Source organism: Chloroflexota bacterium (assembly GCA_016219275.1).
Classification (GTDB): Bacteria; Chloroflexota; Anaerolineae; order UBA4142; family UBA4142; genus JACRBM01.
On record JACRBM010000094.1, the window covers coordinates 57,672 to 102,586 of the forward strand.

The window sequence follows — 44,915 nt, forward strand, 5'->3', positions numbered from 1 at the left end:
GAAAAGCAAGTGATCGCGGCGGTCGCGCGCGAGGGCTGGAGGGTCAAGCGCGCGCATCCGTACGATCCGCAAGCGAAGCACGGCTTTCTCGATTCGCAGAAACGCGGCATTCAAGTATTTCGCACCATTCCGGCGGATGCGCCGCTCATCGTCGCCGAAGCGGTGTGGCAGTACACGCATCACGTCTTGCCCGGACTGATGACCCATCGCGGTCCGATTCTCACGGTTGCGAATTGGAGTGGGCAGTGGCCCGGCTTGGTTGGGATGTTGAACTTGAATGGCTCGCTCACCAAAGCCGGCGTCAAGTACTCGACGTTGTGGAGCGAAAATTTCGACGACGAGTTTTTCATCAAGGGTCTGCGGAAATGGCTCAAGACCGGCAAGGTCGCGCACGACGCAGCGCACGTCCGCGCGTTTGCCGACGCGAAAATACCGGCGAGCGCGGCAAAGATCGGCGCCAAGTTCGCGCAAGAATTTCGCGCGAACAAAAGCATCATGGGTATTTTTGACGAAGGGTGCATGGGGATGTACAACGCGATCATCCCGGACGAATTGCTCAGCCCGGTCGGTGTGTTCAAGGAACGCCTCAGCCAGTCCGCGTTGTTCGCGAAAATGCGAACCGTGTCGGATCAAGACGCGCGCGGGGTGTACGATTGGTTGCTTGCCAAAGGCATGAGGTTCGATCTCGGCAAGGATGAAAAAACCGAACTGACCGAAGCGCAAGTGTTGACGCAGTGCAAGATGTACATCGCGGCAGTGCGAATCGCGGATGAATTTGGCTGCGACACGATTGGCATTCAGTATCAGCAAGGATTGAAAGATGTCACGCCCGCGTCCGATTTGGTCGAGGGCTTGCTCAACAATGTCGAGCGCCCGCCGGTCTGCCACCAAGTCACGGGCAAGGAATTGTTCGCGGGCAAAGCCATTCCGCATTTTAACGAAGTGGACGAATGTGCCGGACTCGACGCGCTGATTACGAATCGGCTGTGGAACATTTTTGGCTTTGCGCCGGAAACGACGTTGCACGATGTGCGCTGGGGTCGCCAGGTCGGCGATCAATTCGTGTGGATTCTCGAAATCTCCGGCGCAGCGCCGCCGGCGCATTTTGTCGGCGGGTACGTGGGCGCGACCGGCGAACGTCAACCCGCGATGTATTTTCCGCTCGGCGGAAGCACGATCAAAGGCATTAGCAAACCTGGGTTCGTCGTGTGGAGTCGCGTGTTTGTTGCGAACAACCAGATCAATTGCGACCTGGGTCTGGGCGAAGCGGTTGCGGTGCCGGATGACATCGCGCAAGACAACTGGAAGCAGACGACCTCGCAATGGCCCCTGATGCACCTGGTGATGCGCGGCATCTCACGCGATCAATTCATGGCGCGCCACAAAGCGAATCACATCCAGGTTGTTTACGCGCCAAGCGAAGCGGACGCGCGTCGCGCGTTGTTTGCGAAAGCCGCGGCGATGAACGAGTTGGGCATCAACACCGCGTTCTGCGGAAAAATCTAGAAACGGCGACCGGGGAAACGGGAACAAGTAGAATTGGATTTGTTTTACCGCCGAGAACGTAAAGAGCGCAGAGGAAACGGGAACCTCTGCGCTCTTGTTGCTTCCACCGCTCGCGGTCAGTGGACGATGCCACCATTCCTAAACCACGCAATCCACATCACTGACAGACACTGGACGCACAAACAATGATCAGTGTGCTCTGCACAATCTTCGCATTACATTCGGACTAGAGACGTAGATCGCACCCACGCCAAACTCACCTTCAGGTTCGGCAATCCATTTCAATGTTCCTAGATTCTCCGGATTTGAGTTCGAGTCGGGTGAGATCAGACGTCAAGGGTTTGTCGTCCGACCAACATTTTTTTAACCGCCGTACGATTCGATGCACAGATCCAAGACCGGACGATTCTGCAATTTGTGATTTTGACGACCAACTTGGTAAAATTTTCTAAACCAATTGCGCGCAGAAACCTTGGAACATGAACTCCGCGCTCTCCGCGCGTTGGCGAAAAATTCCCAATTTGCACGATTGCCGGGGAGACGCGCTGCCGTGATTGTTCCAAATCAAACTATGACGTGGCTTTGACTGTGCTTTGACCGGTTTTAGACTTGGGGTTGGTATTCTGCAGGTGAAAAAATCAGAAGGAGTGTGACGCAATGAGTAGTGTCGCGGTTCCGACGGTAGAGCGGACTGCATCCGTCAAGACGGGCGGGAAATGGAAATTCATGATTGCCGGGTTGCTCATCCTCGGTGCGGTCGCGTTCGTCACGTTTTCATCGTTCCAATCGAACGCGATTTACTATTTGAATCTCAAAGAACTGAACGCGCAACGCGGCTCGCTGATCAATCAACCTGTCCGCATCAACGCGCCGCTCGACAAATCGTCCATTCAGTTCGACGACAAGACGTTGACGCTCAAATTCAATCTGCAAGAAGACAACTATATTCTGCCGGTCGTGTACAAGGGCGTGGTGCCCGACACGATGGACAAGGGCGAAACGGTTGTCGCCGAAGGAAAACTGGGGCAGGACGGCGTGTTTTACGCCAACACGCTCCTCGTTAAATGTCCTTCCAAGTACGAATCCGAACCGAACGCCTCTGACGCTAAATGAATCACATCTAGCGCAACGATGGAGTTGCGCTCGTTTCGTGATGTGGCTTGGCTAATGATGGAGACAAAGCTATGACAGACTTTGCGATGGCTGACCTCGGCTACGCATCACTTTTCCTCAGTTTGCTCTTTGCCCTCTACGCGGTCGGCGCGGCGATCTACGCCGCGCGCCGCAATCGCGCCGACGTGTACGCGAGCGCGCGCAACGCGATCTATGTTGTCGCCGCGCTGACGACGCTTGCCGTCGCGATTCTCGAATGGGCGCTCATCACGCATCAATTCCGCTTTGAGTACGTCGCGCGGCAAACCAGTCGCGCCCAGCCGTTGCTCTACAACGTCTCGGCGTTGTGGGGCGGGCAAGAAGGTTCGTTGTTGTTCTGGGCGTGGATTCTCGCGCTGTTCACCGCAGTCGTGCTCGTGCAGAATCGGCGCAAGAATCAAGAATTGATGCCGTATGTCATCGCGGGCTTGGGCACGACGCTCGCGTTTTTCCTCGCGTTGATGACGATTGCCGCGAATCCTGAAGAAGTCGGTTCGGTGATCGCACTGCCGTTGACCTCAACGCTCGCCGCATCGCTCGTCGGCAGTCCGTTTCGCATGCTCGATTTTCTTCCGCGCGACGGCAATGGCTTGAATCCGCTTTTGCAGAATCCTGGGATGTTCATTCACCCCGTCACGCAGTACCTGGGTTACGTCGGCTTTACGATTCCCTTTGCGTTCGCGATGGCGGCGTTGTTCACGCGACGTTTGAGCGACGTGTGGATTCGCACGACGCGACGCTGGACGCTTGTGTCCTGGTTGTTCCTCTCACTCGGCTTGGTATTCGGTATGCAGTGGGCGTACATGGAACTGGGCTGGGGCGGCTACTGGGGCTGGGATCCAGTCGAGAACGCGAGTCTGATGCCGTGGCTCACCGGCACCGCGTTCTTGCACAGCGTGATGATTCAAGAGAAACGCGGGATGCTCAAGGTGTGGAACCTCGTGCTCGTGATGCTCACGTTCATCCTGTCCTTGCTCGGCACGTTCATCACGCGCAGCGGCGTCATCGAATCGGTGCACGCGTTCGGTGTGTCGAGTCTCGGTCCCTGGTTCCTGGTTTTCCTCGGCGTGACATTGTTGTCGTTCCTCTATTTGATGTTCGAGCGGATGAATGATTTGAAAGAAGAGAACGAACTCGATTCACTGCTCTCGCGCGAATCGTCGTTCTTGCTCAATAACTTGATTCTCGTCGGCGCGGCATTCGCGACGTTGTGGGGCACGATCTTTCCGATGGTCAGCGAAGCGATTACGCAAAAAAAGGTGACGGTTGGCGCGCCATTCTTCAATCAAGTGAACGGTCCGATTTTCTTTGCGCTGATTGTGCTGATCGGCATCTGTCCGTTGATCGGTTGGCGGCGCGCCACTTTCGAGAATCTCGTGCGTAACTTTTTGCGCCCGCTCATTGTCGCGATACTTGCTACGGTTGTGCTGGTCATCGTTGGCGTGAATAACCCGATCAGCAATCTGGTGTTCAGTGTGTGCGCGTTCGTGCTTGCAACGATCGCGCTCGAATTCTATCGCGGACTCCTCGCGCGCCGGCGACAATACAATGAAAACTGGGTCGCGGCGGGCGTCAACCTCGTCTCGCAAAATCGCCGGCGCTACGGCGGCTATATCGTTCACATCGGCGTGATTCTCGCAGTCATCGGCATCGCCGGTTCGACGTTCCATCAAGTCGAAACCCAGGCGAATCTAAAATCGGGCGAAACATTGCGGATCAAAAACTTTACGCTCCAGTTCGACGGCTTGCAGATTTATCCGACCGAGAATCATCAAGTGATTGCCGCACAGTTATCGGTATTTGAAAATGGCGCGCGCGTCGGGTCGCTCGCGCCGGAAAAAGATTTCTATCCCAGCCCGAATCCGGACATGTCGCAATGGACGACCGAGGTCGCCGTTCGCACGACTGCGACTGAAGACCTCTACGTGATTCTCGCCGGGTTCGACGACAAAGCCGGCACGGCGACACTCAAAGTGATCGTGAATCCGCTCATCGTGTGGCTGTGGGTTGGCTTTGCGGTGCTGGTGGGTGGCACGCTCATCGCGGTGTTGCCGGATCCGCGCGAAGAACGCGCCCTCGCGCGCGCGCGCACCCAGGAAGTTTTGGTTCAGGCATAAGGAATTACCGAATGGCTTCAGTTGCAATCGCACTTGTCATCGTCGCGGCGGTCGCGTTTATCGCGTATCCGTTGTTCGCGCGCGGGCGCGCGGATGACACGCTCCTCGCGTCCGCCGCGGACCCGACCGTCGAGAATCTCGTCGTTCAACGCGATGCGATGTACGCGGCGATCCGCGACCTGGAATCCGATCACGTGATGGGCAAGTTGTCGGATGAGGATTATCGAACGATGCGCTCCAAGTACGAAGGCAAAGCGGTCGCGATTTTGCGCGAACTCGATGGTTATCGCGCCGTCGTAGATGGAAATGAGGATGTGACCATCGAGCAAGAGGTCAAGCAATTGCGCCGCCGCGCGATGATCGAACGCAAATGTGTCAAGTGCGGCACGCGCGCGCAATCGAACGATCGCTTTTGCGCCAAGTGCGGTACGGCGATTGGTCGTGTGGTCAACTAATCCGCGCGGTCAAATAGTGGGAGAGGGTCCATGTCAGGTGGTGAATTTATCGCAGCGCACGTCACGGCAAGTGATAAGCATTTGTCCATTGGGTCATACTGGAAATTTCTCGACGATCAAAAAATCGCGCCGATTGCGCGCGTGATCGGCGCGCTCGCGCTCGTCAATATCGCGATCGGTCTGTACATGGCATTGTTCTACGCGCCGATGGAGCGAACGATGGGCGACGCGCAGAGGATTTTTTACTTTCACGTTCCCAGCGCGTGGGTCGGCTTTCTCGCGTTCTTTATCGTGTTCGTCGCCAGTCTCATTTTTTTGTGGAAACGCGAACGCAAGTGGGACGCGCTCGCGCTTTCCGCGGCGGAGATCGGCGTGGTGTTCACGACACTCGTCTTGTTGACGGGTCCCTTGTGGGCGAAAAAAGCATGGGGCGCGTTCTGGGTCTGGGATGCGCGGCTCACGACGACCTTGGTTTTGTGGATGATCTATGTCGGCTATTTGATGTTGCGCGGTTCGGCGGAAGGTGAACGCCGCGCGCGGTTCGCTGCGGTGCTCGCGATTGTCGGCTTTCTCGATGTGCCGATCATCTACATCTCGGTCGCGTTGTGGCGCACGATGCATCCGACGTACGTCACCGGCGAGGGCGGACTCGCGCCGCAGATGACGCAAACGTTAATGGTCTGTCTCTTGTCGTTCACGTTGTTGTTCGCGTTCCTGTTGCTTCAACGCCTGCGGCTCGAACAAGCGCGCGACCAGGTAAATTTTCTGCGCGAGGCAACGGGGTGACGCGATGGAGTATCTAGCGATAGCGTACAGTTTGATTGCGGTTGTGCTGATTGGTTATGGGGTAAGCGTGTGGCGGCGGGGTCAAGCCGTCCAACGCGAACGTGAATTGATCGAAACGAAAAACGATTGAACACACGTTTGCCCCGGTGATGTCTTCTCTCCGCAAGGCGGAATGTTTTGCCGATGAATGGCAGAGGACGCAACCGGGGATTTTTTTGTTTGGGAGAAGAAAAAATGGACGAAGAAAAACAACGCGCGGTACAAGACTTGGTGCGCCAGATTCAAGATAAATCGGTCGAGTTGGCGGATCTCGAAGTGATTCTCGAAGATTACGAACGCGAGCGGCACGAATTGTTGCGCGAAATCGGACGCCTCAAAGCGTCGTTGTGGGAACTGAGTTCCGGCACGCCGGCAATCGCGCCGCTCCGCAAAGAGAAATTCGCCGGCGCGCCGGATCAAATCTCAGAATAGACGCGCTACCATTTTCCGTACGCTTCGCTCATCCGACGATATTCGATGAAGGATTCCCCGATCAATTTCGCGTCGAGCGCAATGTCGCACGATTCTTCGAGTGTGCTCGACCAGTGAAACGCTTCGTCGAGCGTTTGCCCGGTGGCGAAACTGCCATGCCCGCGCATCACCACGATCTTGTACGCTTGCAACGCGTTCGCTAGCGTGTCTGCCATCTCTTGCGTGCCGGACGGAAATTCCTCGGAGAGCACTGGCACTTTTTTCAACAAGTACGACGCCTCGTTATCAATCGGCACGATTTCGTCGCGCGAGAGCGAGAACGCAATCGCCGTGCGCGGGTGACAATGCACAATCGCGAGCGCCGGCGTGCGCATGTAAACCGTGCGATGAATCAACAGTTCGGTCGAGGCGAGAGCCACGCCGCTATCGTTTTTCTCCAGACCGGTTTCGATCAAGTCGTGCGGCTTGAGTCGTCCCAGCATCGCGCCGCGCCGCTTGATGACCACGCGATCACCCAGACGCACGCTGATGTTTCCGCCGTGCGAACTGATCAATCCCCCCACGTATAGATCGCGCCCGATTTCTTGAAATTGCTGTACGATTCGTTCGTCAATCATCGTTACTCCGAAATCAGTGAACAGTCAACCGTAAACAGTAGACAGACAGGATTCACTTGCCACTGCTCACCGTCCACTGTTCACTGTTCACTGTTGACTAAATTACTCAATGAAAGTTCATCCAGTTTCTTTCGCCTGGGCACGCCCTGTTCGTCCCACCCGCGCGTGCGATAATACTCCTTGAGCATCGGGTCGAGTTTCGAGACCCAACCCTGGCTCGGTCCGCTCGCAACCGGTTCGTTCAGCAAGCGCGGTGGTAACGTGTCGTCTGCGCGCGTGAATCCTTCGCGCAAATTGTAGAGCCGTTCGAGATTCCAAATGCGTTCGCCGGTCCGAATCAATTCGCCGGTCGAGTACGGAACGCCGGTCACGGCGGTGAGCACGCGCGCCAAGTACTCGTCGGCGACCGCGAGGTTGGTAAACTTGCACACGATGAGCGAGTCAATCGCCGCCGACGAATTTTGATGCAGATTGACGAACGACGCCTTGCCTTGCACTTGAAAGCGATCAATCAATTTCGGCAGACCCAGGACTTCGAGTCCCAGCATGTTGCCGCGCATGTGACACGCGCCGCGATTCGAGGTCGCGTAGAGCAGACCTTGCCCCTGCATCCCGCGTGGATCGTACGCCGGCATTTCCAGCCCTTTGACGCTCATCGAAAGTTCCGGCGCGCCGTACTTTTTCGCGAGCCGCGCGCTGCCTTCCGCGAGTTCATTGCCGATGCCGCGCCGCGCCGCCATCGCTTCGAGCGTCGGCGCGAACAGATCGGCGCGACCAAAGCGCACGTCGGAAGCGAGCAAGCCGCGCTCGGTCAACTCCATCGCACACGCGATGGTCGAGCCAGCCGAGATCGTGTCGAGACCCAGCTCGTTGCACAGATGATTCGCTTCGATGATCGCGGCGAGATCGTTCACGCCGCATTGCGCGCCGAACGCCCAGGTCGTTTCAAACTCCGGACCTTCACTCTCAATCTTGTCGGTCTTGCTGATGCGCGTGCAGCCAATCGGGCACGCCCAGCACGACGCGTTCTTGACGAGATATTTATCGGTAAGCGTTTCGCCGGAAATTGCTTCGGCGTCTTCGAACTGGCTCTGCGTGAAATTGCGCGTCGGCAGCGCGCCGATGCGGTTGACGATGTTCATCATCACCGCCGTGCCAAATTCCGGCAATGCCTGGCTCGTCAACGGACTCGCGCGCAACATCTTGCGACTTTCGTACAGCAAAAACTTGAAGCGTTCCTGGTCTTGAATACCCGGACGATCCTTGCCTTCGACGACAATCGCCTTGAGATTTTTGCTGCCCATCACCGCGCCGGGTCCGCCGCGCGCGAGACTGCGGCGACCGTCGTTCATAATCGCGGCGATGCGGCTGAGGTTTTCACCGGCGGGACCGATGCACAACACGTTGCGCCGATTGTCGTTTTGTCCGAGCGCTGCGCTCGTCGCGAGTACGCGTTGTCCCCACAGATGCGATGCGTCGCGCAGCGATATGCCTGCTAGCGTGATTTCGATGTACGTCGGTTGCGCGGCGCGCCCGCGCACGATCAGCGCATCGTAGCCGGCTTTTTTCAATTGCATCCCCCAAAAGCCGCCGCTGTTCGCGTCCATGATCGTGCCGGTCAATGGGCTTTTCGTCGTGACCGTGAAACGATTGCTCGTTTGATAGCCCGACGCGGTCACGGGACCGGTCGCAAAGATCAACACGTTTTCCGGCGCAAGTGGCTCCACGCCCGGTTTCACGGCGTCCCACAGCAAGCGCGCACCCAGCCCGCGTCCGCCAATAAACAGGTGCGCGATCTGCTCGTCGAGCGGAAGCGTTTTGATGCACGCGCTGCTCAAATCAATATCCAATACGCGACCAAACCAACCGTTCATGCGATTCCTTTCGTAATCCGTTGTTCCTTTCACAGACTTTACCTATATTTTTGATTTTGTCAATAATCGAAATAAATCGAAAGTAGATTGACAATTTATGACAGAAATGTATAATACGCTCAGGTGGTGAAACATGATGTCGGCAACACGGCGCGACCGCATTCTGGAACTCGTCCAAAAAAAACAGAGCGCGTCGGTGGCGGAACTGAGCAAACTGTTGCGAACCTCGCAAGTGACCGTGCGCCAGGATTTGAATCGCTTGGCGCTCGCGGGCTTGCTTGTGCGCACGCGCGGTGGCGCGCTCTCGACCGACCGCGGGAATCGCGAGTTTACGTTCGCCGCGCGCACGCGTCTCGACGCCGAAGAAAAACAACGCATCGGCGATCTCGCGGCGAGTCTGGCGCATTCGCGCGACTCGATCATTCTTGACGCGAGTACGACGGCGTTGCACGTCGCACGCGCGTTGATGCGCCGCCAGGATTTGCGCGACCTGACGATCATCACCAACGGCATTCACACCGCACTCGAATTGGCTAGCCGCCCGGACTATACCACGATTCTGACCGGCGGACAGGTGCGCGCAACGGCGGACTCGTTGATCGGCACGATGGTGGGGGATGCGTTGACCAAGATGAACGCGACCAAGGGTTTCTTTGGCGCGCGGGGCATCAGCATCGAGCAAGGATTGACCGACGCGAACTTGCAAGAAATCAACGTCAAAAAAGCGATGGTGGAGCGATGCCAGGAAGTGATCGCCGTGCTCGACGCGACCAAGTTTGGCGTCGTCGCGCTCGCGTCGTTCGCGCCGCTTGAGCGCGTGCAACGCGTGATCACCGATCAAAGCGCGCCGGCGAAAATCATCAGCGCATTGCGCGCGCGTGGTGTGGATGTGATGATCGCCTAGCAACCCAAAGTTATACCTAATGTACCACTTTCAAAATGTCATTTCGAGGAGCGGGTTTTGCGACGAGAAATCTCGCTCTTGTCAGAGATGAGAGATTTCTCGCTGCGCTCGAAATGACAAACCAGTTGCACATTGCGTCAAGTTATAACTTTCGAAGGAGAAGCAAGATGCCTACCCAACTCGCGTACGATTTGCTCGCGGAACGCGCCGCGCAGAGCGGCATTGATCTCGCGCACGTCAAAGAACTACTCAAGCAGCAACACATCGAAACGCCATCGTGGGGTTTTGCGAACAGCGGCACCCGCTTCAAGGCGTTCGCGTGGCGCGGCGCGGCGGCGACGACGCAACAAAAACTGGAGGATGCCGCGCTAGTCCACAAATTGACCGGCATCGCGCCGACGGTCGCGTTGCACATTCCCTGGGATAAACCGGCAGACGGCGACTATAAAGCGATGACGCAATATGCCCAGTCGCTTGGCATCCGCATTGGCGCGATCAATCCGAACGTGTTCCAGGATGACGAGTACAAACTGGGTTCGCTCGGTCATCCCGACGCCGCGGTGCAACGCAAGGCGCTCGACCACATTCTCGAATGTTGCGAGATCATGCAAGCGGTGAACAGCGACGCGCTCAGTCTATGGTTTGCCGACGGCACGAACTATGCCGGGCAGGACGATTTACGCGCGCGCAAACATCGCTTTGAGGAAAATTTGCGCCGCGTGTATCCGCATTTGCCGCGCGACGCGCGGATGTTGATCGAGTACAAATTTTTCGAGCCGGCGTTTTACAGCACCGATATTCCGGATTGGGGCACGTCGTACGCGTTGAGTTTGAAGCTAGGGGAGCAAGCCCAGGTGTTGGTAGACCTGGGACATCATCCGTCGGGCACGAACATCGAACAGATCGTCGCATTCTTGCTTGACGAGGGCAAACTGGGCGGCTTTCATTTTAACAACCGCAAGTACGCAGACGACGATTTGATCGTCGGCTCGGTCAATCCGTACGAACTATTCTTGATCTACAACGAACTCGCCAGCGCGGCGGAGTCGCGCGACGAACCGGCGCGCACGACCGCGCAACGCGTCGCGTACATGATTGACCAGTCGCACTCTATCGAAGGCAAACTCGCGCCGATGTTGTACTCGGTACTGAATTGTCAGGAAGCGTACGCGAAAGCGTTGATGGTTCCGCGCGCGCAGTTGGCAGAATTGCAGCGGCAAGGCGCGGTGCTTTTAGCGCACCAACTGCTCACGGATGCGTTTCGCGTGGACGTGCGTCCGTTGTTGGAGCAGGTGCGCGCCGAACTGGATGTGCCGACCGATCCGATTGTTGCGTATCACGCGAGCGGGTACGAAGCGAAAATCGCGGAGACACGCGGTGCGGCTTCGACGAGCGGGGGATTTCAGTAGAGTTCGATTATTTCGAGATACAAGAACAGTGCGGCGCACTCATGTGTGTGCCGCACTGTTTTGGTTCTACGGTCTATTCTCCCAGCTCCATCGTGATGCTGTTGAATTGTTCGAGCGCCGCTTCGAGATTTTCTACAATGTCTTTTGCCAGCACATCAGGATCGGGCAGGTTGTCGGAATCTTCGAGCGAATCGTCTTTCAACCAAAAGATGTCGAGCGATGCCTTGTCGCGCGCAATCAATTCCTCGTACGCGAATGCACGAAAGCGTTCGGTTTCGGTGCGCTCGTGACGATTGGCTGGGTTGTAGCGTTCGATAAAATCTTTCAGGTCATCAAAGCGAAGCGTGTTGGTCTTGAGCGTGAAATGCGAATTCGTTCGCAGATCGTAAATCCACAGTTTCTGCGTCCACGGTGTTTCGCTTGCCGGCTTGCGGTCGAAAAAGAGCACATTCGCTTTGACACCTTGTGCGTAAAAGATGCCAGTCGGCAAGCGCAAGAGCGTGTGCACGTCGCATTGCTTGAGCAGTTCGCGGCGAATCGTTTCGCCGGCACCGCCTTCAAACAACACATTGTCCGGCACGACGATTGCGGCTTGCCCATTGATCTTTAACAGCGTGCGAACGTGCTGGAGAAAATTGAGTTGCTTGTTCGAGGTTGTCGCCCAGAAATCGGTGCGTTCGTACGTGAGTGTTTCCTTTTCCGCTTTGCCATCGGTATTGACGATGGTGACGCTACTCTTTTTGCCGAACGGTGGATTCGTCAGGATGTAATCAAAGCGGTCGCCGGGGTCGGATGCGAGCGAATCGCCGACGACAATTGGACTTGTGTCGCCGCCGATGCCGTGCAGGTACAGGTTCATCACGCACAACCGCGCCGCGCTGTCCACAATCTCCCAGCCCTTGAACATATTGGCTTGGAGAAATTGTTTTTGTCCTCGGTCGAGTGAAAAATTTTTTGCGATGAAATCGTGCGCGACGAGAAAGAATCCGCCGGTGCCGCACGCGGGATCGCCAATCGTCTTCCCAGGTTGCGGACGCACAACCGCGACCATCGCCTTGATGAGTTCGCGCGGCGTAAAGTATTGTCCCGCACCGCTCTTGATGTCTTCCGCGTTCTTCTGCAACAGCCCTTCGTAAATGTCGCCTTTCACATCAATGTCCAAGCCCATCCACGTTTCGCCGTTGATGAGTTCGATGAGACGGCGCAATTTCGCGGGGTCTTGAATTTTGTTTTGCGATTTGCGAAAGATGACGCCGAGCATTCCGCCTTGTTTGCCGAGCGAATCGAGAATGTGGCGGTAATGCACTTCGAGCGCATCGCCATCTTTGCCGGCGAGACTGTCCCAGTCCAAATCGTGCGGGATGCTGGACGGGCGATTGAACGGCGGCTTGGTTTGTTCGTCCGCCATTTTGAGAAAGAGCAGGTACGTGAGTTGCTCGACATAATCGCCGTAACTGACGCCATCATCGCGCAGGACGTTGCAGTAATTCCAGAGTCGTTGAACGATTGCCGAAGATTCGTTTGCCATAAAGTTATCTTTAAATCCTTTAGATGCGAACGTGCCGCCCTTTCAAGGGCGTTGGTCATCCGTCGCTGGTTGAATGATACAAATGCGCCAAACGATCAGGGATTTCTTTAAAGTCTGTTATCCAAAGTACACGAGTACCCAACCGCTCAAGAGAAGTCTCCGTCAGGTAATCAATCTCATTGGATGATTTAGGCAGTATTGCAAAATGTCGGATACTTCTGCGCTCGGCTTTGTCTTCAGTTCTACCTTCTCTAGCATCACTCTGCTCCCGCTCCGTCTTGGAGTAATGGAGGAGCCTGCGAATATTTTCATCTATCATAGACATTCCGATAAACAGACAACTCCACTCACGCAAGAGATAGAGAAACGTGTAGTTAAACAAGCTATTCGGACGGTTAAAGAAATCAAAGTACTCTTGTTCTGTGAAAACGCGGACGTCTGGTGCTTCCTTTTGGAGATTCCGAAAATACTTTTTGTCAAACCTGAAGTAACCGTGCATGTGATAAACATTAATGCGTCCCTGCTTTGAGCCGGCTGATGGGCGCTCAATAGTTCTCAGTATCCGTGCTTTATAGCGTTCTCGTGTATACGACTGCAGTACGCCGTCCAAATTAAAGTTCACAATGGCACGGATATATGGATTGCAAGTATAGCCAGATTTACTATCGCCTTTTCGGACACACAACCTTGCGACAGCCGCCATTGTTGTATTGTTCTTTTGGACGAAATCAATAAAATCCTCACGGTTTTCTTTGGTGATTCCCTCAGGAAAGTAAGGAAAATCTCTGTACAATTCCCCGCGAATCAGTTCGGAGAATTCTGTCCCAGAAGGAGTTTTCGCCTCCAAAATACTTGCAATGGCTGGAAAGCTATACCCGCTTGCCATTAGCTTTTTACAGAGTGCTTCGCCTTCCGCACCCAAGTTCCGATTACTGAGTCGGTACAATAATTGTATCCACGTTGGCAGGTTGCACCCGACTGATACTCCGGCACCCAAGGCTAGGACTAACCCAGCCTCTTGATAGCACTCTTCTAATTCGTGCCAATTTGTGTCTTGTGACATTGTGCCTCCCTATGTGGGCTTTACTTGTCCTGATTCTCATTTCGTTTCCGCTTTTTGTCTTGCCCTCTTGCCCCGTCGTTCTTTTCTCTCTCCGCCCTTATCCTCTCCAACAACCTCTCCGCCGGTTCATCGCTGGGGTCTTGCGGAACCAACTTGCCGGCGAACGCGCGTTTCAAAATGCTTTGCCGCAAACGCTCGGCTTGCTTGAGCGATGCGTCCACTGTTTTTTCTACCGCATCCGCAACTGAGAGTCGCCGTTCGACTTCGGCGACGATTTGCTGTTGCTCGGCGAGAGGCGGCAAGGGAAACCTTGTTTGTTTAATAAGCGTTAGATTCAAATTTGGCTGAACACCGCCAGATGATAACCGTCTAATATCTTCGTAGTTCTTTTGAAAAAAGATTTTCACATAAGGTTTGCAGTTCAATGCAATACCATCAAAGACTAATGCGGCACATGCTTGATTTGTCGCGGCATCAATTCTAAGTTCTGAGACTTTGCCACGCGTTTTTCCTTCACCATACAAGGCAACGAGTAAACTACCGCGAGGGAAAATTTTTGTTTTCGATTCTTTGAGTGCAAGTTCCGTTATAAATTCATCTGCTTTGTCCACGAATAGATTGTTCAACGCACCACTTGTCACCCAGGGAATTTTTCCATTTTGGTAATATGCTGTTTTGCTCCGAAGTGGGGTACCGCCTGTTCCAACAAAAGCCAATTGGTCGACGTTCGCCCACACCCACCCCTCCGGCAACGCTGGCACCGTGCTTGCATCCAGCGATGCGTTTCGTTGGGGCGGACGGCCGTCCGCCCCTACCACACGCTCGGCGCGAATCCGCTCCAACAACTTTTCCGCCGACTCAACCTTGCCCGCGTTCGCCGCGCGCCATTCCGCCGTGAGTTTGCCTTCCACTGCCGCTTTGAGCACGGCTTGGCGATAACGTTTCAACTCCGCTTGCGTTTTCCGCAACGCGGCGACGCCCGCATCCAGGTCGGAGAAGAGTTCTTCGATCTTGGCGACGATGCGATGCTGTTCAGGGAGAGGGGCGAGGGGAACAAACTGTGCGAAGACATCCGAATCCCTGACCGCAGGATAACTGGTACCTCTTTGTAATTCATTCAGCGGATTTAGAAATCCATCTGTCTGCGTTAAAAGAAAAATCAGCGTGTTGTTAATTCCATCCGACGGTCGGATAACACAAAAACCCGTTGATGCAATTTGTCCGTCATAAACTGATGGCACTGAAGCAATATTCTTGAGATAGGTTCGCACCGTTGAAAAAATAATGTCACCCGACTTGACTACCTGTCGCGCTCTGGAAGGAGCATCTATGCCGAAATATCTTTTGGGGCTTGTTACCTTTTGCTGGGTATTGTCAATTGAAGCAATATCCAAATAATCAAATTCGATTTCGGGCGCTGTATGTGGATCGGTTTTTTCCACGCCATCCACAATGTCGCCCAATCGTGTCCATACCCAGCCCTTTGGCAATTGCGGCAAAACGTTTCGCTCGTCCATCACACCATCCAATATATTTCTCTCGCCAAGACGCAAAGTTCGCAAAGAATTTACCAATGTCTTTTCCTTCGCGTTCTTTGCGCCTTTGCGTGAGATTCTCCTACGCTACCAACACCGTGTTCAATTCTTGCATCAAGTTATCCAATCCCTGCCCAAACAAATTGTATGCTTTCACGCGCCCGCCCTTGTCGCTGAACGGCGTCAATTCAAAATCATCCCAGCCAATCTCCACCGTCGTCGTAATATGATCTTTGATCATCACGAGCCATTCGCGCTGTTCGGGCGTGAACGCGCGTCCCGCTTGCGCGAGCCATTCCGCAAACCGCCGCTCCACCGTCGCGGAAAAGGGTTCCAGCACCTCGTTCGCGCCAATCGCAAAACGCACGAGCGAAACCAGGTTCGTCAAGATTTTTTGCGTGCCCGCGCCGCGCACGCGCGCGCGTTCCAATTGTTCGTACGCTTGCCACAACGCATCGGGCGTCAAGCGGTACGGCGGCGCTTGAATCGCATCCGCCAGTTGCGTGATCTCGGCATACGTCAACTGTCGCCGCGCGTACGGCAAGTTGTAGAGAATTTGCAACGCGGTCAGTTCGTCCTTGTTCGCTTCGATGAATTGCTTGAACGTCGCAACCGTTTTCTGCGCGCGTTCCCGTGCCGCCGCATCGAATCCCGCCGTGATGATCGTGTCCTGGCTCACCGTATCAATCACTTGCTCATTGCGCTGTTTTATAGCGATGATCGTGTTGCGGAATTTCGGATTGTCGAATACCGCGCACGCCTCGTTCGTCAATTGCTCTGTCGCCGATTGAATTTGCGCGTCGGTCGGCGTCGCCGTCGCAAACATCGCACACGCCGTTCCGATTTGCTTGTCCGCGTCCACCGCATCGAGCAAACGATTGACGATGGTGCGTAGGGGCGATGTCATTGCGAGCCTTTGGGAAGCAATCTCCGCGCTGGTTGGGGATTGCTTCGCCTCTTCGAGGCTCGCAATGACAGAAACAATCGCTTGCTGATCCTTCTCGCCGATTTCGCGATCCAGCCGCGCGAGTCGCCCCGCAAGCGACGAGAGCGTGTCCTCATCGCGAATGCCAAGCGCGACTTGTTGCACCAATTTCTCGAATGGCACAGTGCGCTTGCGTTCGAGCGGACGCGAATCCGTCTTGTCGTTTTCACAAACGCCCACCGCATCCACGATGATGAAATGTGTTTTGAGCACATCGCCCGGCGTCACCGCGTTCAAATCGGTTGGCGAGATCGTGCGCGTGCCGCGTCCCTTCATCTGCTCAAAGTACACCGCCGAGTCCACACCGCGCATAAACAACAAACATTCGAGCGGCTTGATGTCTGTGCCGGTCGAAATCATATCCACCGTCACCGCGATGCGCGGATTGTAGGAATTGCGAAAACTCGCGATTAGGTCTTCGGGTCTTTCGCCTGTCGTCTTGTAAGTAATTTTCTTGGCAAAGTCATTGCCCTTGCCAAACACCTCGCGCACGATGTGCACAATATCTTCGGCGTGCGAATCGTCCTTGGCAAAGATCAGTGTCTTGGGCACTTCGGTGCGACCCGGGAAAATTTCGGTCGGCAATTTTTCTTTGAACGTGCGGATCACCGTGCGGATTTGATCCACGGCGACGACATCGCGGTCCAATTGATTCGGCGTGTACGCCAATTGCTCGTCGAGTTTTTCCCAGCGCATTCGCCGCGTCAACTTGTCGCGCCTGTCCACGTAAAAGCCAGCATCCACCTGGCTTCCGCGTTCCGTGATTTGCGTCTTGATGCGATACACATCAAAGCCGACGTTCACGCCATCCGCGACGGCGCGCTCGTGGCTGTACTCCATCACGAGATTCTGATTGAAAAAGCCAATCGTCTGTTTCGAGGGCGTCGCGGTCAAGCCGATGAGAAACGCATCAAAGTAGTCGAGCACTTGACGCCAGAGATTATAGATCGAGCGATGACATTCGTCGGTGATGATGATGTCAAATGTCTCAATGGGAATTTGCGGACTGTAGACAACCTCTTTCGGTCGTTCGCTTTCGGGCGCGATATCGAAAAGCGATTGCTCTTCGAGTTCGGCGTCGAGTTCTTCGCCGCGCAACATCGAGTACACGCGTTGAATCGTCGCGATGCACACGCGATTGACCGGATCGAGCGCGTTCGAGGTAAGGTGCTGGACATTGTAGAGTTCGGTGAATTTGCGTCCATCATCCGGCGTGATGTATTGCTGAAATTCGCGGAAGGTTTGGCGTCCTAAGTTGTTGCGGTCCACAAGGAACAGCACACGCTTGGCATTTGCAAACTTGATGAGGCGATAGATGAAACTGACTGCGGTAAACGTCTTGCCGCTGCCGGTCGCCATTTGAATCAGCGCACGGGGTCGCGCTTCGGCAAACGATTTTTCGAGATTTGTGATCGCTTCGACCTGGCAATCGCGTAAACCATTCGTTGCAAGCGAGGGCATATAGCGCAGACGCTTCCGGAGTGTGTCGCCCTGGGCGATCCACTCACGCAAAGTTTCGGGGCGATGAAAAGAAAACACGCGGCGCTGGCGCGGGTCTGGATCACGCAGATCGGTGAATAGAGTTTCTACACCGGTGCTTTCGTATCCAAATGGCAGAGGCAGTTGCACGTGAGGAAGATTGGCTGGGACGCCAACCGAATACTTGGTGGTTTGCTCGTGGACGCCGCTCAGCGTGTCGCCTTCCGGCTTGGCTTCGACCACGCCAACTGCTTGACGATTCACGAACAGCAAATAATCCGCTTCGCCGGTCTTGAGCGGAAACTCGCGCACCGCTACGCCGAGCGATGCACCCAGGTTCAAATCGCGCAGGTCTTGAATCGTCCACCCGGCGGCAACGAGCATTCGATCAATTTGTAATCGCGCTTGTTCTTCGGGAGTCATTTTGCCTCGCGGTTAACCGGGAGTCTGGTCTTGTCCTATACCCGTCCAAACACGTACAGGATCCCGAGCGACACTAGCCCCCAGGACACGAGCGCGACGAAGAGCGGCTTGTCGCGCAGAACCATTTCCTCCGGACTGCCGCCTTCTTTTTTCACGTGGACGAGATACAGCAAGCGAAACACGATGTACAGTGCGAAGGGAATCGTCAGCATCATCGCGCGATTCGGCGGCAAGTTCTCCGCCGAAAACGTGTAGAGCGAGTACGCCATCACGAATGACGCGGTCGTGACCGCGATCATTTCGTCGAGCAATTCGCGCGAATACTCTTTCAATACGGCGCGATGATTCGTCGCATCGTTTTCGAGGAGGAGTAATTCGTGGCGGCGTTTGCCAAAACTGATGAACAGCGAGAGGAGCGCGGTGCACACGAACAACCAATGCGATGCGGGCACTTGGATCGCCGCCGCGCCGGCAACCGCGCGCAACACGAATCCGCCGGACACGCTCAACACGTCGAGGATGACCTGGTTCTTGAGCACGTACGAATAGAGCAAGTTGTTTGCCAGGTAGACGACCGCGATGACGCCGAACCAGACATTGAGCAAAAACGACAGCGGCACGACGATGACGAGGATCACGACGAGTGCGGCAATCGCGTGTGATTTTTTGAATGTGCCGGACGCGAGCGGACGAAATCGTTTGCGCGGATGACGGCGATCTTTTTCAATGTCGGTGAGATCGTTAATGATATAGACCGCGCCGGACAAGATGCAAAATAGCACGAACGCGGATGTCGCGACCGCCAGCAATTCGTACATCTTGGGCGTGAACGGTTGCCAGTACTGCTTGAGCGTGAACACGAACGGCAAATACACGAGCAGGTTTTTGGTCCACTGACGCGGACGCATCGTCTTGAGTAAGTTGATTGTCACCCAGCCCTCCCGTTGCGGCTATGATACCCGGAAACGCGGCAAAGTCAAAACCCATTCCTGATTTCTGATTTCTGATTTCTGATTTCTGATTTCGGATTTCCCAAATCAGAAATCCAAAATCAGAAATCTTAAATCATTTGACATTTTCCCTTGTTCGGCTTATCTTTGCGTTGTGCCGAAAAAGCGGTTGGATGTTTTGTTGGTCGAACGCGCCCTGGCGGAGACGCGCCAACGTGCACAGGCGTTGATTCTCGCCGGCGAGGTGACGGTGAACGGGCAAGTCGTCACGCAAGCCGGTAAACCGGTGCCGGACGATGCGGCGATTGCAGTGCGCGCGCCGCTGCCGTACGTCAGTCGCGGTGGACTGAAACTCGCTGGCGCGTTGGACGATTTCCGGGTTGATCCGCGCGATAAAACGTGCGCGGATATTGGCGCATCCACCGGCGGATTCACCGATTGCTTGCTTCAACGCGGCGCGGCGCGCGTGTACGCGATTGATGTGGGGTACGGTCAACTCGCGTGGAAGATTCGAACCGACGCGCGCGTCGTCGTAATGGATCGCGTGAATGCGCGATACCTCGACGCGCTGCCGGAACCGATTGACCTCGCGACGATGGACGCGTCGTTCATTTCGCTCGCGTTGTTGTTGCCGACCGTCAAACGCGGATTGTCCCCGCACGGCGAAATCGTCGCGCTCGTCAAGCCGCAGTTCGAAGCCGGGCGCGAACAGGTGGGGCGGGGCGGCATCGTGCGCGATGCGCGCGTGCATCGCACCGTCCTCGCGCAAGTCGCGCAATGCGCGCAGCGCGAAGCGTTGCGCGTGCGCGGCATTTGCTCGTCGCCCATCGAGGGCGCGGACGGCAATCGCGAGTTTTTTATTTATTTGAGCGCGGATCTAACGTTGGAAGAGATAGATGTTGAAAGAGCGATTGATGAAGTTACCCAAGACGGTTGACGAGTCCTCTGCGTTTGAATTTTTGCCGCGTCACATTGGAATTATGATGGATGGCAACGGACGTTGGGCGCAGGCGCACGGCTTGTCACGTCACGAGGGACATCGCTTTGGCACGCTCAACGTGCGCCGCGCGCTCGACGCGTGCGCGCGCCAAGGGATTCGTGTCGTTACACTCTACGTTTTCTCGACCGAAAACTGGGGTCGCCCGCGCGCAGAGATCGAAGGATTTTTCGAATTGCTTGCTCAAGTGATTGATCGCGAGACCGAGAATTTTCGGCGCGAGGGTGTGCGGCTCATTCACAGTGGCTCGCTCGATGGCATCCCGGCGGTGCTCGCGGATAAAGTCACGCGCGCCGTCGCGGCGACGCGCGAGAATCGCGCGTACACGTTGAACGTCGCGTTCAACTATGGCGGACGGAGGGAGATTTTGCGCGCGACCCAACAAATCTTGCGCGAGCGCATCGCGCCGGACGCGCTAACGGAAGACGTGTTCGACCGCTATCTGTATACCGCCGGTCTCGGCGACATGGACTTGGTGATTCGCACCGGCGGCGATCAGCGTCTCTCGAATTTTTTCCCCTGGCAATCGGCGCGCGGCGTCTTCTACTCCACGCCGACGTACTGGCCCGACTTTGACGAGCGTGAGCTGGCGCGCGCGCTCGACGCGTACAACCGTTTCTTCCAATCCCGCGCGGAGTAATTGGACGCGGATGAACGCGGATGCGCGCGGATCAAAATGCAAATTGATCGTTCACCTCCGGTGTCATTTCGAGGAGCGCCGTTCCCTGGCACTTGCGTTCCCGCCAGGGCAAGTGTGCGACGAGAAATCTCACTCCGCATAATGAAGCGCTTTCTCCCTTCGGTCGAAATGACCATGTGGGCTGAGTAGGTACAACTAATCCGCGTTTATCCGCGTCCCGCTTTTTTGCGGTTGACGCCACGCCGCGTCTAGTGGTAGAATGCTGCACGATGTTTCATGGACCCGGTGCGGCAGGCGCAAGTTGGTGGGCATTCGTCCGCGCGGACGAAGCGCAGAAACCGCGCACCACACCCGACCTCATGCGACGTGTGGCGGCGTATGCGCGCCCCTACGCGTTCAAAATTTTCCTCGCGCTCCTCGCGATTCTCGCTTCGTCTGTCCTGGGTTTGATGCCACCGCTCTTGTTCCGCGAGATGATTGACCGCGCCTTGCCGCAAAAAGATTTCACGCGTCTCAACGTGTTGGCGTTCGCGATGATCGCGGTGCCGCTGCTCGATGGACTGATCACGACGGGGCAACGGTGGCTCACCGCGCAAGTCGGCGAAGGCATCATCGCCGATTTACGCAAGTCGTTGTACGCGCACATGCAAAAGATGTCGCTCCGTTTTTTCACGAACACGAAAACGGGCGAACTGATGTCGCGTTTGAACAACGATGTCATCGGCGCGCAGCGCGCCGTCACGAACACGTTGCTTTCGATTGTCACGAGCGCGTTTCAAGCCACCGCCACACTCGTCATTATTTTCTCGCTCGAGTGGCGGCTCACCGTGCTCGCGTTGATCGCGCTGCCGATTTTTATTTTGCCCTCGCGTCGCGTCGCGCGCATTTTACGCGAGATCATCAATCAACAACTCGATCTCAATTCCAAGATGAACGCGATCATGAACGAGACGTTGAACGTCAGCGGCGCATTGCTCGTCAAATTGTTCGGTCGTCAGCGCGATCAAGTGGCGGTCTTTGCCGAACGCGCTGACGAGGTGCGCGATATCGGTGTGCGTCAGGCAATCGTCGGACGCTGGTTCTTTATGGGGATGAGCTTGGTCGCGGCGTTCGGCACGGCGGCGGTGTGGTGGCTGGGCGGGATCATGGTCTTGCAAGGAGAATTCACCGTCGGCACGATTGTCGCGTTCGCGGCGTACCTCGCCCAGTTGTACGGACCCGTGGTCGCGCTCGTCAACGCGCGGGTTGACTTTGCGACCTCGATGGTGTCGTTCGAGCGCGTGTTCGAGATGCTCGACCTGCCGGTCGAGATCGCGGACGCGCCGAACGCGGTCGAACTGACGCGCGTGCGCGGCGAGATTCGGTTCGAGGGTGTTAGTTTCTCTTATTTGGCTGATCCGACGGACGAGAGCGCAAAATCGGATATTCAAAATCCGAATAACGAATTACGAATTACGAATTCAAATGGTCGCGATTCCGATGCTTTTCTCCCCACGCTTGTTCCGACGCGCCGCTATGCGTTGCGCGACGTGAATTTTGAAATCAAGCCAGGGCAACTCGTTGCGCTCGTCGGTCCGAGCGGCGCGGGCAAGACGACGATCACGTACCTCATCCCGCGTTTGTACGATCCAACCGAAGGGCGCGTGCTGATTGATGGATACGATTTGCGCGAGGTGACGCTGCAATCGCTCGCGCGACAAATCGGAACCGTGACGCAAGAGACGTATCTATTTCATGATACGATGCGCGCGAATTTGCTTTTTGCCAAGCCGGACGCGACCCAGGATCAAATCGAACACGCGGCACACGCGGCGAACATTCGCGAATTCATCGCGAAATTGCCGCAGGGGTACGAAACGATTGTCGGCGAGCGCGGCTATCGTTTGAGCGGCGGCGAAAAGCAACGGCTCGCGATTGCGCGCGTGATTCTCAAAGATCCGCGCATTCTCGTGTTGGACGAAGCGACTTCGAGTTTGGATTCTGAGTCCGAGCGGCTGATCCAGGACGCGCTCAAGCCGTTGATGCAAGGTCGCACGAGCGTCGTCATCGCACACCGGCTCTCGACGATTCTCGCGGCGGATGTGATTCTCGTCGTGGATGATGGACGCATCGTGGAACAAGGCACGCACGCGGAACTGCTCGCGTTGAATGGCTTGTACGCGCGATTGTACAACACCCAGTTTCGCGAGCAACTGGCAGAGACCACATGAACGTATTTCAACGTGTACCGTTCGATCAACGCGCGTACAACCAACGCGTGCAAACCAGCCCGTGCTTTATCTGCGAAATGGTCGCGGGCAGACTCGCCAGCAATCATATCGTTTTTCAAGATGCCAGCGCGATCGTTTTTCTCAACAAATATCCTACGCTGTACGGATACACGATTGTTGCGCCGCGCCAACATCGCGAACACGTGACCGGCGATTTCACGATGCAAGAGTATCTCAACTTGCAACGCGTGGTGCATTGCGTCTCCGAAGCGGTGCGCGTCGAAACGAATGCTGAACGCATGTACCTCTTGTCGCTCGGCAGTCAGCAGGGCAATCGCCATGTGCATTGGCACGTCGCGCCGCTTCCGCCGGGCGTGCCGTACGACGAACAACAACTCCCTTCACTGGGCTGGCGCAATGGCTACCTCAACATACCCGATGCCGAAATGGTCGCGCTTGCGGCGCGCTTGCGCGAACGCATCCAAGGTTCATTGACGAGCGCGCTCCGTCCGCTCGCGTTGTGCATTCTGCGGCGCGGCGATGAGATTCTGGTTTTCGAAGCGACCGACCCGACCAAGCATCAAACGTTTTATCGCCCGCTCGGTGGTGGCATCGAATTTGGCGAACGCGGCGAAGTCGCCGTCGTGCGCGAACTGCGCGAAGAAATCGGCGCGGACATTACCCAGGTGAGTTATCGCGCGACGCTCGAAAATATCTTCGTTTATGATGGACAACGCGGGCATGAAGTCGTGTTGTTGTACGAAGCCGAATTTGCCGATCGTTCGTTGTACGCGTGCGAGCAATTCGACGTGATGGAAAACGGCGCGATTGCCGTCAAGGCGATGTGGAAATCTCTCCGGTTTTTTCGTGAGAGACGCGCGCCGCTTTATCCGGACGGATTGCTCGACCTGCTCTCAACTCATTCACCAAGGAAGCATTGATGCTCTTACGACTCTGGCACAAGGAAACATTTCTGGCGCTGGCATTGCCGGCATTGACGACCACCTTTGGCTTGCAACTGTTGCGCGTGTTGATGCCCTCCTTCTTGTGGTATCTGGGCGATTCGGTTGAGTTGTCGTATGTTCTGCTCGGTCTGCTCGCGCTGGCGGTTTTCGGCGCGTCATTTCTCGCCGGCGCGTTTCGTCGCCGATTGGGACACGCGCGTGCATTGATCGTCGCGACGAGCGGCGTCGGCATCGCGCGGCTTGCCGAACAACTATCCATCAACCCCGCGTCCGATTTGTTGTATGCTGTGGTGGGAACGATTCTGTTCATGTTTTTCTTTCCGGTGTATCTCGCCCAGATGCGCGCGGAAGGCGGCGACGCGATTCGCCGATTCGGTCGCGGCTTTTTGCTCGGCGTCGCGCTCGACACGACGATTCACGGCGCGCTCGGCACGCTCGATTTGAGTTGGCAAACGGACTGGGTCGCGTTGGTGTTCGTTGCGTTGCTCGTCGCCGCGCAGTGGGCGCTGTTGCGGCGTTTGCGCGCGGTGGGCGCGCCGGAAGATTACGCGAGCGCGTGGCGCGATGCGCCGCTCGTCGCGATCGGTCCATTCATTTTTGTTTCGCTCGTCATTTTGCAAAACCTCGCGCGCGTGACGACGCTGACCGGTTTTGCGCCGCCGATGGCGTTTGCGTTTCTCGTCGTCGCCAACGCGATCGGTCTCGCCGCCGCGCTCTTGCCCATCATCCCGGAACGCTCGACGATGTTCGCGGTGGTCGTGGCAACGGGCTTTGTCGCGATCCTGGCATCGCGCCCCGATCCGCAACCCGGTACGTCCGATTTGTTGTACTTGTTCGGCAACTTGCTTTTGTTTCCGCTCGTTACGTTGATCTTTGCCGGGTTGAGCGCGAAATCGTCGGTGGGCGAATTCACGCCGAGCGTCATCGCAAACGGGATCGGCTGGGTGATTTTTGTCGTGTTGATGTTCGCGTATTACATCAGTTATGAAATGCGCTTGCCGTTTCCGAATACCTGGCTGCCACCGTTCGCGGTGATGCTGGTCGGCGTCGGCGCGATTATCGCGATGCGGACGATGCCACTGTATCCCGCTGCTGAGAGTTGGACGTCGGCAACGATTGCGTTTGTGCTTGTGCTCGTGCCCATTGGGATGGCGATCGGTTGGCGCACGCCCGCGCCGGAAACTGGGAATGGATTTCCGGTGCGCGTGATGACGTACAACATTCACAATGGTTTCAACACGGACGGACGCTTGGACCTCGAATCCATCGCGCGGACGATTGAGCAAGGCAAGCCGGATGTCGTCGGCTTGCAAGAGATCGCGCGCGGCTGGGTCGTGGACAGTTCGGTGGACACACTTGCATGGTTGTCGCGACGTTTGAAGATGCCGTACATTTTCGCGCCAACGGCAGACCGCGTGTGGGGCAACGCGATTCTTTCGCGCTATCCGATCAAGGCGTGGGGAAGCGAACCATTGCCGCCGCGCGATTTACCACTCAAGCGCGGCGTGATGTGGGCGCGGATTGACGCGGGCAACGGCGACGAATTGTTGTTCATCGCGACGCATTATCATCATGTCGAAAAGGACACCGCGATTCGCCAACAACAATCGCCAGAAATTGTGCGCGTGTGGAATCAACGTCCGCGCGTTGTGATGGTCGGCGATTTGAACGCGCGACCCGAGTCAAAGGAAATCGCAATGTTGCGCGAGGCGGGGTTGAAGGACGCGTTCGCGGCGATTGGGAACGGCGATGGATTCACCTTTAATTCGGTCAAGCCGTACGAACGCATTGATTACATTTGGTTCTCACCCGACCTGAAGTTGAGCGATTTGATGATTCCGAAAAGTACGGCGTCGGATCACCTGGGCATCGCGGTGACGGTGGGCAAGTGAAAAGCCAGCGACTAAAAGTAAGAAGCAGAGCAAAAACCAACCCAATCCCGGGTACACTTGCGCCCGCGTTTCCAGAGTATCGCCTGCGCGATCTGGATGCGCGTCGAGATGCGACCATCATTATTGAACGCGCGTTGGAACACGGGACACGCCAGGAATTACAGTGGCTTTTTCAGTATTACTCGCCTGAACGTATCCAAAACTTTGTGCGCGAGGTCGGTGCGCGTCGTTTGTCGAAACGCGCGTTCAACTATTGGCGGCTGGTTTTGAACGTCCGTCGTTTCCGGCATGCGCCGTTTCAAGACCTACGCGCTGTGTTGTGGGGACGTTGAAATGTCAAAGCTCAAACGCCGTGTGTTGACGCCCACAGCCAAAGAATTGTTTGCCGTCTTGCGTGACTCTCCGCGGATCAAAGATTTTTTTCTCGCCGGCGGAACGGCGCTTGCGTTACAACTGGGACATCGCAGTTCGGTGGATTTTGATTTTTTCTCGCCGACCAACGCCGTTTTGGACGATTGGCGGCAGATTGTGATCACTGATCTGGAAGCAGAAGGAAAAGTGGAAATCCAAAGCCAGAATGATGGCACGTTGCTCTTGCGTTTTGAGAATGTGCCGATGAGTTTCTTCCGTTATCCATATCCGTTCATTGCGCCTCCGATTGTTGAGGGCAATGTGCGAATCGCTGCGATGCTTGACATCGGCTTGATGAAAATGGCGGCGATCATTGGGCGCGGGCGCAAGCGCGATTTTGTGGATTTGTTTTTCATCGCTCAACAAATCTCGTTGGATGAGTTATTCCAACATAGCGCGGAAAAGTTTCCGAACGTCCGGGATTTCGCGCTCCAAGCCGCGCGCGCATTGGTGTACTTTGCCGATGCGGAGGCAGACCCAATGCCGCGAATGTTTCAACCCGTTCAGTGGAATCGGGTGAAGAGATTTTTCGAGCGCGAGGTCGCGCGGATCAGTAAAGGGTGGGTCGGAATCTAAAGCGGTTTTTGTTACGAGTCTGCATGGCGCAATCGTGCGTAAAGATTGAAAAGGAGTTGCATGTTCAACAATATCAGTGAAGTTAAAACCGCGCTGGCGGGACAACAGTACATCGCGACGGATGAAATCGCGACCGTGATTTTTCTCGCGGAAAAATTGGGCAAGCCGGTGTTGGTCGAAGGTCCTGCCGGCGTGGGCAAGACCGAATTGGGCAAGGCGTGGGCGGCAATGGCGCAACGCGAACTGATTCGCTTGCAATGCTACGAAGGTCTCGACGAGACCAAGGCGCTGTACGAGTGGGAGTACGCCAAGCAGATGTTGTACACGCAACTCTTGCGCGACAAACTGCAAGATGTGTTGCGTGATACGCACACGTTAGCGCAAGCCGCCGACAAACTCGCGGCGGAAGAAGACGTGTTCTTTTCGACGCGTTTCTTGTTGCCGCGCCCACTCTTGCGCGCGATTCTCTCCGAGAAACCCGTGGCGTTGCTGATTGACGAAATTGATCGCGCCGACGCGGAATTTGAAGCGTTCTTGCTCGAAGTGTTGAGCGATTTCCAAATCAGCGTCCCAGAGTTGGGGACGCTCAAAGCCAAGCACATGCCGTTCGTCATTCTCACGAGCAACAATACGCGCGAACTGTCCGAGGCGCTCAAGCGTCGTTGTCTCTATCTCTTTGTGGACTATCCGACGAGCGAATCGGAATTGCGGATCGTCAAGCTCAAGGTGCCCGATCTCGCGCCGCAACTCGCGCAACAAGCGGTCGAGTTGGTGCAACGCTTACGGAAACTCGATCTCAAAAAACATCCGAGCGTGAGCGAGACGATTGACTGGGCGCGCGCGCTCGTCATGCTCAACTCGAAATCGCTCGATCCCAAAGTACTCGAAACGACGTTGAGCGTTCTGCTCAAGCACGAGCACGACATCCAACGCGCGCAGCGCATCGTCGGCGAGTTCAATGTGCGCGACGAAGACGACGACGAGGATCGCGGCGCGAGCGACGTGCGGCGGATTCGTCCGGCACGCAAATAATTTCAGATTTCAGATTTATGATTTCAGATTTGCCTCTCGGCGGATTTTGAAATCTAGAATCTGAAATTTGAAATCTGAAATGGTGGAAACGTGGATCAACGAATTGTAGAGTTCATCGCGGGCTTGCGCGCGGCGGGCGTGCGCGTGAGCATCGCGGAAAGCGCGGATGCGTTCCGCGCGATAGAACATCTCGGCATTCAAGAGCGCGACTTGTTTCGCTCGGCGTTGCGGACGACGCTCGTCAAGGATGCGTCCGACACGCCGGCGTTCGAACGCCTGTTCCCATTGTACTTTGGCAGCGGCGGTCCGCCGATGCTCGACCCCAACAAAGAGTTAGCGCCGGGCGATATGGAAAATTTGAAAGACGCGTTGCGCGATTTGCTTGGCGACAATGACAAGTTGCGTCAAATGATGCGCTATTTGCTCGAAGGGCAAAACCCGACGCGCGAAGAAATGGAGCGACTGGGCAATCAAGCCGGTGTGCCGCTCGCGCGCCATCCGTACCAACAACAATGGCTCACGCGGCGCATGTTGCGTCAACTCGGCATGGACGAAGAGTTCAAAGACTTGATGCGGCAGTTGATCGAGAAACTCGAAGCGATGGGGATGAGCCGCGAGACGATGCAGCGTCTCGGACAAATGGCGATGGAGAATCTCGAACGACTCGAAGAACAATTCGAGCAGTACGTCGGCGCGCAGATCGCGCAGAATGCGGCGAAGGAGCCACAGGAGCGGAAACCTTTTCGCGGTCCCGATCTGATGCAGAAACCGTTCGGCGCGTTGAGCGAACGCGAAATGGCGGAACTGCGTAACCAGGTGCGACGACTTGCCGCGCGCTTGCGCTCACGCGCGGCGTTGCGTCAACGGCGCGGCAAACGCGGCACGCTCGACGCCAAGCGCACGATTCGCGCGAACCTGCGCTATGCCAGCGTGCCAATCGAACTCAAGCACAAACGGCGTCATCTCAAACCCAGGTTGATTTTGATTTGCGACGTGTCCACCTCGGTGCGTCCCGTCGTCGAGTTTCTGCTCAAGTTGGTGTACGACTTGCAGGATCAAATCAGCAGCACGCGTAGTTTCGTGTTCATTGACGACATCGTAGACGTGAGCGCGGAATTCGCGCAACGGCGTCCCGAAACTGCGGTGCAACGCGTGCTCGACAATAACCCGCCCGGCTATTACAACACGAACCTGGGTTTTTCGCTCGTGCATTTCTGCAAGGAATTTCTCACGACGGTGGATCATCGCACGACGGTGATCGTGCTCGGCGACGGGCGCAACAACTATCTCAACCCGCGCCCCGACGCGTTGACCGAAATCAAAAAGCGCGCGCGCCGCGTGATCTGGTTCAACCCAGAACATCCGCGGCTGTGGGGCACGGGCGACAGCGACATGCACACGTACGCGCCGGTGTGCGATGCGGTGCACGAAGTGGGGAACCTCGCGCAACTTGCGGAGGCGATTGACCGGTTGTTCGCATAAAAAGTCGGGGCGACGCATGCGTCGCCCCCAATGGTTCTAGTTGCACACCGAGAACGGCTTTTCAAAAACCTTGCCGTCTGGCGAGGTAAAGAACACCGTCTTGTTTTCCTGATCGAAGAACGCGACGCGCGCAACAAAGGGATCGCATTGATTGCCGGTCGCGCCGAGTTTCCAATATCCGAGCGACTTGTGATCGGTCGCGGCGATAGGGATGCTCGTCGTCACCGCCGTCGTTTCGCTGTACGAGCGTGTGGGATTATCGCTCTTGTAGATGAACACGAGCCACTTGAAATTCTGCAACCTGCCCGTGATGTTCGCGAACGTCACCGTGAAACTCAGGTCGGTCTGGTGCGGCGCGGGGTCGGGCGAAATGTCCAGGTTCACGACGTACAAGCCGGGCGGAATCACGGGCGTCGGTGTGGGACCGACTGGCGTGCGCGTTGCGGTTGGCGGGAGCGGTGTTGGGATTTCGGATGCCGGGCAAACGCGCAATTCTTTTTCAAAGAGCTGTCCATCCGGTTTCATAAAGTTGACCGATTTATTGTCCTGGTCGAAAAAGCCCACGCGAATCACGAAATCTTCGCACGGACCGCCAACACCCAATTTCCACGAACCCAGACTTTTTTGTTCGCTCGCGCTGACGGGAATGCTCGTTTCGGTGCGCGTCGTTTCGGCGATGGATTTGGTACGGTTATCGCTCTTGAAAATGTACACGAGCCAGCGATAAGTCTGCGTCGCGTTCGTCGCGTTGACAAACGTCGCGTAAAAAGTCAGGTCTTCGCCGCGCGGCGCGGGGCTGGGTTGCACGCGCACATCCGAAACATACAAGCCGGGCGCAACGACGACGGTGCGCGTCGGCGCGGGTGCGTTCGTCGGCGCGACGGTTGGCGTCAGCGTGTTCGTCGGCGCGATGGTGGGTGTGTTCGTCGGCGCGGCGGTTGGGGTGACGGTGGGCAACAGCGTGGGTGATGCCGTCGGTACGTTGGTCGCCGTTGGCACGAGCGTGCGGAGCGGTCGCGTTGGCGGCGGCGGCACGGCTGTAGGTGCGGCTTCGCATCCAACGACGAACAGGGTGAGCGCGAGCATCATGAGACGCGCAATCAGTTTGAGCATGCTTTCTCCTTGATAGGTTTGTTTTGTATTTTAGTCGAATCGCAAATAGCGTCAAAGCGCGGCTAGCGCGCCAATTTCTAAACTCAGGAGTTGCGATTGTCTGCTTTAACCACTGAAACGATTTTGCGCGATTACGAAACGTACGTGTCATCTGGCAGGACGAATTTCTTTCGCTCGATTGGATTACCGCTCATTCCCGGCAAGCGCGAAGGTGTGCGAATGTACGACCGCGAGGGACACGCGTTCATCAATTGCCGTTCGAGCGGCGGCGTGTTCAACCTGGGTCATCGCCCGCGCGCGATCATTGATGCGCTGAAACTCGCGCTCGACGATCTCGACATCGGCGATCATTTGTTGTTGAGCGAATGGCGCGCGCGGCTCGCGAAAAAACTCGCCGCGCTCGCGCCGGGCGATTTACGTTACTCGACGTTTACGCCCGGCGGCGGCGAAGCGATTGACGTCGCGATCAAACTTGCGCGCGCGTACACCGGTCGCCCGGGCGTGATCTATGCGACCGAGGGTTATCACGGTCACACCGGCTTTGCGCTCTCCGCGACGACCGCGCAGTTCCAAGCCAAGTTCGGTCCGATGATGCCAGGTTTTCGATCCGTACCATTTGGCGATGGCGACGCGCTCGAACGCGCGGTGAACGAAACGACCGCCGCAGTCATCTTTGAAACGATCCCAGTCACTGGCGGCATTCTGATTCCGCCGCCCGATTATTATCCGCGTGCGCGCGCGTTGTGCGACAAGTTCGGCGCGCAGTTGATTCTCGACGAAGTGCAAGCCGGGCTGGGTCGCACCGGTAAATTGTGGGCGCTCTCCGAGTGGAATGTCGTTCCCGATTTTATGGTGCTCGGCAAAGGACTCTCCGCCGCGATCTATCCGATCAGCGCGGCGATGTATCGCCCACACATTGACGCGCATTTTGCCGACGAGCCGTTCTTTCACTTGTCGTCGTACGGCGGCGCGGAGCTGGGATGCGTCGCCGCGTCCACGATGCTCGATCAAATCACCGCGCCCGGTTTTCTCGATAACGTAAACGCGCGGGTGCAACAATTCGCGGACGGACTCGCGACGATGCAGGCGCGCTATCCCGCGCTCATCGCGGAGGTGCGCCAACGCGGCTTGATGATCGGCATCGAGTTGACCGATGCACTGCTCGGACCCGCGCTCACGCTCGCGCTCGCGCAACGCGGCGTACTCGCGAATTATGCCGGCGCGCGCGAAAGCACGCTCATCATCATGCCACCGCTCATCATCGGCGCAGAAGACACCGCGCTCGTGTTGCGCGCGCTCGACGATGCGTGCGCGAATCTCGCCGGCAAGTAATCGCGACGGGGGATGTGTGCGGACTCGAATCGTTCTCCGACTTGTCGCGGGGTTATCGCTAGGCGTTATGCTTGCGGCATGTCAAGCGATGCGTTGGCTGGACATACCGACCGTGACGCCGACACCATCGCCAACCCCGTTCGCAACCGAGACACCGGCGTGGATGAGTTCGCGCGGCGCGGTCGCGACGAGCGAACCGCTGCCATCGCCGACCGTCGCGGTGGTCAATCCCTTCGGCGCGATTACGTTCGCGCCGGGCGTGTTTGGCGATGCGCCCAATGTACGCGCGACTGAAACGTTCACGCAATTTTCCGAAGGCGTGACTATGGTGTACGCGCTCGCGCAAGTGGATCGCGCGTTCCCAGGATCGCGCTGGCGTAGCGTGTGGTACGTCAATGACAAGCCGCGCCCCGACCTCGCCGCGCGTGGCTGGGATATTGAACCCGGCTTGGCGTGGACGAATGTGTGGCAGGCGAATGGATTGGATGTCGGCAACTATGAAATCCATTTGCTCGTGGACGACCAGGTCGTTCAGAAAAATAGATTCACGATCAACCCGCGCGCACTGAACGCGCCAGGGTTTGGCGCGATTCGGTTCGCGGAGAATAGCCAAGACGACAAACCGGTCAACGCGCACCGTCCGACCGAGAATTTCAATCGGGGCATCAAAAGAGTGTGGGCGTTTTTCGATGTCGTGCGTATGTCCAAGGGTACCGCGTGGAAGTGGGAATGGTCTCGCAATGATACGCGTTTGGAAAATGTGGGCGGCGCGAAAATCTGGGATGCGGCGCAAAATGAAAAAGATTGGTGGCTGAGTCTGTTCAATGACAACCAGCTCGATCCTGGGACGTACACGCTCAAATTGTACATCGCCGATGCCTTGGCGCAGATTGGTACGTTCGTGGTGGACTAGGGGCAGGGCTTGTCCCTGCCCTTGTTGCGGGCGTTATGGTTCAGTGCGGGCGACCACGCGGGCGACTACAAGGGTCGCCCCTACTTTTTGACGAGGAATGAGATGTCCGGTTTCATTTTGTCTCTCGATGCGATTACGGCTGACGACGCGCCGCGCGTGGGCGGTAAAGCATGGCGGCTTGGCGAATTGATGCGCGTCGGTGTGCGCGTGCCGCCGGGTTTTGTCATCACGACCGACGCATACCGCGCGTTCATCGCGTCGAATGGCTTGCAGCGCGAAATCGAATCTCTCCTCGCGCGCCCGCGCTGGGATTCCCCCGAACTCAAATCAGAGATCACGCAATTCCAAACGCGCCTCCGCGCTCAACCCATACCTTCTGAGATTGCAGATGCGATTTCGAGCGCCATCGCGCTATTTGCCATCTGCCATCCGTCATCCGCTATCCGCCATTCGCCATTTGCCGTTCGCTCCTCCGCGCTTGCCGAAGATTCTGCCGTCGCGTCGTTCGCCGGACAACACGATACGTTGCTGAATCAACGCGCAGATCAAATTCTCGACGCGGTGAAAGCGTGTTGGGCATCGTTATGGAATGAACGCGCGCTCGCGTATCGCCATCGCGCGAACTTGTCCTGGTTCGACTCGGCAATGGGCGTCGTCGTGCAAATGCAAATTCCGTCCGAGGTAAGCGGAGTGATGTTCACGCTCGATCCGCTCACCGGGCGCGAAGACCGCATGACGATCGAATCGTCCTGGGGCTTGGGCGAGGCGATTGTATCGGGGCACGTGACCCCAGATCATTTCGTCGTCAACTGGAGCGACGAAATAATTCTCGTGCGCGACATCGCGGACAAGAGCGTAATGATCGTTCCTAGCAATGCCGGCACGCGCGACGCCTACGCGGAAACGCCGCGCGAGAAACGCAACGCGCCGTCCCTCGCGGACGCGCAGGCGCTCGCACTTGCCGACCTGGGAATGCGCGTGCAAACGCATTATGGCGCGCCGCAAGATATCGAGTGGGCGTGGTGGCAAGACGAGTTTTACATTTTGCAGGCGCGTCCGCTCACCGCGATCCATTTCACCGCCGAGTACGGGCAATGGACGAGCGCGAATTTCCGCGAGGTGATGCCTGGATTTGTGTCGCCGTTGTCCGCGTCGGTGTCGCTCCAGCACGATTACCCGCGCGCGCTCGCGGAATTTTTGCATACGATTCGGATGAGTCCGCGCGATGCCCCGGCGACGGAGGGACGCTTGATATTCGGGCGCGCATTCTGGCGGTTCGACATCGTGAAAGAATACGTCGCGCGTTTGCCTGGTTTCAACGAGCGCGCGTTCGACGAGACGGTCGGCATCACGCCGAGTTACGCCGGCGATGGACGCGTCACGCCGTTCAACCTCGCGACGATTGTGCGTGGCTTGCCCGTATTGATGAAATTGGACGAGCAGTACAAGAAATTTTGGAAAGAGGCACAACAATTCCAAAAGCAATTCGAAATAGAGGAACGCGAATTTATCGCGGTTGATCTCGCGCACATTTCGGATGAGATGCTGACCGCGTGGATTCAGAAGATGCTCGATCTCCACTGGCGCACACAACGCATTGCGATGATGATCACGTTTCTTTCGACGCAGGCGCAAGACGATCTGCGCGTGATGATTAATATTGTGAATCACGCGCGTCCGTCCCCGGTCGAGCCAATCGTGATGGCGAATTTGCTCGCCGGGCTAGGCAACGTCACCACCGCGCGTCCGATTGCGGAAATGGAGAATCTCGCGCACCTGGCGTGTGCGGATGCCCAGGTCGCGCAGACGATTTGCGAATCGAACATGGACGAGTTGCCGGCGCGTTTGCAATCGTTCGACGCTGGGCGCGCGTGGTGGACGGAATTCCAAGATTTCATCGCGCGGTTTCGTTTCCTCGCCGAGGTGGACGAGGATTTCGCGTTGCCGCGCTATGACGAGGATGCAACGATTCCGCTGCGCGTGTTGAAGCAGATGCTGACCCCCGCATCTTCCCTCCCCTGCGAAGCGGGGGAGGGGCAGGGTGGGGGTTTCTCCCTGCCCCACTTTGCATGGGAGGAAGAAGAGAAGCGCGCGAAGGAATTGCACGCGCAATTTGCGCGCGCCGTGTGGCGCAATCTGCCGAAATCGAAAACGCGCGTGCTCGATTTGCTTGCCGCGTTCACGTTTGACGAGCAACTCGCGACTGTGCGCCGCTACGCGTGGTGGCGCGAAGAGACGCGCGAACTCGTGGCGCGGGCGCATTACCTCGCGCGGCGATTCTTTCTAGAACTGGGCAAACGTTGGGCGGTGCGTGGATGGATCGCAGAAACAGATGATGTGTTTTTATTGACGCGCGAGCAGATTCTTGAAATGACCGCCGACGACCGCCGGCTGACCGCCGCAAAATCGCGCGCTCAGCCGTCGGCGGTCAGCGGTCATTTACATGATTCGATTGCGCGTTACAAACGATTGCGCGCCGCGTATCGCAATTTCGATGTGCCGTGGACGATCAATGTGCCGACGACCGCGCCAACGGCAACCACGGCGGCCGCGCAAACCTCGTTTGCCGGTGTGCCGTGCGGCGGCGGGCGCGTGTGCGGGCGTGCGCGCGTCATTCACGATCCGCGCGAAGGCAATCGTTTGCAGCGCGGCGAAATCCTGATCGCGCCGTACACGAATCCGAATTGGACGCCGTTGTTCGGTCTCGCGGCGGGGATCGTGATGGAAGAAGGCGGCTTGCTTTCGCACGGCGCGGTGATTGCGCGCGAGGTCGGCATTCCCGCGGTCTTGCAAATTAAATGCGCGACCCAGGTTTTTCGCGATGGGCAAATGTTGTGCGTGGATGGAACGCGGGGAATCGTTGAGGTAGTTGAGTGATTGTGGTGCGGGCGGGCTCGCGCCACGGTTGACAGCGGTATAGCCGAGGGTTATACTCTTGAGCAGAGGAGGCGCGTATGCCATCGCCATTTCCGGGAATGGATCCGTATCTCGAAGGTCAGCTTTGGCCCGATGTTCATCAGCGGCTCGCGACCAAAATCAGTCAATTGCTATCGCCGCGCTTAAAGCCGCGCTATGTCGCGCGCTTGAACATTGCGGTCTTGGGCGGTCAGCCCTCCGAAGATGAAATCAGCATCATGTATCCTGATATCGAAGTGGTGCGCGCGAGTCGCGCAGAAGCGTTGCCCGATCTTTTTGGCGGCGGCGCGTTTGCAACGCCGACGATGACACCGTCGCTGACGATTCCGTTCGTTCAAATGCGCGTTGCGTCGGTCGAGATCCGCGATGTCGCGGCGAATGAATTGATTACGGTCATTGAGATTCTTTCGCCGATCAACAAGCGCGAGCCAGGGTTGACGCAGTATGTGCAGAAACGCGACGCGCTATATCGCGCCGACGTTCATTTGCTTGAGGTTGATTTCTTGCGACGCGGTTCGCGTGCGATCACCGCCTCTCAGGTACGGAACGCGGCATATCTCGTCGCGTTGACCCGCGCGCAAACCAGCAAAATTTCGGCGTGGCCCCTTCGACTACGTGACACTTTACCGACGGTCCCCGTTCCCCTACGCGCGCCGGATGCGGATGTGCCGCTCGAATTATCTGCCGCGCTCACGGCGATTTACGACGAAGCCGCGTACGATCTCTCGATTGACTATCGCGAACCACCGCCACCGCCGCCGCTCTCCGACGAAGATGCCGCGTGGATCACGACATTTGCAAAACAATGAGCGACAAACGACCCGCAGGGCAAACCCTTCGGGTCGCGCTTTATTTCGAGTACTATCGCGTTTCGGATTCTTCGATCAATCGCTCCAACTCTTCGATGCGCGCGATGAGCGCGTTGCGTTGCGCGATTTGTTCAGATGTCGCGTTGCGGGGGAACGCGTCGGGTTGCGCGAACGGGTGCGGATTCGGCGGAAACAATTTCAATTTCTCTGCTTTGAGTCGCGCGAGTTCTTCTTTTGCCTCACGCAATCGTTCTGTTGCTATCGGTTTTAGACTTGCCATCGTTTTCACCTCGCTGTGATTGTAGCGCGGACGCGGGCGCGCGTCAATGTGCATTTGCTATTGTGCTCACTTCAACATATACTTGCGGTTAAATTTTTGTGGCACGCCGGGCAAAGTTGCATCCTCAGATATTTTTGTATTTGAATCGGTTGCGCGAGGAACCGGCGCAGCGAAAAGGAAAATATGGATCAAGACCAAGTGTTAGCCAGTCTGCCACCCGCCGTGCGCGCGGCAATCGAGGCGCGTGATCAGCTAGCATTTCAAACTGCGATGGAAGCATTGCCGCCGGAACAACTGAATGCCGTCGTCGGGCAATTGCGCGCGGCGGGTATCATCGGCGGTGCGGGGATCGAAGCGGCGCAAATTTTGCAACAGTTCGATCCGCTTCTGCGCGATATTGCTGCGGTCGCGCGCGGCGAGCCGAACGCGCCACGCGCCGAAATCGAAAAATTCTTGCAAGACCTCGATGCAAAGGGCTGGCGCCTGTTCGCGCCGGTTCAGCGCATCTGGAATGGTGAAGGGGATGTCAACTCATTGGCGGCAGGACTCGATGAGATGCACGCTGTTCTCATCGAACGTATCCTCGAACTGATCGAATCGCCGGACGCGGAACTGGAATCGGCAGAGCCACCCAGCCCGGAAGAACAACACAAAATGGCGCAAGCGATGCAAGCCATCGCGGCATTGCCGGAATCGTTACGCGTCCCGTTAATGGCTGGCGACATGAACGCGTTTATGAAAGCGATCGCACAACTGCCACCGGAGCAACAGGAAAAAATCGCGCAACAACTCGCGCAAGCCGGCGTTCTCGGTGATGACGATGAGGACGCCGCGCCGCTCGATCCGAAAGAGGTGATCAATTCGCTTCCATTCGATGTGCGAATGGCGGTTGAGGCGCACGATACAAATGGACTACGCGCGGCGCTCGCCAAATTGCCGCCCGCGCAAGCGCAAGACGTGGTGCAGCGGCTGACGCAAGCCGGCATCATCGGCGCGCCGCCGAAGCAAGAGCGACTCAATCCGAAGACGGTCCTCAATTCGCTCCCGTTCGACGTGCGGATGGCGGTTGAAGCGCGCGATATGCCGGGTGTGCAAGCCGCGCTCAGGATGTTGCCGCCCGCGCAAGCGCAAGAGATCGTTCGCAAATTGCGCGCGGCGGGATTGATGGGGTGATGCGACCCCCTCCCGACCCTCCCTCGTACGCCAAGGTCGGGCGAACAGGGAAGGGAGTGTGCGCGAGTTCCCTCCCCTGTTCGGCGCAGTTTGCCGAATGGGGGAGGGTCGGGGTGGGGGTATTCACTCCTGCTCAAGGACAGTTAAAGTACTCGAACGACTTGCAATTGATGGGCGCGTCCATCACTTTCCACGGATAAAATCGCTGATCGTAAACCTGGATTTTTCCGAGCGTAGATACCGGCACGCGCCGTTTTCCGTTGACCTCGAGCGCATATGCGGCGTTGCCGGATTCAGTCGAAATCGCGATGACCCATTGTCCATCCACCGACCAGAATCGCGGAATATCGGTCGCGGATGTGCGCGTCTGTTCGAGTGGACTGCTTGGCAAACTCTGGGGCGCTTGACCGTCGGACGCGTTGCGTAGAACCAGACCACTCTGCTCGACGAGTTCGCGCGCGAGAATCTTTTTTCCATCCGGCGACCATAGGGCTTCGAACGGTCCCCACGAACTACAACCGGCTTTGAATGTGTCACACATCACCATGTGAATGTCCGTGATGTTGCTTCCATCCGCATTCACGGTGCGTAACACCCGTCTGTAAAAATTCCCCTGCTGCGGCGCGGAGGACGAGACCAACAGTTTCTTTCCATCGGGTGACCACGCCGCCGAGGCGACCCCTGGTTGTCCGTACACCAAAAATGTTGCATTCGTCGCGGCATCAATCACGTTCACTCCATCCGAGCCGCTAAACCCTGGAAATAAATCGAGCCGCTTTAGTGGAGCGGGGGTTTGCGTGGACGGTTGCAGGGTTGGTCCCGGTGTTGGCGCAACCTGGGTCGGTTGTGCCGGCGCAACCTGGGTTGATTGCGTCGGCGTAACGGCAACGGGCGCGGTTGGCGCAAACACGGTCGGCGATGGCGAGACCGCGATGAAAGTTGGTTGCGGTGCGAGCGTTGGAAGTGGGCTAGGCAGGGTCGGCGCGAGGCGAGTTGGCGTCGGTGCGTTGAACATCGCGAGATTGACGAGTCCCTGTCTCGACGCGAACAGCAGCCCACCGACTGCGACCAACCCGCACAGCAACGCGATACAGGTGATTATCAAAAGCGGATATATACGACGTCGAGGTGATTTAGCGACTGACGTTTCTGGGCTAGGTTGTTTGATCGCGCTTGAACCGGAGGCGGGCAGTTGCGCTTCGACCCAGGTCGTACCGTCATGGACGTACCACTTGCCGCTGTCGGGTCCGAGCATCCAATAGCGTTTTTGCGCGTCTTGGATTAGCAGCTCTTTGACCGCGGCATCGAATTGTTCCTGCGTGATGCGCCCGGTCGCAAGTTGTCCTTTCAAACGAAAATATTCGTCTTCGGCGCGCTGAAATGGATTTACACTCATGGTTCACTCGCTGGCGGGCATGGGTGGTGCTGTTTTCAATCGCATTCTAATCTGTAACCGGAACAACGTCAAGACCCGCTTGACCACTCTTCTCGTTTGGAATAAAATGCGCCCGTGACTTTGAACGATGTGCGGCGCGCGCTCGCACTTGCCCGACCGGGACGCCGCGCCCAAGTACGCTTGTCGCCGCGCCCGCGGGTAGGCGACCGCTTCCCGCTTCCGCCGGAAATCAAACCGAAAGAGGCGGGCGTTTTGATTCTGCTCTTTCCGCATAATGACGATTTGCATTTCTTCTTGACGCGACGCACCAACACGGTCGAAACTCACAAAGGACAAATCGCGTTGCCCGGCGGCGCGCAAGAACCGGGCGAGACGCTCGAACAAACGGCGGTGCGCGAAACATCCGAGGAACTTGGCATCGCGTTCGCTCACATCGAGATTCTGGGCGGCGCGCTAACGCCGTTGTGGGTGCCGATCAGCGGATTTCGCATCACGCCGTTTGTCGCGTTCACGCCGGCGCGACCCGACGTGTCTGCATCGCAACACGAAGTCGTCGAAGTGATTGATACGCCGCTCGAATTGATCGTGGACGCGCAGAACATTGTCGAGGAGCCATGGACGATTCGGGACATCGAGGTTACGGTGCCGTTCTTTCTGATCAACGGACACAAGGTCTGGGGCGCGACCGCGATGATGTTGAGCGAGTTTGGCGAGATGCTTAGAGAAGCCGGAAGGATGAAGGATGAAGGATGAATTCATCCTTCACCCCTCATTCGGATGGCGCGCTTTATCAACGACGATCGCAATATGCAACTGCTCGATGCGATGGACCAACTCGCGAGAAAGCATGGCAAGAATCTCGCGCAGATCGCGATTGCCTGGATTCTGGCGAATCCGACCGTGACGAGTCCGATCATCGGTGCGAACACGACCACCCAACTGCGCGATTCACTTGGCGCGGTCGGTTGGCGCTTGAGTGCGGACGACAAGAAAACGCTCGACGATTTGACCGCGTGGCAAGTGCAGTGATATAGGTTGGATGTTGAAAGTTAGAAGATAGAAGTTAGAAATTGGAAATTGGATTGTTCCAACCTCTCGTCTCCAACTTCCAACTTCCAATTTCCAACATCCAAATTCCAGACATGACCATACTACTATTGATTCGGCACGCAAGCAACGACTATGTGAAAGATGGCAGACTCGCCGGTTTGACGCCTGGTGTGCATCTCAACGCGCAAGGACAGCGCGAGGCGGACGATCTCGCGCGGCGCGTCAATCACATTCCGATCAACGCGATCTACTCCAGCCCGCTCGAACGCGCGCGCGATACCGCGAATGCGGTCGCGGCGTGCCAGCATCTTCACGCGCAGATTCGCGATGAACTCGGCGAAGTGAATATCGGCGATTGGACCGGCAAGACGATCAAGGAACTCCAAGACACGGAATTGTGGAAGCAGATTCAATCCGTGCCGGCGACGTTTCAATTTCCTAACGGCGAGCGGATGGTAGATATGCAAACGCGCATGGTCGCGGCGATAGATCGCATTGTCGCCGCGCATCCGCGCGAAATCGTCGCGGTCGTTTCGCACGCCGATCCGATCAAAGCCGCGCTCGCGCACTATTTGAAAATGAATCTGAATGATTTTCAGCGTCTCGTGATTTCGCCGGCATCGGTGACGGTGTTATTTTTCGGCGAGAACGGCGCGACGCTATTCCGCATGAACGATAGCACGAAACTGCCGGCATTCAAACCTGAACCGGCGAAAAAGGATGAATCCAAAGATGAGCGAAAGGAAAAAAAGATGGCGGAGCCAAACATCCTCTATGATTTGAACCCAGTAACGCATATCACAGCGGGTGTGATTGGCAAGCCCGGCAAGCGCACATTTTATTTGCAAGGTCGGCAAGCGGCGACGATTGTTACGCTGGTCGCGGAAAAGGAACAACTTGCCGCGTTATCGCGCGGCATTGACGAATTGCTCGAACGATTGGAAGCCGGCACGAAATCGGTCGAGGTGACCGCATTGCAGATGGAACTGTCGCAACCGATGGAGCCGTTGTTTCGCATCGGTCAGCTGGGTCTGGGTTACGACGCGGAAAATAATTTGTTGGTGTTGCTCGCGTACGAATTGCCCGAAGAAGAAAATTCCGAAACGGTTAACGTGGTGCGGTTCTGGGCGACGCGCGAACAGATGCGCGCGCTCGCGCGGCACGCCGCCGGCATCGTCGCGGGCGGGCGTCCGATTTGTGTCTTGTGCGGCAGACCGATTGATCCCGAAGGGCATTTTTGTCCCAAGCGCAACGGTCACGGCGAAAAGGCAACGCTTACCTAGAACACATGGGCACGATGAACGCGAACGACGCGACCCGCGAACTACTTGCGCGCGGCAAGATCGAACTCGACGGCTTGGTGCCGTGGGGTTCCAACTATACGTTTCTCGCGACGATTCACGCGGGGGCGCGCGAACTCAACGTGATCTACAAACCATGCAATGGCGAACGCCCACTCTGGGATTTTCCGACCGGCTCGTTGGCGAATCGCGAGTACGCCGCGTATCTGGTCAGCCAGGCGCTTGGCTGGCCCAATGTGCCGCCGACCGTTTTGCGTGATGGACCGCACGGGTTCGGGATGGTGCAGATGTTCATCCCGTTTGTGGACGGTCAACAATTTTTCACTTTGCGGCAAGCGCATCGCGAGGAAATGAAACGCATCGCCGCGTTCGACGCGATTGTGAACAACACTGACCGCAAAGGTGGTCACGTGTTGCTTGGCGAAGATGACAAGATTTGGTGTATTGATCACGGTGTCACGTTTCACGAATATCCCAAACTCCGTACAGTGATCTGGGATTTCGTGGATCAACCGGTGCCGGCAGCCGCGCTCGACGATCTACGCACGTTGCTCTCGCGTCTCGCGCGCGGCGAGCCATTGACGAATGCGTTAAGCGAATTGCTTTCCAATCGCGAAATGCGCGCGTTGCGTCAACGCATTACTGAGTTGATCGAAAAGGGTATCTATCCTCAACCGCCCGAAGATTGGCCCGCCGTACCATGGCCGCCGGTTTAGAAATCGGGAATTAGAACATGACAACCAACCTTGTTGCCAACGTCGAACGTTTTAATGGTTTCGCCGATACGTACGACAAATATCGTCCACAACCGCCCGCGATCCTGCTCGATATTCTGACACAGCTCGCACAGGTCGAACGACCGCGCCTAGTCGTGGATTTGGGGAGCGGTACCGGGCTTTCGACGCGCGTGTGGGTTGATCGCGCGGAGCAGATAATCGGCGTCGAGCCGAGCGACGATATGCGTCGCCAATCTAAAGCGCGCGCGACGGGATTGGCAAACGTACGTTTTCAGCGCGGTTATTCGCACGAGACCGGTTTGCCGGACGCGTGCGCGGAGATTGCGACCGCGTCGCAATCCCTCCACTGGATGGATCCGCCGACGACATTCACAGAAATCGCACGCATTCTGCGACCGGGCGGTGTGTTCGCCGCGTACGATGCCGATTGGCCCCCCACGTTGAATTGGAAGGCGGAAAAATTGTACGACGAGTTTGACACGCGCGCGGAAGAAATCGGCGCGGCACGCGGATTTTATCGCGGCGTCAAGCAGTGGAATAAATCGGAGCATCTCGCTCGGATGCAAGCTAGTGACAAGTTTCGATTCGTCAAAGAACTGGTCGTGCATCACATCGAGCTGGGGAATGCCGAGCGACTGGTCGGACTCGCGTTGAGTCAGGGCGGAGTGGCGACCTTGCTCAAGCGCGGGATGACGGAAGCGGAAATCGGCGTGCCGGAATTTCGTGCGCGTGCACAAGAATTATTGGGCGATGCGCCATCGCCGTGGTATTTCAGTTATCGCGTGCGCGTGGGCATCATTTGACAAATCATACGCAATGCGTAAAATGCGTTTCGCAATCAATGCCCCCATCGTCTAGGGGACTAGGACGTGGCCCTTTCAAGGCCAAGACTGGAGTTCGAATCTCCATGGGGGCACTACAAACTGACTTGAGGAATCGAGTCAGTTTTTGTTTTATCGCGTCGCGGAGTATAATTCAAACACAGACACGAATTTGTCTGCGCTTGATGCAAGCCATACGGTGCGTGAACCACCGGCGGCGATGTTGGGTGCGTGTGCTCGCCCGCTCTGGTCATATACCAGGGCGAGCGTTTGTATTCCCAAGTTGATACAATTACAGGAATTTGCAATGCCTTCTCGCCCACCTATTTAGCAGATGGGAACACGAGCGGAAAGTGGATGTGCTCCGCAAAGTCGTCGGTGATTTCAGTGGCTGAGACAAGTACGCGGTCAAGTACGACAAGGCATTTGACAAGTTGCTGAAGGGATTGCAGGCAGGATAATTATCGCGTTCGTCGTCCAGCAGTATGAACGTCTGCGCGCAACAACGGGAAGCGGAACGGCAGGCGGAGCATTTGTTTCAGACGCTGTTGCACAGGGTGTTTGCGACCTAACCCCCGTCCCCTTCCCTGGAAGGGAAGGGGAGAGTTACTCCCTCTCCTAAAAGGAGAGGGTCGGGGAGGTCGGTCTGCGCGCACAACAACGGGAAGCGGAACGGCAGGCGGAGCATTTGTTTCAAACGCTGTTGCACAGGGTGTTTGCGACCTAACCCCCGTCCCCTTCCCTTCGAGGGAAGGGGTGACGTACGCTCCCTCTCCTTTAAGGAGAGGGTAGGGGAGAGGTAGATATGCCAATCAAAGGAATCGTCACCAACCAGATAATCGGCGAGACGATGTACGATACCGCACGACGACTTCGCCGCGAAATGACAGATGCAGAAAAAATCCTGTGGCAAAATCTGCGCGCCAATCGTTTGAACGGTTTTCATTTTCGCCGCCAACAAATCGTCGGCAAGTACATCGTGGATTTTTATTGTCACGCGGCAAGTCTCGTTGTTGAAGTAGATGGCAAAATTCACGCGCAACAAATTGAGCGTGATGCGGAACGCGAAAGCGAATTAAAAGCGCGTGGGTTATTCATATTGCGTTTCAAGAATGAGGAAATCGAGTACAACTTACGGAATGTGCTTGAGCAAATCACTGAAACTTGTCGCACGAGGATAACCTAACCCCCAGCCCCTTCCCTGGAAGGGAATGGGTGACGTACGCTCCCTCTCCTTTTAGGAGAGGGTAGGGGAGAGGTCGTTCTCCCTCTCCTTTAAGGAGAGGGTTGGGGAGAGGTCGGTCTGCGCGCGCAACAACGGGAAGCGGAACGGCAGGCGGAGCATTTGTTTCAAACGTTGTTGCACAGGGCGTTTGCGACCTAACCCCCGTCCCCTTCCCTTCGAGGGAAGGGGTGACGTACGCTCCCTCTCCTTTAAGGAGAGGGTTGGGGAGAGGTCGGTCTCCCTCTCCTTTTAGGGGAGGGTTGGGGAGAGGTCGGTCTGCGCGCGCAACAACGGGAAGCGGAACGGCAGGCGGAGCATTTGTTTCAAACGCTGTTGCACAGGGTGTTTGCGACCTAACCCCCGTCCCCTTCCCTTCGAGGGAAGGGGAGA

37 protein-coding genes and 1 tRNA gene (1 of these 38 only partly in view) are annotated in these 44,915 nt (G+C 56.6%); 28 read left to right on the plus strand and 10 right to left on the minus strand.

The features are described from left to right. The 6 genes from HY868_25065 to HY868_25090 all read left to right on the plus strand — a co-directional run. A protein-coding gene (locus HY868_25065; GenBank protein MBI5305424.1) for a fucose isomerase crosses the window boundary here: on the plus strand, positions 1 to 1,506 show its 3' portion. Its footprint begins 81 nt before the window's first position; 1,506 of the gene's 1,587 nt are visible here — the last part of the coding sequence; its start codon lies beyond the left edge, outside the window; the stop codon is at positions 1,504 to 1,506. Positions 1,507 to 2,163: 657 nt separating this feature from the next. Then, positions 2,164 to 2,619, plus strand: a complete 456-nt coding sequence (locus tag HY868_25070; GenBank protein MBI5305425.1) for a cytochrome c maturation protein CcmE — start codon at positions 2,164 to 2,166, stop codon at positions 2,617 to 2,619. Positions 2,620 to 2,705: 86 nt separating this feature from the next. Continuing rightward, positions 2,706 to 4,775 (plus strand): heme lyase CcmF/NrfE family subunit, encoded by a 2,070-nt coding sequence (locus HY868_25075; protein MBI5305426.1) that lies wholly within the window; start codon positions 2,706 to 2,708, stop codon positions 4,773 to 4,775. A gap of 11 nt (positions 4,776 to 4,786) precedes the next feature. Next, entirely contained in the window at positions 4,787 to 5,230 is a 444-nt protein-coding gene (locus HY868_25080; GenBank protein MBI5305427.1) for a zinc ribbon domain-containing protein, read from the plus strand. A 30-nt stretch (positions 5,231 to 5,260) separates the two neighbouring features. After that, the gene (ccsA, locus tag HY868_25085; GenBank protein MBI5305428.1) at positions 5,261 to 6,016 is read left to right on the plus strand and encodes a cytochrome c biogenesis protein CcsA; all 756 of its coding nucleotides are present in this window, start codon (positions 5,261 to 5,263) and stop codon (positions 6,014 to 6,016) included. 234 nt (positions 6,017 to 6,250) lie between these two features. Continuing rightward, the gene (locus HY868_25090; GenBank protein MBI5305429.1) at positions 6,251 to 6,487 is read left to right on the plus strand and encodes a hypothetical protein; all 237 of its coding nucleotides are present in this window, start codon (positions 6,251 to 6,253) and stop codon (positions 6,485 to 6,487) included. A gap of 5 nt (positions 6,488 to 6,492) precedes the next feature. Here HY868_25090 and HY868_25095 read toward each other — a convergent pair whose 3' ends face one another. Both HY868_25095 and HY868_25100 read right to left on the minus strand, forming a co-directional pair. Beyond that, positions 6,493 to 7,089: an aldolase gene (locus tag HY868_25095; protein MBI5305430.1), complete on the minus strand. Its 597-nt coding sequence runs from the start codon at positions 7,087 to 7,089 to the stop codon at positions 6,493 to 6,495. A 95-nt stretch (positions 7,090 to 7,184) separates the two neighbouring features. Then, positions 7,185 to 8,978 (minus strand): aldehyde ferredoxin oxidoreductase family protein, encoded by a 1,794-nt coding sequence (locus HY868_25100; GenBank protein MBI5305431.1) that lies wholly within the window; start codon positions 8,976 to 8,978, stop codon positions 7,185 to 7,187. A gap of 133 nt (positions 8,979 to 9,111) precedes the next feature. Here HY868_25100 and HY868_25105 point away from each other — a divergent pair, with 133 nt between their 5' ends. Both HY868_25105 and rhaI read left to right on the plus strand, forming a co-directional pair. Then, a complete protein-coding gene (locus HY868_25105) occupies positions 9,112 to 9,882 on the plus strand; it encodes a DeoR/GlpR transcriptional regulator (protein ID MBI5305432.1) in 771 nt (256 codons plus the stop codon). 167 nt (positions 9,883 to 10,049) lie between these two features. Further along, positions 10,050 to 11,291 carry an L-rhamnose isomerase gene (rhaI, locus tag HY868_25110; GenBank protein ID MBI5305433.1) on the plus strand — a complete coding sequence of 414 codons (1,242 nt, stop codon included), beginning with the start codon at positions 10,050 to 10,052 and terminating at the stop codon, positions 11,289 to 11,291. 73 nt (positions 11,292 to 11,364) lie between these two features. Here the strand turns inward: rhaI and HY868_25115 are convergent, their stop codons facing one another. The 5 genes from HY868_25115 to HY868_25135 all read right to left on the minus strand — a co-directional run bounded on the left by HY868_25115 (position 11,365) and on the right by HY868_25135 (position 19,236). Then, positions 11,365 to 12,819 (minus strand): SAM-dependent DNA methyltransferase, encoded by a 1,455-nt coding sequence (locus HY868_25115; GenBank protein MBI5305434.1) that lies wholly within the window; start codon positions 12,817 to 12,819, stop codon positions 11,365 to 11,367. Between the two features lie 55 nt (positions 12,820 to 12,874). Further along, the gene (locus tag HY868_25120; protein MBI5305435.1) at positions 12,875 to 13,882 is read right to left on the minus strand and encodes an SIR2 family protein; all 1,008 of its coding nucleotides are present in this window, start codon (positions 13,880 to 13,882) and stop codon (positions 12,875 to 12,877) included. Between the two features lie 20 nt (positions 13,883 to 13,902). Then, on the minus strand, positions 13,903 to 15,399 hold the full coding sequence (locus HY868_25125) for a restriction endonuclease subunit S (GenBank protein MBI5305436.1): 1,497 nt from the start codon (positions 15,397 to 15,399) through the stop codon (positions 13,903 to 13,905). 100 nt (positions 15,400 to 15,499) lie between these two features. Beyond that, positions 15,500 to 18,304 carry a DEAD/DEAH box helicase family protein gene (locus HY868_25130; GenBank protein ID MBI5305437.1) on the minus strand — a complete coding sequence of 935 codons (2,805 nt, stop codon included), beginning with the start codon at positions 18,302 to 18,304 and terminating at the stop codon, positions 15,500 to 15,502. Positions 18,305 to 18,339: 35 nt separating this feature from the next. Then, entirely contained in the window at positions 18,340 to 19,236 is an 897-nt protein-coding gene (locus HY868_25135) for a decaprenyl-phosphate phosphoribosyltransferase (GenBank protein ID MBI5305438.1), read from the minus strand. Positions 19,237 to 19,408: 172 nt separating this feature from the next. Here HY868_25135 and HY868_25140 point away from each other — a divergent pair, with 172 nt between their 5' ends. The 8 genes from HY868_25140 to HY868_25175 all read left to right on the plus strand — a co-directional run bounded on the left by HY868_25140 (position 19,409) and on the right by HY868_25175 (position 29,459). Next, a complete protein-coding gene (locus tag HY868_25140; protein ID MBI5305439.1) occupies positions 19,409 to 20,191 on the plus strand; it encodes a TlyA family RNA methyltransferase in 783 nt (260 codons plus the stop codon). Beyond that, positions 20,169 to 20,891: a di-trans,poly-cis-decaprenylcistransferase gene (gene uppS / locus HY868_25145; GenBank protein MBI5305440.1), complete on the plus strand. Its 723-nt coding sequence runs from the start codon at positions 20,169 to 20,171 to the stop codon at positions 20,889 to 20,891. The genes HY868_25140 and uppS overlap by 23 nt, the downstream gene beginning before the upstream one ends. 359 nt (positions 20,892 to 21,250) lie before the next feature. Continuing rightward, on the plus strand, positions 21,251 to 23,101 hold the full coding sequence (locus HY868_25150; GenBank protein MBI5305441.1) for an ABC transporter ATP-binding protein: 1,851 nt from the start codon (positions 21,251 to 21,253) through the stop codon (positions 23,099 to 23,101). A 446-nt stretch (positions 23,102 to 23,547) separates the two neighbouring features. Continuing rightward, positions 23,548 to 24,042 carry an NUDIX domain-containing protein gene (locus HY868_25155; protein MBI5305442.1) on the plus strand — a complete coding sequence of 165 codons (495 nt, stop codon included), beginning with the start codon at positions 23,548 to 23,550 and terminating at the stop codon, positions 24,040 to 24,042. Continuing rightward, the gene (locus HY868_25160) at positions 24,042 to 25,958 is read left to right on the plus strand and encodes an endonuclease/exonuclease/phosphatase family protein (GenBank protein MBI5305443.1); all 1,917 of its coding nucleotides are present in this window, start codon (positions 24,042 to 24,044) and stop codon (positions 25,956 to 25,958) included. Before HY868_25155 ends, HY868_25160 begins: the two co-directional genes overlap by 1 nt. A 333-nt stretch (positions 25,959 to 26,291) precedes the next feature. Continuing rightward, on the plus strand, positions 26,292 to 26,945 hold the full coding sequence (locus HY868_25165) for a nucleotidyl transferase AbiEii/AbiGii toxin family protein (GenBank protein MBI5305444.1): 654 nt from the start codon (positions 26,292 to 26,294) through the stop codon (positions 26,943 to 26,945). A gap of 60 nt (positions 26,946 to 27,005) precedes the next feature. After that, the gene (locus tag HY868_25170; protein ID MBI5305445.1) at positions 27,006 to 27,977 is read left to right on the plus strand and encodes a MoxR family ATPase; all 972 of its coding nucleotides are present in this window, start codon (positions 27,006 to 27,008) and stop codon (positions 27,975 to 27,977) included. A 90-nt stretch (positions 27,978 to 28,067) separates the two neighbouring features. After that, the gene (locus HY868_25175; GenBank protein MBI5305446.1) at positions 28,068 to 29,459 is read left to right on the plus strand and encodes a VWA domain-containing protein; all 1,392 of its coding nucleotides are present in this window, start codon (positions 28,068 to 28,070) and stop codon (positions 29,457 to 29,459) included. 36 nt (positions 29,460 to 29,495) lie between these two features. On the opposite strand, the gene HY868_25180 is transcribed toward HY868_25175, so the two are convergent. Next, a complete protein-coding gene (locus HY868_25180) occupies positions 29,496 to 30,572 on the minus strand; it encodes a hypothetical protein (GenBank protein MBI5305447.1) in 1,077 nt (358 codons plus the stop codon). 96 nt (positions 30,573 to 30,668) lie between these two features. Here HY868_25180 and HY868_25185 point away from each other — a divergent pair, with 96 nt between their 5' ends. The 4 genes from HY868_25185 to HY868_25200 all read left to right on the plus strand — a co-directional run bounded on the left by HY868_25185 (position 30,669) and on the right by HY868_25200 (position 36,542). Continuing rightward, positions 30,669 to 31,904, plus strand: a complete 1,236-nt coding sequence (locus HY868_25185) for an aspartate aminotransferase family protein (GenBank protein ID MBI5305448.1) — start codon at positions 30,669 to 30,671, stop codon at positions 31,902 to 31,904. A 16-nt stretch (positions 31,905 to 31,920) separates the two neighbouring features. Next, positions 31,921 to 32,817 (plus strand): hypothetical protein, encoded by an 897-nt coding sequence (locus HY868_25190; protein ID MBI5305449.1) that lies wholly within the window; start codon positions 31,921 to 31,923, stop codon positions 32,815 to 32,817. Between the two features lie 102 nt (positions 32,818 to 32,919). Beyond that, positions 32,920 to 35,694 (plus strand): hypothetical protein, encoded by a 2,775-nt coding sequence (locus HY868_25195; GenBank protein MBI5305450.1) that lies wholly within the window; start codon positions 32,920 to 32,922, stop codon positions 35,692 to 35,694. 77 nt (positions 35,695 to 35,771) lie between these two features. Continuing rightward, a complete protein-coding gene (locus HY868_25200; protein ID MBI5305451.1) occupies positions 35,772 to 36,542 on the plus strand; it encodes a DUF4058 family protein in 771 nt (256 codons plus the stop codon). Positions 36,543 to 36,594: 52 nt separating this feature from the next. Here the strand turns inward: HY868_25200 and HY868_25205 are convergent, their stop codons facing one another. Further along, positions 36,595 to 36,822: a hypothetical protein gene (locus HY868_25205; GenBank protein MBI5305452.1), complete on the minus strand. Its 228-nt coding sequence runs from the start codon at positions 36,820 to 36,822 to the stop codon at positions 36,595 to 36,597. A 183-nt stretch (positions 36,823 to 37,005) separates the two neighbouring features. Between HY868_25205 and HY868_25210 the strand changes: the two genes are divergently transcribed. After that, positions 37,006 to 37,995, plus strand: coding sequence for a hypothetical protein (locus HY868_25210; protein ID MBI5305453.1), 990 nt, complete (start codon positions 37,006 to 37,008; stop codon positions 37,993 to 37,995). A gap of 133 nt (positions 37,996 to 38,128) precedes the next feature. On the opposite strand, the gene HY868_25215 is transcribed toward HY868_25210, so the two are convergent. Further along, positions 38,129 to 39,391 carry a PD40 domain-containing protein gene (locus HY868_25215; protein MBI5305454.1) on the minus strand — a complete coding sequence of 421 codons (1,263 nt, stop codon included), beginning with the start codon at positions 39,389 to 39,391 and terminating at the stop codon, positions 38,129 to 38,131. Positions 39,392 to 39,505: 114 nt separating this feature from the next. Between HY868_25215 and HY868_25220 the strand changes: the two genes are divergently transcribed. The 7 genes from HY868_25220 to HY868_25250 all read left to right on the plus strand — a co-directional run bounded on the left by HY868_25220 (position 39,506) and on the right by HY868_25250 (position 44,486). Then, positions 39,506 to 40,144: a CoA pyrophosphatase gene (locus HY868_25220; GenBank protein ID MBI5305455.1), complete on the plus strand. Its 639-nt coding sequence runs from the start codon at positions 39,506 to 39,508 to the stop codon at positions 40,142 to 40,144. 54 nt (positions 40,145 to 40,198) lie between these two features. Continuing rightward, on the plus strand, positions 40,199 to 40,420 hold the full coding sequence (locus tag HY868_25225) for an aldo/keto reductase (GenBank protein MBI5305456.1): 222 nt from the start codon (positions 40,199 to 40,201) through the stop codon (positions 40,418 to 40,420). A gap of 113 nt (positions 40,421 to 40,533) precedes the next feature. Further along, a complete protein-coding gene (locus tag HY868_25230) occupies positions 40,534 to 41,724 on the plus strand; it encodes a DUF3090 family protein (GenBank protein MBI5305457.1) in 1,191 nt (396 codons plus the stop codon). Between the two features lie 5 nt (positions 41,725 to 41,729). Next, a complete protein-coding gene (locus tag HY868_25235; protein ID MBI5305458.1) occupies positions 41,730 to 42,458 on the plus strand; it encodes an SCO1664 family protein in 729 nt (242 codons plus the stop codon). Positions 42,459 to 42,475: 17 nt separating this feature from the next. Continuing rightward, positions 42,476 to 43,282 (plus strand): class I SAM-dependent methyltransferase, encoded by an 807-nt coding sequence (locus HY868_25240; GenBank protein ID MBI5305459.1) that lies wholly within the window; start codon positions 42,476 to 42,478, stop codon positions 43,280 to 43,282. Between the two features lie 40 nt (positions 43,283 to 43,322). Then, positions 43,323 to 43,395, plus strand: a tRNA-Glu gene (locus tag HY868_25245). Between the two features lie 710 nt (positions 43,396 to 44,105). After that, the gene (locus HY868_25250) at positions 44,106 to 44,486 is read left to right on the plus strand and encodes a DUF559 domain-containing protein (protein ID MBI5305460.1); all 381 of its coding nucleotides are present in this window, start codon (positions 44,106 to 44,108) and stop codon (positions 44,484 to 44,486) included. Positions 44,487 to 44,915: the final 429 nt, after the last annotated feature.

Excerpts from the sequence above, each read along its gene's own strand:
- HY868_25205 (MBI5305452.1), bottom strand. The coding sequence starts at position 36,822 with ATGGCAAGTCTAAAACCGATAGCAACAGAACGATTGCGTGAGGCAAAA.
- HY868_25070 (MBI5305425.1), top strand. The coding sequence starts at position 2,164 with ATGAGTAGTGTCGCGGTTCCGACGGTAGAGCGGACTGCATCCGTCAAG.
- rhaI (MBI5305433.1), top strand. The coding sequence starts at position 10,050 with ATGCCTACCCAACTCGCGTACGATTTGCTCGCGGAACGCGCCGCGCAG.
- HY868_25105 (MBI5305432.1), top strand. The coding sequence starts at position 9,112 with ATGATGTCGGCAACACGGCGCGACCGCATTCTGGAACTCGTCCAAAAA.
- HY868_25215 (MBI5305454.1), bottom strand. The coding sequence starts at position 39,391 with ATGAGTGTAAATCCATTTCAGCGCGCCGAAGACGAATATTTTCGTTTG.
- HY868_25115 (MBI5305434.1), bottom strand. The coding sequence starts at position 12,819 with ATGGCAAACGAATCTTCGGCAATCGTTCAACGACTCTGGAATTACTGC.
- HY868_25165 (MBI5305444.1), top strand. The coding sequence starts at position 26,292 with ATGTCAAAGCTCAAACGCCGTGTGTTGACGCCCACAGCCAAAGAATTG.
- HY868_25195 (MBI5305450.1), top strand. The coding sequence starts at position 32,920 with ATGTCCGGTTTCATTTTGTCTCTCGATGCGATTACGGCTGACGACGCG.
- HY868_25155 (MBI5305442.1), top strand. The coding sequence starts at position 23,548 with ATGGTCGCGCTTGCGGCGCGCTTGCGCGAACGCATCCAAGGTTCATTG.
- HY868_25130 (MBI5305437.1), bottom strand. The coding sequence starts at position 18,304 with ATGACTCCCGAAGAACAAGCGCGATTACAAATTGATCGAATGCTCGTT.
- uppS (MBI5305440.1), top strand. The coding sequence starts at position 20,169 with ATGAAGTTACCCAAGACGGTTGACGAGTCCTCTGCGTTTGAATTTTTG.
- HY868_25250 (MBI5305460.1), top strand. The coding sequence starts at position 44,106 with ATGCCAATCAAAGGAATCGTCACCAACCAGATAATCGGCGAGACGATG.
- HY868_25090 (MBI5305429.1), top strand. The coding sequence starts at position 6,251 with ATGGACGAAGAAAAACAACGCGCGGTACAAGACTTGGTGCGCCAGATT.
- HY868_25180 (MBI5305447.1), bottom strand. The coding sequence starts at position 30,572 with ATGCTCAAACTGATTGCGCGTCTCATGATGCTCGCGCTCACCCTGTTC.
- HY868_25075 (MBI5305426.1), top strand. The coding sequence starts at position 2,706 with ATGGCTGACCTCGGCTACGCATCACTTTTCCTCAGTTTGCTCTTTGCC.
- HY868_25160 (MBI5305443.1), top strand. The coding sequence starts at position 24,042 with ATGCTCTTACGACTCTGGCACAAGGAAACATTTCTGGCGCTGGCATTG.
- HY868_25100 (MBI5305431.1), bottom strand. The coding sequence starts at position 8,978 with ATGAACGGTTGGTTTGGTCGCGTATTGGATATTGATTTGAGCAGCGCG.
- HY868_25230 (MBI5305457.1), top strand. The coding sequence starts at position 40,534 with ATGACCATACTACTATTGATTCGGCACGCAAGCAACGACTATGTGAAA.
- HY868_25170 (MBI5305445.1), top strand. The coding sequence starts at position 27,006 with ATGTTCAACAATATCAGTGAAGTTAAAACCGCGCTGGCGGGACAACAG.
- HY868_25225 (MBI5305456.1), top strand. The coding sequence starts at position 40,199 with ATGCAACTGCTCGATGCGATGGACCAACTCGCGAGAAAGCATGGCAAG.
- HY868_25210 (MBI5305453.1), top strand. The coding sequence starts at position 37,006 with ATGGATCAAGACCAAGTGTTAGCCAGTCTGCCACCCGCCGTGCGCGCG.
- HY868_25240 (MBI5305459.1), top strand. The coding sequence starts at position 42,476 with ATGACAACCAACCTTGTTGCCAACGTCGAACGTTTTAATGGTTTCGCC.
- HY868_25235 (MBI5305458.1), top strand. The coding sequence starts at position 41,730 with ATGGGCACGATGAACGCGAACGACGCGACCCGCGAACTACTTGCGCGC.
- HY868_25120 (MBI5305435.1), bottom strand. The coding sequence starts at position 13,882 with ATGTCACAAGACACAAATTGGCACGAATTAGAAGAGTGCTATCAAGAG.
- HY868_25150 (MBI5305441.1), top strand. The coding sequence starts at position 21,251 with ATGCGACGTGTGGCGGCGTATGCGCGCCCCTACGCGTTCAAAATTTTC.
- HY868_25080 (MBI5305427.1), top strand. The coding sequence starts at position 4,787 with ATGGCTTCAGTTGCAATCGCACTTGTCATCGTCGCGGCGGTCGCGTTT.
- HY868_25125 (MBI5305436.1), bottom strand. The coding sequence starts at position 15,399 with ATGGACGAGCGAAACGTTTTGCCGCAATTGCCAAAGGGCTGGGTATGG.
- ccsA (MBI5305428.1), top strand. The coding sequence starts at position 5,261 with ATGTCAGGTGGTGAATTTATCGCAGCGCACGTCACGGCAAGTGATAAG.
- HY868_25200 (MBI5305451.1), top strand. The coding sequence starts at position 35,772 with ATGCCATCGCCATTTCCGGGAATGGATCCGTATCTCGAAGGTCAGCTT.